This window comes from Marinomonas sp. ATLA20, from assembly GCF_057180105.1.
The window spans coordinates 57672-114816 of record NZ_JBXUKU010000009.1; the positions used below are offsets into that span (position 1 = coordinate 57672).

At 42.8% G+C, this 57145-nt stretch carries 59 protein-coding genes, 1 tRNA gene, 1 other RNA gene and 1 riboswitch (2 of these 62 only partly in view); of the genes, 39 read left to right on the top strand and 22 right to left on the bottom strand.

Annotation, left to right across the window (positions count from 1 at the left end; all coding sequences use genetic code 11):
- Together hisI and AC2A4J_RS15015 are read right to left on the bottom strand one after the other, a co-directional pair.
- Positions 1-143 carry the 5' portion of a phosphoribosyl-AMP cyclohydrolase gene (hisI, locus tag AC2A4J_RS15010; protein WP_484176612.1) on the bottom strand. Its footprint begins 262 nt before the window's first position, so 143 of the gene's 405 nt are visible here — the first part of the coding sequence; its start codon is at positions 141-143; its stop codon lies beyond the left edge, outside the window.
- Positions 140-1021 carry a 6-carboxytetrahydropterin synthase gene (locus AC2A4J_RS15015; protein WP_484176613.1) on the bottom strand — a complete coding sequence of 294 codons (882 nt, stop codon included), beginning with the start codon at positions 1019-1021 and terminating at the stop codon, positions 140-142. Before AC2A4J_RS15015 ends, hisI begins: the two co-directional genes overlap by 4 nt.
- A gap of 222 nt (positions 1022-1243) precedes the next feature.
- On the opposite strand from AC2A4J_RS15015, the gene ffs reads away from it, so the two are divergent.
- Positions 1244-1340, top strand: an RNA gene (ffs, locus tag AC2A4J_RS15020) — signal recognition particle sRNA small type.
- A 56-nt stretch (positions 1341-1396) separates the two neighbouring features.
- Here ffs and AC2A4J_RS15025 read toward each other — a convergent pair.
- The gene (locus tag AC2A4J_RS15025) at positions 1397-1507 is read right to left on the bottom strand and encodes a carbon storage regulator (protein WP_484176614.1); all 111 of its coding nucleotides are present in this window, start codon (positions 1505-1507) and stop codon (positions 1397-1399) included.
- Positions 1508-1877: 370 nt separating this feature from the next.
- On the opposite strand from AC2A4J_RS15025, the gene AC2A4J_RS15030 reads away from it, so the two are divergent.
- Complete coding sequence (locus AC2A4J_RS15030; protein WP_484176615.1) at positions 1878-3692, top strand: NACHT domain-containing protein; 1815 nt, start codon at positions 1878-1880, stop codon at positions 3690-3692.
- A 425-nt stretch (positions 3693-4117) separates the two neighbouring features.
- Here the strand turns inward: AC2A4J_RS15030 and AC2A4J_RS15035 are convergent, their stop codons facing one another.
- Positions 4118-4675: a DNA-binding protein gene (locus tag AC2A4J_RS15035; protein WP_484176616.1), complete on the bottom strand. Its 558-nt coding sequence runs from the start codon at positions 4673-4675 to the stop codon at positions 4118-4120.
- A gap of 1084 nt (positions 4676-5759) precedes the next feature.
- Here AC2A4J_RS15035 and proV point away from each other — a divergent pair.
- The 5 genes from proV (at position 5760) to umuC (ending at position 10985) form a co-directional block, all read left to right on the top strand.
- Positions 5760-6956 carry a glycine betaine/L-proline ABC transporter ATP-binding protein ProV gene (proV, locus tag AC2A4J_RS15040; protein WP_255828909.1) on the top strand — a complete coding sequence of 399 codons (1197 nt, stop codon included), beginning with the start codon at positions 5760-5762 and terminating at the stop codon, positions 6954-6956.
- On the top strand, positions 6953-8017 hold the full coding sequence (gene proW, locus AC2A4J_RS15045; RefSeq protein WP_484176617.1) for a glycine betaine/L-proline ABC transporter permease ProW: 1065 nt from the start codon (positions 6953-6955) through the stop codon (positions 8015-8017). Before proV ends, proW begins: the two co-directional genes overlap by 4 nt.
- 44 nt (positions 8018-8061) lie before the next feature.
- Positions 8062-9048, top strand: coding sequence for a glycine betaine/L-proline ABC transporter substrate-binding protein ProX (gene proX, locus AC2A4J_RS15050; protein WP_255828911.1), 987 nt, complete (start codon positions 8062-8064; stop codon positions 9046-9048).
- Positions 9049-9267: 219 nt separating this feature from the next.
- Positions 9268-9714 carry a translesion error-prone DNA polymerase V autoproteolytic subunit gene (gene umuD, locus AC2A4J_RS15055; protein ID WP_484176618.1) on the top strand — a complete coding sequence of 149 codons (447 nt, stop codon included), beginning with the start codon at positions 9268-9270 and terminating at the stop codon, positions 9712-9714.
- On the top strand, positions 9714-10985 hold the full coding sequence (gene umuC, locus AC2A4J_RS15060) for a translesion error-prone DNA polymerase V subunit UmuC (RefSeq protein ID WP_484176619.1): 1272 nt from the start codon (positions 9714-9716) through the stop codon (positions 10983-10985). The genes umuD and umuC overlap by 1 nt, the downstream gene beginning before the upstream one ends.
- Before the next feature lie 95 nt (positions 10986-11080).
- Here umuC and AC2A4J_RS15065 read toward each other — a convergent pair whose 3' ends face one another.
- The 10 genes from AC2A4J_RS15065 to AC2A4J_RS15110 all read right to left on the bottom strand — a co-directional run bounded on the left by AC2A4J_RS15065 (position 11081) and on the right by AC2A4J_RS15110 (position 18648).
- On the bottom strand, positions 11081-11449 hold the full coding sequence (locus AC2A4J_RS15065; protein ID WP_484176620.1) for a methionine-R-sulfoxide reductase: 369 nt from the start codon (positions 11447-11449) through the stop codon (positions 11081-11083).
- A gap of 206 nt (positions 11450-11655) precedes the next feature.
- Positions 11656-12192: a ribosome biogenesis factor YjgA gene (yjgA, locus tag AC2A4J_RS15070; RefSeq protein ID WP_255829003.1), complete on the bottom strand. Its 537-nt coding sequence runs from the start codon at positions 12190-12192 to the stop codon at positions 11656-11658.
- A gap of 6 nt (positions 12193-12198) precedes the next feature.
- Positions 12199-13551 carry a magnesium transporter gene (gene mgtE, locus AC2A4J_RS15075; RefSeq protein ID WP_255829004.1) on the bottom strand — a complete coding sequence of 451 codons (1353 nt, stop codon included), beginning with the start codon at positions 13549-13551 and terminating at the stop codon, positions 12199-12201.
- Between the two features lie 7 nt (positions 13552-13558).
- Positions 13559-13828, bottom strand: a complete 270-nt coding sequence (locus tag AC2A4J_RS15080) for an HPr family phosphocarrier protein (RefSeq protein WP_255829005.1) — start codon at positions 13826-13828, stop codon at positions 13559-13561.
- 9 nt (positions 13829-13837) lie between these two features.
- A complete protein-coding gene (gene ptsN / locus AC2A4J_RS15085; protein WP_255829006.1) occupies positions 13838-14287 on the bottom strand; it encodes a PTS IIA-like nitrogen regulatory protein PtsN in 450 nt (149 codons plus the stop codon).
- Positions 14288-14304: 17 nt separating this feature from the next.
- Positions 14305-15774, bottom strand: a complete 1470-nt coding sequence (locus tag AC2A4J_RS15090) for an RNA polymerase factor sigma-54 (protein ID WP_255829007.1) — start codon at positions 15772-15774, stop codon at positions 14305-14307.
- 78 nt (positions 15775-15852) lie between these two features.
- Positions 15853-16578, bottom strand: coding sequence for an LPS export ABC transporter ATP-binding protein (gene lptB / locus AC2A4J_RS15095; RefSeq protein WP_484176621.1), 726 nt, complete (start codon positions 16576-16578; stop codon positions 15853-15855).
- Positions 16579-17106 (bottom strand): lipopolysaccharide transport periplasmic protein LptA, encoded by a 528-nt coding sequence (gene lptA, locus AC2A4J_RS15100; protein ID WP_255829009.1) that lies wholly within the window; start codon positions 17104-17106, stop codon positions 16579-16581.
- The gene (gene lptC, locus AC2A4J_RS15105; protein WP_484176622.1) at positions 17090-17668 is read right to left on the bottom strand and encodes an LPS export ABC transporter periplasmic protein LptC; all 579 of its coding nucleotides are present in this window, start codon (positions 17666-17668) and stop codon (positions 17090-17092) included. Before lptC ends, lptA begins: the two co-directional genes overlap by 17 nt.
- Positions 17668-18648, bottom strand: a complete 981-nt coding sequence (locus AC2A4J_RS15110; RefSeq protein WP_370646888.1) for a calcium/sodium antiporter — start codon at positions 18646-18648, stop codon at positions 17668-17670. The genes lptC and AC2A4J_RS15110 overlap by 1 nt, the downstream gene beginning before the upstream one ends.
- A gap of 145 nt (positions 18649-18793) precedes the next feature.
- Here AC2A4J_RS15110 and AC2A4J_RS15115 point away from each other — a divergent pair, with 145 nt between their 5' ends.
- The 9 genes from AC2A4J_RS15115 (at position 18794) to AC2A4J_RS15155 (ending at position 25712) form a co-directional block, all read left to right on the top strand.
- Positions 18794-19594: an ABC transporter ATP-binding protein gene (locus tag AC2A4J_RS15115; RefSeq protein WP_370646889.1), complete on the top strand. Its 801-nt coding sequence runs from the start codon at positions 18794-18796 to the stop codon at positions 19592-19594.
- A complete protein-coding gene (gene mlaE / locus AC2A4J_RS15120) occupies positions 19591-20373 on the top strand; it encodes a lipid asymmetry maintenance ABC transporter permease subunit MlaE (RefSeq protein WP_255829012.1) in 783 nt (260 codons plus the stop codon). The genes AC2A4J_RS15115 and mlaE overlap by 4 nt, the downstream gene beginning before the upstream one ends.
- A gap of 1 nt (position 20374) precedes the next feature.
- Complete coding sequence (gene mlaD / locus AC2A4J_RS15125; RefSeq protein WP_255829013.1) at positions 20375-20839, top strand: outer membrane lipid asymmetry maintenance protein MlaD; 465 nt, start codon at positions 20375-20377, stop codon at positions 20837-20839.
- A gap of 2 nt (positions 20840-20841) precedes the next feature.
- Entirely contained in the window at positions 20842-21459 is a 618-nt protein-coding gene (locus AC2A4J_RS15130; RefSeq protein WP_255829014.1) for an MlaC/ttg2D family ABC transporter substrate-binding protein, read from the top strand.
- Positions 21460-21680: 221 nt separating this feature from the next.
- Entirely contained in the window at positions 21681-21917 is a 237-nt protein-coding gene (locus tag AC2A4J_RS15135; protein WP_484176623.1) for a BolA family protein, read from the top strand.
- Positions 21918-21941: 24 nt separating this feature from the next.
- A complete protein-coding gene (gene murA / locus AC2A4J_RS15140) occupies positions 21942-23204 on the top strand; it encodes a UDP-N-acetylglucosamine 1-carboxyvinyltransferase (RefSeq protein ID WP_255829016.1) in 1263 nt (420 codons plus the stop codon).
- Position 23205: 1 nt separating this feature from the next.
- Positions 23206-23850, top strand: a complete 645-nt coding sequence (gene hisG, locus AC2A4J_RS15145; RefSeq protein WP_205114898.1) for an ATP phosphoribosyltransferase — start codon at positions 23206-23208, stop codon at positions 23848-23850.
- Positions 23851-25161 carry a histidinol dehydrogenase gene (gene hisD, locus AC2A4J_RS15150; RefSeq protein ID WP_484176624.1) on the top strand — a complete coding sequence of 437 codons (1311 nt, stop codon included), beginning with the start codon at positions 23851-23853 and terminating at the stop codon, positions 25159-25161.
- Positions 25161-25712, top strand: a complete 552-nt coding sequence (locus AC2A4J_RS15155) for an SRPBCC family protein (RefSeq protein WP_484176625.1) — start codon at positions 25161-25163, stop codon at positions 25710-25712. The genes hisD and AC2A4J_RS15155 overlap by 1 nt, the downstream gene beginning before the upstream one ends.
- A gap of 8 nt (positions 25713-25720) precedes the next feature.
- On the opposite strand, the gene AC2A4J_RS15160 is transcribed toward AC2A4J_RS15155, so the two are convergent.
- Positions 25721-26752 (bottom strand): S1C family serine protease, encoded by a 1032-nt coding sequence (locus AC2A4J_RS15160; protein WP_255829019.1) that lies wholly within the window; start codon positions 26750-26752, stop codon positions 25721-25723.
- Between the two features lie 39 nt (positions 26753-26791).
- On the opposite strand from AC2A4J_RS15160, the gene AC2A4J_RS15165 reads away from it, so the two are divergent.
- Entirely contained in the window at positions 26792-27553 is a 762-nt protein-coding gene (locus tag AC2A4J_RS15165; RefSeq protein WP_484176626.1) for a Nif3-like dinuclear metal center hexameric protein, read from the top strand.
- Between the two features lie 88 nt (positions 27554-27641).
- Here the strand turns inward: AC2A4J_RS15165 and AC2A4J_RS15170 are convergent, their stop codons facing one another.
- Positions 27642-28097 (bottom strand): ZapG family protein, encoded by a 456-nt coding sequence (locus AC2A4J_RS15170; protein ID WP_484176627.1) that lies wholly within the window; start codon positions 28095-28097, stop codon positions 27642-27644.
- Positions 28098-28224: 127 nt separating this feature from the next.
- Between AC2A4J_RS15170 and zapE the strand changes: the two genes are divergently transcribed.
- From zapE to AC2A4J_RS15195, 5 genes are all read left to right on the top strand, one after another.
- Complete coding sequence (gene zapE / locus AC2A4J_RS15175; protein ID WP_255829022.1) at positions 28225-29325, top strand: cell division protein ZapE; 1101 nt, start codon at positions 28225-28227, stop codon at positions 29323-29325.
- Positions 29326-29477: 152 nt separating this feature from the next.
- Positions 29478-29906, top strand: coding sequence for a 50S ribosomal protein L13 (gene rplM, locus AC2A4J_RS15180; RefSeq protein WP_113917669.1), 429 nt, complete (start codon positions 29478-29480; stop codon positions 29904-29906).
- 14 nt (positions 29907-29920) lie between these two features.
- Complete coding sequence (gene rpsI / locus AC2A4J_RS15185; protein WP_255829024.1) at positions 29921-30313, top strand: 30S ribosomal protein S9; 393 nt, start codon at positions 29921-29923, stop codon at positions 30311-30313.
- Between the two features lie 398 nt (positions 30314-30711).
- Positions 30712-31344, top strand: coding sequence for a glutathione S-transferase N-terminal domain-containing protein (locus AC2A4J_RS15190; protein ID WP_255829025.1), 633 nt, complete (start codon positions 30712-30714; stop codon positions 31342-31344).
- A gap of 89 nt (positions 31345-31433) precedes the next feature.
- The gene (locus AC2A4J_RS15195; protein WP_484176628.1) at positions 31434-31811 is read left to right on the top strand and encodes a ClpXP protease specificity-enhancing factor; all 378 of its coding nucleotides are present in this window, start codon (positions 31434-31436) and stop codon (positions 31809-31811) included.
- A gap of 92 nt (positions 31812-31903) precedes the next feature.
- Here the strand turns inward: AC2A4J_RS15195 and AC2A4J_RS15200 are convergent, their stop codons facing one another.
- The 3 genes from AC2A4J_RS15200 to AC2A4J_RS15210 are packed head-to-tail and all read right to left on the bottom strand — an operon-like array spanning position 31904 to position 34609.
- Positions 31904-32497 carry an SIS domain-containing protein gene (locus tag AC2A4J_RS15200; RefSeq protein ID WP_100188409.1) on the bottom strand — a complete coding sequence of 198 codons (594 nt, stop codon included), beginning with the start codon at positions 32495-32497 and terminating at the stop codon, positions 31904-31906.
- Positions 32498-32502: 5 nt separating this feature from the next.
- Complete coding sequence (locus AC2A4J_RS15205) at positions 32503-32886, bottom strand: YraN family protein (protein ID WP_255824837.1); 384 nt, start codon at positions 32884-32886, stop codon at positions 32503-32505.
- Entirely contained in the window at positions 32837-34609 is a 1773-nt protein-coding gene (locus tag AC2A4J_RS15210; protein ID WP_484176629.1) for a penicillin-binding protein activator, read from the bottom strand. Before AC2A4J_RS15210 ends, AC2A4J_RS15205 begins: the two co-directional genes overlap by 50 nt.
- A gap of 113 nt (positions 34610-34722) precedes the next feature.
- Between AC2A4J_RS15210 and rsmI the strand changes: the two genes are divergently transcribed.
- The 7 genes from rsmI to AC2A4J_RS15245 all read left to right on the top strand — a co-directional run bounded on the left by rsmI (position 34723) and on the right by AC2A4J_RS15245 (position 42358).
- Entirely contained in the window at positions 34723-35583 is an 861-nt protein-coding gene (gene rsmI / locus AC2A4J_RS15215; protein WP_114412864.1) for a 16S rRNA (cytidine(1402)-2'-O)-methyltransferase, read from the top strand.
- A gap of 76 nt (positions 35584-35659) precedes the next feature.
- Positions 35660-35764: riboswitch (TPP riboswitch) on the top strand.
- A 181-nt stretch (positions 35765-35945) separates the two neighbouring features.
- Entirely contained in the window at positions 35946-37973 is a 2028-nt protein-coding gene (gene thiC / locus AC2A4J_RS15220) for a phosphomethylpyrimidine synthase ThiC (protein ID WP_484176630.1), read from the top strand.
- Positions 37974-37988: 15 nt separating this feature from the next.
- Entirely contained in the window at positions 37989-39524 is a 1536-nt protein-coding gene (gene thiE, locus AC2A4J_RS15225) for a thiamine phosphate synthase (RefSeq protein ID WP_484176631.1), read from the top strand.
- Complete coding sequence (gene thiS, locus AC2A4J_RS15230) at positions 39521-39718, top strand: sulfur carrier protein ThiS (protein WP_484176632.1); 198 nt, start codon at positions 39521-39523, stop codon at positions 39716-39718. The genes thiE and thiS overlap by 4 nt, the downstream gene beginning before the upstream one ends.
- A gap of 1 nt (position 39719) precedes the next feature.
- Complete coding sequence (locus AC2A4J_RS15235) at positions 39720-40496, top strand: thiazole synthase (RefSeq protein ID WP_484176633.1); 777 nt, start codon at positions 39720-39722, stop codon at positions 40494-40496.
- Positions 40493-41665: a 2-iminoacetate synthase ThiH gene (gene thiH, locus AC2A4J_RS15240; protein WP_484176634.1), complete on the top strand. Its 1173-nt coding sequence runs from the start codon at positions 40493-40495 to the stop codon at positions 41663-41665. Before AC2A4J_RS15235 ends, thiH begins: the two co-directional genes overlap by 4 nt.
- Positions 41666-41875: 210 nt before the next feature.
- Complete coding sequence (locus tag AC2A4J_RS15245) at positions 41876-42358, top strand: Spy/CpxP family protein refolding chaperone (protein ID WP_484176635.1); 483 nt, start codon at positions 41876-41878, stop codon at positions 42356-42358.
- 163 nt (positions 42359-42521) lie between these two features.
- Here the strand turns inward: AC2A4J_RS15245 and aroA are convergent, their stop codons facing one another.
- On the bottom strand, positions 42522-43799 hold the full coding sequence (aroA, locus tag AC2A4J_RS15250; RefSeq protein WP_484176636.1) for a 3-phosphoshikimate 1-carboxyvinyltransferase: 1278 nt from the start codon (positions 43797-43799) through the stop codon (positions 42522-42524).
- 277 nt (positions 43800-44076) lie between these two features.
- Here aroA and AC2A4J_RS15255 point away from each other — a divergent pair, with 277 nt between their 5' ends.
- From AC2A4J_RS15255 to AC2A4J_RS15270, 4 genes are all read left to right on the top strand, one after another.
- On the top strand, positions 44077-44976 hold the full coding sequence (locus AC2A4J_RS15255; RefSeq protein ID WP_484176637.1) for an aldo/keto reductase: 900 nt from the start codon (positions 44077-44079) through the stop codon (positions 44974-44976).
- 180 nt (positions 44977-45156) lie between these two features.
- The gene (locus tag AC2A4J_RS15260; protein WP_484176638.1) at positions 45157-45666 is read left to right on the top strand and encodes a putative pterin-binding protein; all 510 of its coding nucleotides are present in this window, start codon (positions 45157-45159) and stop codon (positions 45664-45666) included.
- A gap of 8 nt (positions 45667-45674) precedes the next feature.
- A complete protein-coding gene (locus tag AC2A4J_RS15265) occupies positions 45675-48095 on the top strand; it encodes an ATP-binding protein (protein WP_484176639.1) in 2421 nt (806 codons plus the stop codon).
- Entirely contained in the window at positions 48085-49140 is a 1056-nt protein-coding gene (locus AC2A4J_RS15270) for an HD domain-containing phosphohydrolase (protein ID WP_484176640.1), read from the top strand. Before AC2A4J_RS15265 ends, AC2A4J_RS15270 begins: the two co-directional genes overlap by 11 nt.
- 1 nt (position 49141) lies before the next feature.
- Here the strand turns inward: AC2A4J_RS15270 and AC2A4J_RS15275 are convergent, their stop codons facing one another.
- A complete protein-coding gene (locus AC2A4J_RS15275; protein ID WP_484176641.1) occupies positions 49142-49651 on the bottom strand; it encodes a YchJ family protein in 510 nt (169 codons plus the stop codon).
- Positions 49652-49730: 79 nt separating this feature from the next.
- Between AC2A4J_RS15275 and sbcB the strand changes: the two genes are divergently transcribed.
- The 4 genes from sbcB (at position 49731) to pyrC (ending at position 55477) form a co-directional block, all read left to right on the top strand.
- Positions 49731-51185 carry an exodeoxyribonuclease I gene (gene sbcB / locus AC2A4J_RS15280; RefSeq protein WP_484176642.1) on the top strand — a complete coding sequence of 485 codons (1455 nt, stop codon included), beginning with the start codon at positions 49731-49733 and terminating at the stop codon, positions 51183-51185.
- A gap of 9 nt (positions 51186-51194) precedes the next feature.
- A complete protein-coding gene (locus AC2A4J_RS15285; protein WP_255824813.1) occupies positions 51195-52232 on the top strand; it encodes an AI-2E family transporter in 1038 nt (345 codons plus the stop codon).
- A gap of 174 nt (positions 52233-52406) precedes the next feature.
- On the top strand, positions 52407-54296 hold the full coding sequence (locus tag AC2A4J_RS15290) for a DEAD/DEAH box helicase (protein ID WP_255824811.1): 1890 nt from the start codon (positions 52407-52409) through the stop codon (positions 54294-54296).
- Positions 54297-54445: 149 nt separating this feature from the next.
- The gene (gene pyrC, locus AC2A4J_RS15295) at positions 54446-55477 is read left to right on the top strand and encodes a dihydroorotase (protein ID WP_255824809.1); all 1032 of its coding nucleotides are present in this window, start codon (positions 54446-54448) and stop codon (positions 55475-55477) included.
- A 154-nt stretch (positions 55478-55631) separates the two neighbouring features.
- Here the strand turns inward: pyrC and AC2A4J_RS15300 are convergent.
- Positions 55632-55716: transfer RNA gene (locus AC2A4J_RS15300), tRNA-Leu, on the bottom strand.
- A gap of 184 nt (positions 55717-55900) precedes the next feature.
- On the opposite strand from AC2A4J_RS15300, the gene AC2A4J_RS15305 reads away from it, so the two are divergent.
- Both AC2A4J_RS15305 and AC2A4J_RS15310 read left to right on the top strand, forming a co-directional pair.
- Positions 55901-56632 (top strand): DUF599 domain-containing protein, encoded by a 732-nt coding sequence (locus AC2A4J_RS15305; RefSeq protein WP_255824807.1) that lies wholly within the window; start codon positions 55901-55903, stop codon positions 56630-56632.
- Positions 56622-57145: the 5' portion of an O-methyltransferase gene (locus AC2A4J_RS15310; protein ID WP_255824805.1), read on the top strand. It continues 187 nt past the right edge of the window; 524 of the gene's 711 nt are visible here — the first part of the coding sequence; the start codon lies at positions 56622-56624; the stop codon falls past the right edge of the window. Before AC2A4J_RS15305 ends, AC2A4J_RS15310 begins: the two co-directional genes overlap by 11 nt.

The window sequence follows — 57145 nt, forward strand, 5'->3', positions numbered from 1 at the left end:
GCCAGCATTAAGACTTCGCCAGTATCGTGTTGTTGCGCGATAGCAGCGACCAAACCATGTTCGTCTGTTTTTAGGTTGGCTAATACCGTGTCTAAAGAGAGTGTTTCGCCTTTGGCGAGGTTCTCGTATTCTTTTAAGCTCATATTCTTGCCTTAAGTTTTTCTGAAATCGCACCTTTGCCAATGCCTTCAAAGCCGTGGGCTTCAATGTGTGTGCCTGGATTTTCTTCTGCCAAAACATCAGCAATGTGTGCGGAAAGGGATTCGACCGTCGTATCACAATCCAGCATGTAAACTTGATTGCTGTCGATTTTTAGCTCAAACAAACCTTGCTGACTGGTATAGCTGAAAAAATGATAGTTCACGCCATTTTCCGTGACTTCATTCTGCAAGTCTTCTTGAGTGCCTAAATAAATGTCTTCCCAACGTGTTGCCCAATCGTGCTCCATAGCATCGTTACGCACGCCATCGGCATAAATCTCAACCGTAGATCGGTGACCATGAGCAATACGCTGACAATTGCCTGCGTGTTTCTTCAAGCCATGGCTGTATTGATACTGCGCACCAGTGATGTGCTCTGGTGTAAAACGCACGCTTACGGCTTCTAATTCCGCTGGCAGCAGATTGAGAATTTGTGACTCAACCCATTTAGCAACCGCTTCTGGTGTAATTTCTGTCATTGGCAAAACGCAAATTGCTTGAGTCGGTGCATCGCACTGAAATACACGTTTGTCGCCAGCGATTTCTTTATTGTGATCAAAATGAAACGACACGCGGTCATTAGCTAATGGCGTGAGTGTTGAGCCACTGTGCTCAGCAGGAATCGCCAGCATGTGGTCAATGTTGTCATCGAGCCATTTCTTGATTTGTTTTTTAACGATACTGAAATCACAAATCATGCTTTCGTCGTTTAACTTGCCAGTCAGTACAATGTCTGTCTGCCAGCTTTCACCCAACAATCCGCGTGTGGCATCAAAGTAGGAAAAATCCACGTGGGTCAGGTTTTTTACAAATAGCTTCAACTCGCGACTCCTATGATTCTTAATGGCGCGTATCTTACCGTAAATAGAAGCAGCGTTATAGCGTGATACGAAAAAGCAAAAGCATAGGGAAATAGTAGGAAAGGGCACCAGATAAGCAAAAAGATTTAAGTATTTGAAAATACATAAGAAAGGCGGTTGATATTTCGAATTGGCTGCGTATAATTGCGCCCCAAGGTCAACAGGCCTCCTTTATGGTGTCTCTGCTGGTCCCCTCGCAACGATAAACCGTTAATCTGGTCAGGTCCGGAAGGAAGCAGCCACAGCGGTGGACTTGTGTGCCGAGGTGCGGCTGGTAGAGATGCCACCTTAATCTCCCCAAAGTTCTAAACTCTCCTTTTTTACATCATTTTTATCTCATTTTTTAATGCCTTTATAAATCTCTTCACGATGTACCGTCACGTCTTTTGGTGTTGTCGCACCGACTCGAAATTGTCCATCTTTACGACTGATATTTAATTTCACCACGGCAAAACAGACCAACCCGCACCCGCTAATATTGCAGCCCAAAGCCAACAGCTACAAAACAAAAACAAAAGCATCACCTTCGCGCCCGTACTCCACCTAACACCAACAGGCAACCCAAGTTACGACCAACAACTCAGCGACCAAGTAATAGAAAGACTCAAAGCCGAATTTGCACAGGGAATGATGGGCAACATGGACGTGGCCACAAGGGCCGATGGGTGCATGACGGGTAAGAGGGGGAGTTAGGTTTGAGAGTTGTCAGTGGTTTGTAATGTATTTCTGGTGTTACAACAGAGAGAGCTTTAGTATAAATTCAGATTTTTCACTACAAAAGTGGTGGCTATAAGCAGATTATATTGATGAGGATAAAATGGATATAAATTTAATCGTTACAGATCTTATCAAAGATTTTACCTCCACAGTTGTAAGGAAAGGTGCGGATATAGGAAATGCTCAGTATGAGAAAGCTAGAGTGGGATTTGAACTTTGTTTTAAACGATATTTAATGAGATCTCATGAACGGTACTCAAAAATAAAGACATTACTATATAGAGATAGGCCTGTAAGTTTAACAAAACATTATGTATGCACTGATTTTTCTTTAGATCGAAATAAAATATCTGGTGATATTTTGCTTGATAAAATCCGAGACAATAAAAAAAATATTGTTATGGGTACTGCGGGTTCTGGAAAATCTGTTTTGCTTAGAAAAATGTTTTTAGAATCTTTGGAAAATAAAAAGGGATTTATACCGATATTAATTGAATTAAGGCTTTTGATTAATCCTAGTGGTGGTATATCAATATATGATTATATCTACAAATCACTTTCTGATTTAGAGAAAAAATTCACTAAAGATCAGTTCGAATACGCCCTTGAAAAAGGGAAGTTTATTTTATTCCTTGATGGATTTGATGAAATTGATTATGACAAAAAAGAAATCTACGAGAGTGAGATACTTGGATTATCAAACAAATATTTCGAGTCAATTTTTGTAATATCTAGTAGGCCGGATGAATGTTTTTCCTCTTGGGATGAGTTTTTTGTTTATAAAACACTACCTTTAAATAAAGAGCAGTCAGTAGATTTGATTGGTCGGATTGAATACGATGACGAGGTTAAACTAAAGTTTATAGATGAACTTAATAATGGTTTGTATGATAAGCATAGAGACTTCTTATCGAATCCTCTTCTTCTAACAATGATGCTTTTGACGTATGAACAATTAGCAGAAATACCGGAGAAAATTCATATTTTTTATGAACAAGCCTTTGATACCCTTTTTCATAAACATGATGCTATAAAAGCCCTGTATAAGAGAAGGTCATACTCAGGCCTTCCAATAGATGAATTCAAAAAAATATTTTCTACCTTTTGTATAATTACATATTCTGATAGTAAGATGAGTTTCACGAAACATGAAATTATATCATATATTGATAAAGCTTTGACAATTGAAACAAATGAAGCGGATTCAGTTAGTATATTCAAAGATCTTGTCGAGTCTGTATGTATAATACAAAAGGATGGGAATTTATATACTTTCTCACATAGATCATTTCAAGAATATTTTACTGCATATTATATTTCAATATCACAATTTATAGATGTAAAAAATATTTTGGATTGCATTTCGATTTCTCATCCTAAAGATAATGTTATGTCAATGATTTTTGAATTGAATATTGAAAAAGTGGAAACTAAATGGGTGATACCAAAAATAGAAGAATTTTTGTCAATTGGTAAAATTTATCTTGATAGAAAAGATTTTTTAAGTTTTATTGGTCTGTTTCATGAAGGTATTTATTTTAAAGATGGAGCGCGAGGTTACTATTCTGGAGGTAATTTTTTAAGTGAAAATGGAAGGTTCTTAAGTGTCGTTAGGAGATTATATTTAAAAAAAATGAAGTCCTTAGCTCATTTCGAGAATAATGGTTTTGGCTCTAATGATTTAAGATCTGATTTTTTGAATTACGCTGATGAGGTGATTGGTAGTAATGTTGTAAAAGCTCTTAATTTCAAAGAATTTCCTACTGACTCAAGTTGGTTTAATGAAACTTCATTTCCAAAAGCATGTGAAAGTGAATATGCATTTTATAGTGAAATTTTAAAAAATCTCGTAGATAAATATGAAAGAAAAGATAAAAGCTTGAGTTCTTTGCTTTTAGGATTTAATAAAAAATAGGATGTTTAGATTATGTAGTTTGGGGTCAGATGAAAAATAGCATCTAGTTTTTATCTACTCCAAACAGCTCCACTAGCAAAAACAATCACAGACAATCTAGCGCTAGCGGAAAAAGACAGCTATTTCCTCCAAGGAAGGCAACTGCTCAACAACATCGTCAAATCCATGCAGATACAAAGCAGAATTTGGGGTCAGATGAAAAATTGATTGTAAACGACGTCGCCAAATCCTTTGAGAATTTGGAGTCAGATAAAAAGTTGATTGTAAACGATGCTGCTAAATACTTTTATTTAACAGAAAGCATCTCTACTGTCCTCGTCTACACCATGAACATGATTCAACCTATCCGAAACTACCAGCAGAAAAACTGTATTAGTCTAATAAAACCGTACATCATTTTAGGTGGTAACATTGCCAAATTAGATCTAATGCAGTTCTAAAATACGTTCAGCTTTTGGGAAAACCCTTGTGATATTTTTAGGTGTAGGGCTTTCAAGCTCATTTATTTCTTTATAAACGTTTACTTCTCTGGCTGCGGAGGCTATCTCGAAAAGTGTTCCGTCAAAAGTGTGCTTTTGTGTATGCGCATTACTCCAGTTTAGGATCTTTATTAAATGCCAAATTTGGGTTGTTCCGGAGTGTACAGGTGCAGGAAATGTATCTGAAAAGGTTTTAACCATTTTTTGAATGGCTTGGCGGCTCACTTTAAAAATAGATGCAATTCCGCTTATGCCCACAAGGTCTGGGCCACACTCTATTAACGTTGCTCTTGGAATGGCTTTTTGTACATCACTAATCGCAGTAAGAATTGCTTCAATAGCACTTTCTGCCTCTCTGCTGAAATCTAAAGCGATTCGGCCCTTTGTACCTAGGCCAATTAAAGCGTCATCACATCCTGCTTCCATTAAAGTATCTATGTAAATTTGTGGATCTGCATCAATATTGGGTAATGCAAATTTCAAAGTGAATTCATAGTCTTTCATGGCTTAATTCCCGCTTTCTTTGTCTATATAAATACAGTTGTCGACAACCCGAATAATTTGCTTTGCATGATTTTTAGGGTTTTTTGGTGTGCTCCAAATACTGGAAATGCAGAACTCTCAACACCGACAATCTTTTTTATTTTTGTGGCATTTTAATAGTCCCCATGCATGAGCGCTTTTTCCTGTTTCCTTGAATGTCCACTTTTTACTTTCAGCGTATGCAACGGCTGCTTCAATATCCTTATCAGGGTGTTTCTTGCGCTTGCTCATTGAGTCTCCATCAATGGGTTGCGGTTTAGTTCGTGAAATGGAAGGTTGTCAATTGACAACCTGTAAAGTATTAATAATAAATACTCCTTTAACTATACCGTCTTTATTGAATTTTTTACCAATATGCCACCCGATAGGCTTATTCATTCATGACGTGTCTTTTGTATCTAAGGCATAATCATGCGCCAAAAGATGCTGCTTGGTGGCTTTGTCTTGTCGCTTAGCGAGGGCGCGTCTTACGAAAGGCTGCAATTTTTGAGTTAGCTGAAAAATAGCGCCTAAGCTTCCTCTGCTCCCAGCTATTCAGCGAGCAAAAAAACACCTTCCCACGCACTGCCATAGCCGCTATTTCCTTCAAGGCTTTTAGCTGCATAACAACACTATCAAATCCATATAAATTGATCCTGTCGTCGCTTTGTTTGAGTGTCATTTCAAAGCGATATACCGATTTCACACCTTAAGAATGTCACAATGATGGCGGGCTATTTTGGTGCGAGCTACTGACTGAGTGACCCATTGGTTTGCATTTTTTATTACAGCTCTATATATCATTGTTTTAGGACGGTGTTCTTTAAAGAAAGCTTCGTGCGTGTTTTTTGGTCATTTTTGCATGTATTTGAGCAAATAAAACGCAAATAATAGGTGTTTTCTGATTGCTATATGGGGTGCGCTTAGCGTTGGCAAGGTTATTGAATATTAAATAAACCGTAAACATTTAGACTTGTAAACAATAAAGATAGTCTCTATGCTAAATAAACGTTAAGTCGTTCTTTGATAACGATTTACGCATTATGTTTCACAACAGAGAGCCGCTATGGTTACAAAACTCGAAGTTAAGAACCTATATAAGATTTTTGGCGAGCATCCGAAAAAAGCATTGAAGATGCTAGACAAAGGTATAAACAAAGACGAAATTTTTAAAAAGACGGGTCAGACTGTTGGTGTGAAGAATGCCAGTTTGGCGATTAAAGAGGGTGAAATATTTGTTGTAATGGGGCTCTCTGGTTCAGGTAAATCCACACTTGTTCGCTTATTAAACCGTCTTATTGAACCTACCCAAGGCCAAGTGTTAATTGATGGCCATGACATTACAAAAGTGGATGACAAGGCATTACGCGATATTCGACGCAGCAAAATTAGTATGGTCTTCCAGTCCTTTGCGTTAATGCCTCACATGAATGTGCTTGATAATACAGCTTTTGGTTTAGAGCTTTCTGGTGTCGACGTAAAAGAACGTCACGAAAAAGCACGTGACGCATTGGCTCAAGTTGGTTTGGAATCGCACGCAAACAGTTATCCTGATGAATTGTCTGGCGGCATGCAGCAGCGTGTTGGTTTGGCCAGAGCGTTAACCAATGACCCTGATATTCTACTTATGGATGAGGCATTTTCAGCCCTCGATCCTCTTATTCGAACAGAAATGCAGGATGAATTAGTCCGTTTGCAGTCTGAGCAACAGCGCACGGTGGTGTTTATTTCCCATGACCTTGATGAAGCCATGCGAATAGGCGATCGAATCGCCATCATGCAGGGCGGTGAAGTTGTTCAGGTCGGCACTCCAGATGATATTTTGCATAACCCAGCCAATGATTATGTCCGTTCTTTCTTTAAAGGCGTTGATGTTAGTAATGTTTTCTGCGCTAGAGATATTGCTTCTAGATCTAGCCTCACTCTCATTAAGAAAGATTCTAGTGAGGGGCTTATAACTGGTTTGAAATTATTAAATGAAAATGAGCGTGACTATGGTTATGTGATTGATAAAAGCCAGCGCTTCTTAGGAGTGGTATCTGCTATTTCACTGCAAGATGTGATTAAGAATAAGCAGACGCTTGCTGAGGCTATTATTAATGATGTGGAGGCTATTTCGGCTGATACGTCGATCAGGGACATTATTTCGATCGTTGCTCACTCCCCCTGTGCTGTACCAGTTGTTGACGACCAGCAAAAGTACGTAGGTGTTGTCAGTAAAGCGCGTTTACTAGAAACATTGGATAGGGAGGCTACCGCATGAGTACTGAATCAAATCCATGGGCAACCGCGCCAGATGATACTGGGGCCGCGGAATCAACGGCGAGTAATCCTTGGGGTGGGGCTGCGTCAACGCAAGGTTCAGATGCTGCATCCATGTCTGCCAGTGGTACACCCGTTGAGCAAACTGACTTTAGTTTACTTCATCCTTTCCAAGATGTTTGGATTCCGCTTGATCACTGGATCGAAAGTGGCGTTGGTTGGGTGGTGACGAACTTTCGTCCCTTTTTTACCGCTGTCAAAGCCCCTGTAGACGCGACGTTGACTGCGGTCGATAGTGCATTTAACGCCGCTCCGCCGCTTTTTGTTATTGCTTTGTTTGGTTTAATTGCTTGGCAATTATCTGGGAAGCGCCTAGCAATAGGTTCTGTTATAGGCTTGTTTGTGCTTGGTGCTATTGGTGCTTGGCAAGAGTCCATGACGACCTTAGCTTTGGTTGTAACGTCCGTGTTGTTTTGTATTGTATTGGGTATTCCTACGGGGATTGCTATGGCGCGTAGTGATCGTGCTGCAAAAGTGATTCGCCCGATCTTGGATATTATGCAAACGACACCCGCTTTCGTGTATTTGGTCCCAATCGTTATGCTCTTTGGTATTGGTAATGTGCCTGGGGTTATTGTGACCATTATTTTTGCGGTCGCGCCGGTTATTCGTTTAACAAACCTTGGTATTCGACAAGTACCCAGTGACTTAATAGAGGCGGCGAACTCGTTTGGTGCGGATAAGAAACAGATGTTGTTCAAGGTTCAATTACCACTTGCTATGCCGACTATTATGGCTGGCGTTAACCAAACGTTAATGTTGGGCTTATCCATGGTGGTTATTGCATCAATGATTTCCGTTGGTGGATTAGGTTTGATGGTACTGCGAGGGATCGGTCGATTAGACATTGGTCTCGCGACTATTGGTGGTATCGGTATTGTCATTCTCGCGGTTATTTTAGATCGCATGACGCAGTCGCTTGGTCAAGATGCTCGTCAGCGTGGTACGCGCCATTGGTATGAAACCGGACCAATTGGCTTATTACTTGCGTTTAAAAAATGAAAATCAAAACGGTTACAAAAAACTCATTCAAAGGAGATGTTCCAATGAAAAAGGTAATTACACTAACTTCACTTGCCACACTGTTTAGCGGTGCTGTCTTAGCCGATGGTCACTTGCCAGGCGAGGGTGTAAAAGTCACAGCAGTACAAAGCCCAATCGCAGAAGAAACGTTTCAGACTGTTGTTGTTAACAAAGCGCTAGAAAAATTAGGCTACGATGTGCAGCCAATTAAAGAAGTAGACTACAGTGCTGGCTATACGTCTGTTGCTAATGGCGATACGCAGTTTCTTGCAGTGAACTGGTACCCACTTCATAACTCTATGTACAAAAACGCGGGTGGAGATGACAAATTTTTTCGCGGCGGTAATTACATAGATGGAGCGGCACAAGGTTATTTGATTGATAAAAAAACCGCTGATAAATATGATATTACTAATATCGACGATTTCAAAGATCCGAAAATTGCCGCTTTATTTGATACTAATGGAGACGGTACCGCTGACTTAACTGGTTGTCAGGCTGGTTGGGGTTGTGAGGGTGTTATTGAACATCAGCTAGATGCGTTCGGATTGCGTGATAAAATCACTCATAATCAGGGTCAATACGCGGCCATTATTTCTGACACCATTGCTCGTTTCAATGAAGGTGAGTCGATCTTTTATTACACTTGGACGCCATACTGGGTATCTGGCAAGCTTGTTCCCGGTCGTGACGTTGTATGGTTAGAAGTGCCTTATTCTTCTAATCCAAATGGTACTGATACGGCTCTACCGAATGGCAAAAACTACGGTTTTGATATCAATAGTGAACGAATTGTCGCGAATAAAGCGTTTGTTGAAGCAAACCCAGCGGCTAAAAAATTATTCGAGATCATGAAACTACCGATTAATGCAGTGAGTGCCGAGAATATGCTGATTGCTGATGGTGAAGATTCTCAGCGTGATATTGCTATTCATGCGGATAATTGGATTAGTGCCAATCAATCGACGTTTGATGGCTGGATTTCAGCTGCCAAGAAAGCGGCGAAATAAAGACACTTAGCTAGTCAGGTTTTGACTCTTCTAAACCATAGAAGATTCGTATCTTAATGCTAGTTACTTAAAAAGGATGCTGTATTTATACAGTGTCCTTTTTTATTTTTTAAAATTGGTAAAGGTAGACAGCTTTTCTTGCTTGTAACAAAAATTCACTTGGTCATTTGTGCTGCTTAAAACTATACTGTATATCCATACAGTATTTTGGTGTTTATCATGCGTGTGACTTATCTTGGTGTGTCTGAGTCGGCGGCGTTTATCGCGGCCAATAGTGTGCGAATCCCGCTTTATGTGGATTCTGTGTCGGCGGGTTTTCCTTCTCCCGCTCAGGACTTTGTTGAAAAATCCTTAGATTTAAATGAGTTCTGCGTGGCGCATCCGAATGCCACGTTCTACGTTCGTGCTCAGGGCGATTCGATGGTAGAGGCGGGCATCCATTCGGGCGATGTCTTGGTGGTGGATCGTTCGTTAACGGCTCGTCATGGAGACATCGTCATCGCCTGCATTCATGGGGAAATGACGGTGAAGACGTTGGAACTAAAGCCCAATGTGCTGCTTCGCCCGAAGAATAAAGCTTATAAAGCCATTCATATTACCGAAGAGTCTGAACTGGAAATTTTTGGTGTCGTCACGGGCGTGGTTCGTAAGTACGAGCGTCATTAATGCAAACGGTCTTTGCCTTGGTCGATTGCAATAACTTTTACGCCAGTTGCGAGAAGCTGTTTCGGCCAGATTTAAAGCATACGCCTGTTGCTGTGTTGTCGAATAATGACGGCTGTATTGTGGCGCGTTCCAAAGAGGTAAAGGCGCTGGGTATTAAGATGGGCGTGCCGATGTTTCAGGTGCAGGACGAGATAAGAAAGTTCGGCATTGTGTGCTTTTCGTCTAACTATGCACTGTATGCGGATATGTCTAATCGGGTGATGTCGATCTTAGAAGAGGAAGCGCCACGGTTGGAAGTGTATTCCATCGATGAAGCCTTTATGGACTTAACGGGCATTGATCATGTGACGGATTTACTGGCGTTTGGCAAACAAGTAAAAGCCAAGGTCGATAAGTGGACGGGCATTACGGTAGGTGTTGGCATCGCGCCAACCAAGACGCTGGCGAAGTTGGCCAACCATGCGGCGAAGAAATATCCAGCGACTGGCTCGGTGGTGGATTTAATGGACCCAGAGCGACAAAGGCGCTTGTTGGCTTTGTTGGATGTAAGTGATGTTTGGGGTGTTGGTCGTCGTACTACGACAAAGCTAAAGGCGAGGGGGATCAGCACAGCGTTGGATCTGGCGAATGCCGATCCTAAATCCATTCGTAGTGAGTTTTCTGTGGTGTTGGAGCGAACCATTCGAGAATTGAATGGGGTATCCTGCTTGGATTTAGAGTTAGTCAGGCCAACAAAGCAGCAGATTATTTGCAGTCGGTCATTTGGTCATAAAGTGACAGAAAAGCGTGAACTACGGGAGGCTATTGCTAAGTACACGACCAGAGCTGCCGAGAAACTACGTGGCGAAAAACGCCTTTGCCGTGTGGTTAGTATGTTTATTCGTACCAGTCCTTTTATTCCTAACGAACCGCAGTACGCGAAAACCCTTTCCGCTGAACTCCCCAACCCAAGCGACGACACTCGAGACTTATTGGAAGTGGCGGAGGTGTTGTTTCACCGACTTTGGCGTGACGGTTTTCGTTATATGAAAGCGGGTGTGATGCTTGCCGATTTTTACGAGCATAACGCCTTTCAGCAAGATTTGCTTCGAGCGGATAGTACGAAAGTAAACTCCAAAGCGCTTATGAGTGTAGTTGATCAAATAAACCACAGCGGCCTCGGTAATGTGTTTTTTGCCTCGCAAGGCGTCTCACCTCAATGGTCAATGAAACGCGAACACTTATCGCCAGGGTACACGACTAGGTGGGATGAACTACCCAAGGTTTGGTGAGGCTTTTTGTTCGCTGCTTCACGATAACACCTGATTTAGAAATAAAAAAACCGCCCAGAAGACGGTTTTATTGTTTAGTGCTTTGGACTCAGTAATCAGTCTTTGCTGACGAACTTCATAGAGATGGAGTTGACGCAGTGGCGGATGTTGTTTTCAGTGAGTCTTTCACCTTCAAATACATGCCCTAGGTGGCCTTCGCAGTTGGCGCAGACGATTTCTACGCGTCGACCGTCCGCATCAGGAACACGTTTTACTGCATTAGGGATCTCATCGTCAAAGCTTGGCCAGCCGCAATGAGAAATGAATTTGTGTTCTGAAGTATAAAGGGGGGCGTCACATTGGCGACAAACATAGAGGCCGCCTTCCATTTTGTCTGTGTATTCTCCGGTAAAGGGACGCTCTGTGCCTTTATCAAGAATGACACTGGCTTCTGCAGGGGTCAGCTTGTTGTAGGGTTTACTCATAAGACTTGTTCTCCTGTCACTATGATGGACGTTGTCGATATAAAGTATGTCATGTCTTATCGTTGCAGAGTATGACAATAAATTGCACGGTGAGTTCGGTTTTTTGTGAGAGACGTTTTTTTAGAGTTAATAACAAAAAGCCCATCTCATTAAAGATGGGCTTTTGAAGGTTTGATGCGTTATTAAGGCGTAGCTGGTCTTGGTGTTTACTCTGTTAGACCAAGACGCTTTTCTTCAGCCTCGCGCAAGAAGCGGAAAAGCTTTTTACGGTTTGTAGTGTTGCCTTCTTGAGACACTTCTTTTTGAGATTGACGAATGAGCTGTCTAAGAAGTTGGATGTCTTCAATTTGAGGGTTTTCCTCTAAGTATTGAGACAGCTCTTCTTTGCTGTTTTCACCGATTAGCGCATCTCGTTTGATCTCAAGCTGATGAAATAGCTTGTTGTAAGCGGCAGAGGTGGAATCAAACAATGCTACGCGATGCGCTATGGCTTCGTGGTCTTCTGTGCGCATTACCTTGCCGATGTATTGAAGGTGTCTTCTCATGGCTTCGTGTTTTTTGATTCGGCCAGCTTCAACGAATGCTTCGCGCAATGTGTCAGACATTTCTACTTTTTTAAGTTGGTTTTTGCTTAAGGCAAGTAGTTTTTTACCAAGATCTTGCAGGGCTTCCATTTCACGCTTGATCTGGGTTTTGCTCTTAGGGATTTCGTCTTCGTTTTCATATTGATCAAAGTCTGTCATGGGAACCTATATTAGAAAAATAGTAGCGAGACCAAGGAAGGATAAGAATCCAACCACGTCGGTCACGGTAGTCAAAATTACGCTGCCTGCAAGGGCAGGGTCGATGCCAATTTTTTTCAGCAAAATCGGCAGAAGTGTACCAGTGGTGGCTGCAAATAGCAGATTTATTATGATAGCTCCCGCAATGATATAGGCAATCTTGATGTTGTCAAACCAAAGTGCGGTGAGCGCGGCAATAACGGTTGCCCAAAGTAGGCCGTTAATGAGCCCAACAATAAGTTCTCTGTTGAGTAGCCAACGGGTGTTGGTGGAACCAATTTGGTTGAGTGCGATACCACGAATGACCAGAGTGAGTACTTGTGATCCGGCAATGCCGCCCATGCTGGCAACAATGGGCATGAGTATGGCGAGTGCGACAACTTGGTCCAGAGTGTCTTGGAATAAACCTATTACATACGATGCGGTGAAGGCTGTTATTAGGTTTATACCAAGCCACACTGCACGTCGCTTGGTGGTTTTCATGATAGGGGCGAAAGTATCTTCGTCGTCATCAAGACCCGCCATGCTTAACATGGAGTGTTCGGCTTCATCACGGATAACGTCAACAACGTCATCGATGGTAATACGGCCAAGTAATTTTTTGGTTTTTCCATCAATGACGGGAGCGGAAACCAAGTCCATCTTTTCAAAAAGTTGTGCTACTTCGCTGGCTTGGGTTTCTGCGTCAATAACAGTAAATTCGGTCTCCATGATATCGCGCACTGTGGCGTTGATGTCAGAGACTAATAGTGTGGTCAGGGGCAAGGTGCCTAGCAAGCGATCAGAGCGGCTGACAACAAGTAGGCTGTCTGTCATGTCTGGTAGAGAGTTGTGTCTGCGTAGGTAGCGAAACACCAGGTCGACGGTGATATTCGGACGTATGGTGATGGTGTCCGTGTTCATCAAGCCGCCGGCAGAATCTTCCGAGTAGCTTAATAGTGCTTCAACTCTTGTTCTGTCTTGCGTCGTCATGGACGCAAGCACTTCTTTTACTATTTTTTCTGGTAGATGTTGTAGTAAATCGGCAAGGTCATCGCTTTCAAAATGTTCGGATACGGCGATTAATCGCTCTGTATCCATGTTTTTCATGAATTGTACGCCAATATCTTCGCTCAGATATTGCAGTACTTCGCCTTCATTTTTGGCTTCAATTAGCTCCCAAAGAAGCTTACGTTCTTTGGGAGGGGAGGACTCTAATAGGCGAGCAACGTCCTGAGCTGGCAAAGCGCCGTTAAGTAAATAACGGATTTGCATGGTGGCACCAGATTCGAGCGATTCGGTGACCGTTTGCAGGTGGTTAAGCGTGTTTTGCTCTGACATTGATTCCTTACTCGTCTTCACCAAAACGATTGTTAATTAATTCTATCACCGCTTTAATTGCGTCGTTTTCATCTTCACCGTTGGTTTTGACACGAATTTCAGTGCCTTTGCCAGCGGCCAGCATCATCATGGCCATAATGCTTTTTCCATCAACATTGCGGCCTTCTTTTTCTATGGTGATGTCGCAAGAGAAACGAGAGGTTGTTTCAACCAGCTTGCCCGCTGCGCGAGCATGCAAGCCCAGTTTGTTTATGATTGTGACGGACTCTTCCTGCATGCTTATTACCTATATTAATGAGTCAAATATATTGAATAGTTCTTCACTGCTTTGTGCCGCACGTAATTTATCCAGTGATTCTGGAGATTGTGCTAACTCAGCGATTTGAGCCAATGTAGAAAGGTGTTGATCGCATTCTTGAGGTGGCACAATCAGCGCAAATATTAGGTCGACCGCTCGTTTATCGATAGAGTCAAAATCAATTGGAGTTTGCAGTGACATGACAACGATAGCTGTGTGGTTTGCCGACTCTAGACGACAATGCGGAATGGCAATGCCATTACCAATGCCTGTACTGCCTAGTTTTTCTCGGCCAAGTAGTGCGTCATAGATTTCTTCGTTGTTGCAATGAAGGCGGTTGGAAGCGACTTCAGCAAGGCTCTCAAGGACGCGTTTCTTACTAACAATGTCTTGTTTTGCGAGAACAAGTTCTGCTTTTAATAATGATTTCAAGGACATGATAAAATGGTATCCGTTTAGATCAGTCGTTTTCGTTCATTGGAAGGAGGGATGTTCATCGCCTCTCGATATTTGGCTACAGTACGTCGCGCAACCTGTATGCCTTGGTCTGCTAAAATAGCCGCTAGCTTGTTATCACTTAATGGCTTTTTCGCTGGTTCATCTGACACAAGCTTCTTAATCATAGCTCGTATTGCGGTAGAAGAACATTCTCCTCCAGAGGCGGTATTCACGTGGCTGGAGAAAAAATATTTAAGCTCAAAAATACCTTTTGGTGTGTGCATGTATTTTTGCGTCGTCACCCGTGAAATGGTTGACTCATGCATACCCACTTCTTCTGCAACATCATGAAGCACCATGGGTTTCATGGCTTCTTCACCGAGTTCGAAAAAATCAATTTGTCGACTTACAATGCAGCTGGCCACTTTCAATAATGTTTCGTTGCGGCTCTGCAAGCTCTTCATGAACCATTTTGCTTCTTGAAGAGAGGTTTTGATGTAAGTGGCGTCTTCTGTAGTTGCCGCTGTGCTCGCCATCGCAGAATAGGTTTCATTGATTTTGATTGGCGGTAGGGCGTCGTTGTTTAGCTCAACTTGCCATACACCATGACGCTTTTTCACTGAAACATCAGGAATGACGTAATCTGTATCATCTGCGTCGATCACTGAACCTGGGCGCGGGTTAAGCTGTTGAATCAAGTTGACGACTTCTTTTAGCGCTTCGTCTTTTAGTTTTGTCTTGCGGCTCAGTTGTGCGAAATCTCTATTACCTAATAGTGGCAGGTAATGGTCAATAAGGTTGTACGTGCTTTTGTAAAGTGGATGACTCTGGAAGGCTTCTAGTTGTACTAGAAGGCAGTCGCGTAGGTCGATTGAGCATACGCCAACAGGGTCGAAGCGTTGCAGTCTATGTTGCACAGCAATGACTTCTTCTATTTCTAGGTCTTCTAATTCGATGCCAAGGGACTCACAAATGTCATCGGTAGAAATGCTTAAGTAGCCATCAGGTTGAACGCATTCAATAATGGCATAAGCAATTTCAATGTCACGGTCTGACATGTGAGTTAAGTTCAATTGCCAAATTAGATGGTCTTGGATACTTTCAGCTGGAGCGTTGCGACTTTCGAAGTCTCCGTCACCTTCATAACTATTGTGATCACTGACAGCAGCAGAACTTTGATAGGTGTCATCCCAGTTACTATCGATAGATAGTTCTTCGGGGATGCTTTCAGTCCACTCTGATTCAACGCGTGCTTCTTCGTTGTTATCGACGGTTGTCTCAGGGGCACTTTTGGATTCTATGCTGGCTGGTATTTCGTTATGCAGTTGTTCGTCGTCGTCTAGCTCAAGCAGCGGGTTAGATTCAAGGAATTCGTGTATTTCTTGTTTTAAATCCAACGTAGAAAGCTGCAGCAAGCGAATAGCCTGTTGCAGTTGAGGCGTCATTGTCAGCTGTTGGCCGAGCTTTAATTGTAAAGACTGCTTCATAGAGCAACTCTTTCTTCTAATTGAATGAATTGGAATGAGTTGTGCATACTACTCCCTTTCTACAGCAATGATAAGGGGTTACAGACGGAAGTCGTCACCTAAATAGACCTTTTTGACTTGTTCATTGTTAATGACGGTATTGGCGTCACCGGATGCAATAATGTAACCATTGCCAACAATGTAAGCTTTGTCACAGATGTCTAGAGTCTCTCTGACATTATGGTCGGTAATTAGAACGCCGATTCCACTCTCTTGGAGGTGTTTAATAATGTGCTTTATATCTCCGACCGAAATCGGGTCTACGCCAGCAAAGGGTTCATCAAGTAAGATGAATTTTGGGTTCATCGCAACGGCTCTGGCTATTTCTACTCTGCGTCTTTCTCCGCCTGATAATGCCATGCCTAGGTTGGTGCGAATATGAGTAATGTGAAACTCTTCAAGAAGTTCTTCCAGTCGCTCATTTTGTTGTGCTTTTGTTAGTTCTTTGCGTGTTTCTAAGATGGCTAGAATGTTGTCTTCAACGGTCATCTTACGAAAAATTGATGCTTCTTGTGGAAGGTAGCCGATGCCTTTTTGCGCACGTGTATGCATAGCATCGCCAGTCACATCGACACCGTCAATAAAAACGCCACCCGCATCATTTGTCACCATGCCTACGATCATATAAAAACATGTTGTTTTGCCTGCGCCATTTGGGCCTAGTAACCCAACAGCTTCGCCAGATTCAACCGAGATAGATACATCCTTTACGACTTGGCGTTTTTTGTAGCTTTTTGCAAGGTGTTTTGCTTCTAATAGTGCCATCTATTTTTTCGTCTCAGGTGCTGGTTCGTTTTGTGGCGCTTGTGGTTGTAGTGTCATTGATACGCGCCCTGAATCTTTTTTCTCGGCACTGAAGGTGCCATCTTGGATCATATAGAGTATGTAGTCTGCCGTGATGGAGTTTTGCATTCGACTTAGGTAGCCATTCCCCATGATTTCTAGCTTTGATTCGCTGGTTAAATAACGAATTTCATTGCCTTTACTGATGACAATGTTCCCGCTCCAATCTACTTGCTGACTGAATTTTGCTGGACTGCCACTCGCTTCTAGGCTGTTGAATTTTCGTGTTTGAGGGTCTGTCGATACTTTAAGGTATTGTGCTTGTATCTCAATAGAGCCTTGTTTGACGAAAACGTTGCCTTTGTAAATTGCTTCACCCGAATTTTGATCGAATGACGCTTCGTTGGCTTGTATTTCTAATGGCTTATTAAGGTCATCAGGTAGGGCATATGCGTATTGGCCAATAAGGGCTGAAGTTAGCAACGCACCGATGTTAATGAATTGTTTCATATTTTCCTCGTACAGACCCTGTCATCACGACTTCTTCTGAATTTATATAGGTTGTGATTTCGCCAGCAGAGGTCTCTCCTTGTGTGGAGATGAGTGTCGCATTTCCATAGCTGGTTAATGATTTGTCATTGTCTAAGTAATGTATGTTATCTGCACTGAGCTTTATATCTTCCGACTGGAGGTATTTTTTAGTCGCTCTAGCATTTTCTGTTAATAGAATATCATTACTTCCATCTTCAATAACCCCTTTATCTGCTTTTGCGTTCCAATGACCTGATTTTGAGTAGCGTTCGACACTAGGGGTTTCTAAAAGTGTTCTGGATTTTGCAATGTAATGAAGGGTTTGTTCAGCATCCAGTGTTTCAATAAGTGTTCCGTCATTATCAAACTCTTTTACTTTGACCTTGGTGATGAAATAGTCAGGTGAGCTACTGAGTGAACCGGTTTCCACTAAGTATGCTTTTGGCGCTGTTCCATACCAGCCTATTGCGGCGGCTATTAAAATAGCGGCCCCAATGATTAGTAGGCTTTTAGGTTGCGTGAGTTTCTTAAGTGAAAGCATTAGATCGAACCACTTGTACTGACAATAAATAAGTAAAGACCATAAGAGGCTATAAGTGGAATACCAACCCATCGTGGGATGCTGTTACCTGTTGTTTTCTTAAAGATGAAGATAGCCAAGGCGAGCGCAGCTGTTAGGCCTAATACCCAAGGGAAATCTCTGTGTATAACGCTTTGATCTACCAGTCCTGGTGCAATAAGAGCGGGTAGCGGTAATACTGTGGCCAAATTGAAGATGTTTGACCCCAAAATGTTACCAATTGCTATGTCATGATGGCCTTTTCTTACACTGCTTACTGATGCGGCCAGTTCAGGTAAGCTGGTGCCCACAGCAACAATCGTAAGGCCTATTACCAGCTCGCTGACACCAAGTGCTGTCGCAATACCAATTGCTCCCCATACCAGCAACTTAGAGCTTCCTATTAATACAGTGAGTCCGATTAGCGCAATAATCAGAGATTTCGTGACTGAGGTGCCATCGTCCTCAGGTAGGCCTTCTTTTAAATCTTTTTCTAAGTCTTTACTGCCTCTTAACAATATTGTCAGGATAATAATAAAGGCAGCAATTAGTATCACACCATCCCATACGCTAAGTGTCTGATCAAATAGCAAAAAGCCTGCTAAAAGTGTGATACCTAATACAAGAGGGACTTCTTTGGTAGATAAGCCAGAGGCTATTGGAATAGCCGAAAAAAGCAATGTGATACCAAAGACAAGGGCGATGTTGGCAATGTTAGAGCCAAGTACGTTACCCACGGCAATTTCAGGGGCATTATCAAGTGCTGCTATGGCTGAGACGACCATTTCTGGTGCGGACGTGCCAAAGGCAACCAGCGTTATCCCTATGATCATAGGGTTTACGTTGAGTTTTTCTGCCACAAGGGCAGAGTGCTCGATGAATTTGTCGGAGCTCATAACCAGTAAAACTAGCCCTACAATTAGGGCGATAGAAAACAATAGCATGGTATTGATATTACTCATTGATACAGGAGGTACCATTTAATGAGGTTTGACGTTTAAATTCAAGGCTTGATCTTACAAACAAAGTGTATTTGGCCGCTCTGTGATTTTATTTATCTAGGGGCGATGGTAGTATCGGTCGATATTCGATAGGGATTAAAAAGGTGTGTCAGTGGTAGATGCTTATATAACAGTCCAAGACGTTAGTTTTTTTAGGGGAGGGCGGGCAATTTACGAAAATGTATCCCTCACCATTCCTCGAGGTAAAATTACGGCAGTAATGGGGCCTAGTGGAACAGGTAAAACAACCTTGCTGCGTTTGATTGCCGCACAACTTGCACCTAATTCAGGCACTATTTTAGTTGATGGACAGGATGTTCACGCTTTATCACGGTCTGAACTTTATAGAGTGCGGAAAAAAATGGGGATGCTTTTTCAGAGTGGCGCTTTGTTTAGTGATATGTCTGTTGCTGAGAATATTGCTTTTCCCATGGAGGAACATACTAAGTTAGATGCTAAGGCAATAGCGGACATTGTTGCAAAGAAACTTCACAGTGTTGGTTTGCGGGGAGCCGCTAGTTTAATGCCATCTGAGTTATCGGGCGGTATGGCGAGACGTGTTGCATTGGCTAGGGCTATTGCTTTAGATCCTGAACTTGTCATGTACGATGAGCCTTTTACTGGGCAAGATCCTATTTCTAAAGGGGTGCTTGTGAAGCTAATACGTCAGCTGAATGATTCAGCAAATATGACGTCTGTGCTTGTCTCTCATGATGTTGAAGAATCACTTTCTATTGCTGATCACGTTTGTATTTTGGCTGGTGGGCGAGTTATTGCTGAAGGTTCTGCTGATGAAATCCGGGCTTCAAATGATCCTGAAGTGAAGCAGTTTCTAAACGGTGAGCCTGATGGGCCAGTTCCTTTCCATTATCCAGAAGAAGATATCTCCGCTAAGGTGGCACTATGAAAGCTATTGGGTTGTTAGGGGCGTCCTTGTTGGATTGGCTTGAGGCTGTTGGGCGAGCTGGGATCTTTTTGGTGCAAAGCATATTTAGATTGCCTGTGCGCTTTAAAGAGTCTGTGAATTTGCTGGTGAAACAGCTTTATTCTGTTGGGGTATTGTCACTCGTAATTATCATTGTTTCGGGTGCATTTATTGGTATGGTGCTGTCGCTGCAAGGTTACAGTATTTTGGCTAAATTTGGGTCTGAAGAGGCGGTGGGGCAATTACTGGCGCTTTCGCTGTTGAGAGAGTTGTCACCCGTTGTCACGGCGCTGCTTTTTGCTGGACGCGCAGGTTCGTCGTTGACGGCTGAAATAGGCTTGATGAAGGCGACAGAGCAATTGTCTAGTTTTGAGATGATGGGTGTTGATCCGCTAAGACGAGTCATTGCGCCTCGTTTCATTGCTGGCGTCATTTGTCTACCGATCTTAAGTCTAATTTTTTCTGCTTCGGGGATTCTTGGTGGACATCTTGTATCGGTCGAATGGTTGGGTGTTTATGATGGCGCATTTTGGTCATCCATGCAGCAGTCTGTGTATTTCGATACCGATATCGTTAATGGTTTGATTAAGGCGTTGTGTTTTTCAGTGGTTGTAACTTGGATTGCCGTTTATCAAGGCTATGAATGTGTTCCCACTTCTGAAGGAATCGGTAAAGCAACCACTCGTACGGTGGTGCTGGGTTCATTGGCTATTTTGGCTTTAGATTTTGTATTAACCGCTGCTATGTTTGGGGATTTTTAGGATGAGAAGTAAACGTTCAGAATTATTGGTCGGATGTTTTATCGTGTTGGGCGTCGCTGCTCTTGTTTATTTGGCTGTACAGGTGAGTGGGCTGGCTTTTTCTAGCAAAAAGGATACTTATCAAGTCGTAGCTAGGTTTGATGATATTGCAGGTCTAACAAGTCGAGCTAAGGTTTCTATTGCGGGTGTGGCTGTGGGTAATGTTGAATCCATCACCTTTGATAAAGAGCTGTATATGGCTTTAGTAACAATGAATATTGATTCAGATGTTAATAATATTCCTACTGATAGCTCTATTGCGGTTTTAACTAGTGGTCTATTGGGTGAAAAATACTTAGGTATTTCTATTGGTGCCGATGATGAGGTGCTGAAAAATGGTAGCGAAATTTACGATACTCAGTCTGCTTTGGTTTTAGAGACTTTGATCAGTCAGTTTTTGTTTAAATCTGGCGATTCGGAGAAGTAGTTATGACTAAGATTTTATCTGGTGTTTTTTTTGTTTTTGCTTTACTCGGTTCAAGTTTAACTTGGTCAAATGAGGAAGGAGCAAGAGATACTGTTGTTAAAGTGGTAGAGGCTTTTCGTAATGATATTGTTGCGGATAAAGCGGTGCTGGCTAAAGATCCTGCTCTATTAGAAGAGCGAGTTAACAGTATTTTGACTGGTGTGGTTGATTTTGATGATTTTTCCAAAAAAGTAATGGGGAAATATTATCGAAGAGCGTCGCCTGAACAACGTGCTCGTTTTGCCAACGTTACTAAGGATACACTGTTAAAAACTTACGGTACGTCTTTGCTAGAGCTTGATGCTGATCGCATTAATGTCTTACCTCTAGGTCCTCAGGGAAGGGGGAGAGAAACAAAAGTTGATGTGGATTTCCAAATGGAAGCTGGTGGGATGTTAAACATCAGTTTTTATATGGAAGAAACCAAGGCTGGTAATTGGATGTTGAGCAATGTGGTGATTAATAATATCAACTTTGGCTTAACTTTCCGTAAGCAATTTGGTGTCATGATGCAACAAAACAAAAATGACATAGAGTTGGCGATTTCTGCTTGGCGAGAGTCTTTGGCTAAGAAGTCTTAACTGAGTAAGATCTGTGTTTTGTGAATAATAGAATCCGAGCTCATTTTATGAGTTCGGATTTTTTATTTTTGGTAGAGAGTGGTAGTGAGTATTGTCAGTCTTGAATAAAATCTTGGAAAACAAGTGGTTTTTTATTCAGAGTTGGGCTTAGAGGTGTTAAGTAGTTGGCTGTACTCATGTAGAATAAAGCAATCAAGAATTTTTATCTTTTTGGAGCGACTGTGAACGCAGGTGAAGTTAAAGCACTTTTAGAATCCTCTATCAACAACTGCGAAGTGGTTGCTGAAGGAGAAGGTTGTAATTTTCAAGTAGTTGTAGTGACAAGCGAATTTGAGGGTCTGTCGACAGTTAAGAGACAGCAGCTTGTCTACTCGCATCTTCAAGAAGCTATTTCCAGTGGCGCGATTCATGCCGTTACAATGAAAACCTACACGCCCGAACAATTAAGCAAGCTATAAAAGCGATTATAAGAGATTAAACATATGGATAAGCTTCTGATTACCGGTGGTACTCGGCTTAATGGCGTTGTTCGTGCTTCTGGCGCGAAAAATGCTGCGTTGCCTATTTTAGCGGCAACTTTGTTAACAAAAGAATTGATCACAATTAAGAATTTACCTCATCTACATGACATTACCACCATGCTTGAACTGCTTGGCTCTATGGGTTGTGGTGTTGTGGTTGACGAAAAGATGAGCGTTCAGTTAGACGTGTCGACGCTTAATAACTGTGAAGCACCTTATGACCTTGTTAAAACCATGCGAGCTTCTATTTTGGTGCTTGGCCCATTGGTAAGTCATTTTGGTAAAGCGGTTGTTTCTCTTCCTGGTGGGTGTGCTATTGGTAGCCGTCCAGTGGATTTGCATTTACGTGGTTTGGAAGCCATGGGTGCGACAATCTCTGTGGAAGGTGGCGATATCGTTGCCAGTGTTGATGGTCGACTTAAAGGTGCGCGTATCTTCTTTGACAAGGTAACGGTTACTGGCACTGAAAACTTGCTAATGGCGGCAACTTTGGCGGACGGTCAAACCATTTTAGAAAATGCAGCGCGTGAACCAGAAGTGGTTGATTTGGCTGAGTGTCTTATTGCTATGGGCGCTAAAATTACCGGGCATGGCACTGATACTATTGTTGTTGATGGCGTTGAAACATTGCATGGTACAAGCTACCCAGTTATGCCTGATCGTATTGAAACGGGTACTTTCTTGGTTGCTGCTGCCATTACTGGCGGAAAAGTACGCGTGATTGATACCAACGTTAAATCACTTGAAGCTGTTTTGTCTAAGCTGGAAGAAGCTGGGGCAAAGGTAACTTGTGGTGAAGACTGGATTGAAGTCGATATGGAAGGACGTCGTCCAGAGGCTGTTAATATTAGTACAGCACCATATCCTGCATTCCCAACCGATATGCAAGCCCAGTTTGTTGCTTTGAACTCGGTTGCAAATGGTGTTGGCCGAGTGATTGAAAATATCTTTGAAAACCGCTTTATGCATGTTGATGAAATGCTTCGCATGGGCGCAGATATTGAAGTGAATGGTAATACTGCAATCGTTCGTGGTTGTGAGCGTTTGAAGGGTGCGCCAGTCATGGCGACAGATTTACGAGCTTCAGCAAGTTTAGTGCTTTCTGCTCTAGTAGCAGACGGTGATACAAAGATTGATCGCATTTACCATATTGACCGTGGTTATGAGTGTATTGAAGAAAAATTCGGTTCATTGGGTGCGAAAATTTCACGGGTCTTAAATTAATATGAGTAAAACATTAACGATTGCGCTGTCGAAAGGGCGCATCCTTGGTGAAACTTTACCGCTTTTAGAAAAAGCGAATATAGTTCCAGTTGAAGATATTAGTAAAAGCCGAAAATTAATATTTGATACCAATCATGAGCACATCAAGCTAGTTATCTTGCGTGCGACTGACGTTCCTACTTATGTTGATCATGGTGTGGCTGACTTTGGTGTTGCTGGTAAAGATGTATTGATGGAAGCATCAACAAAAAATCTTTACGAGCTGCTGGACCTTAAAATTGCGAAATGTCGTTTGATGACGGCTGGCGTTGTTGGCCAGCCTTTGCCGAATAGGCGTTTGAAAGTTGCTTCGAAGTTTATTAAAACGGCGAAAGCGTATTTTGCTGAGCAAGGTGTTCAGGCGGATGTGGTTAAGCTATATGGCGCGATGGAATTGGCGCCTATTATGGGCTTGGCCGATCTTATTGTGGATATCGTTGATACTGGGAATACGCTAAAGGCAAATGGTCTTGAGGCTCGTGAGTTGATTGCACCAATCAGTACGCGCTTGGTAGTAAATAAAGCCGCTTATAAAACTAAATACTCTGAAATAGAGCCTATCTTAGAAATGATAAGACGCGCGGTTGAAGATAACGAGGGTAAGTAATTGAACCTGAATATTCGAGAATTTTCTTCTAGCTCTGATGGCTTTCGCACTGAGTTAGATGCTTTGCTTGCATGGGACTCAGTGTCTGATGCGGGCGTACAAAAGGCCGTCGCTGATATTGTTGAGCAAGTTCGCCTTAACGGTGATGCTGCAGTCATTGAATTTACAAACCGATTTGACCGTCGACAAGTTACTTCTTCTAAAGAGCTTGAGATCTCTCGTGAAGAGTTGGCTTTGGCGAAAGGCCGAGTTAGCGCGGAGCTGGTTGCTAGTTTAGAGGCGGCTGCAAAGCGTGTACATGATTATCATGAACGTCAAAAACAGCCTTCTTGGCAATATCAAGAAAATGACGGCACAGTGCTTGGTCAAAAAGTTACGCCTTTGGATCGTGTTGGTGTTTATGTGCCAGGTGGTAAAGCGGCTTACCCTTCATCGGTATTAATGAATGTAATGCCTGCTAAAGTGGCCGGTGTTGGCGAAATTATCATGGTTGTTCCAACTCCTGATGGTTTGGTTAACGATATCGTTTTGGCTGCCGCTTACATTGCTGGCGTTGATCGTGTGTTCACTATTGGTGGTGCTCAGGCTGTTGCTGCTTTGGCTTATGGCACAGAGTCCATTCCAAAAGTCGATAAGATTGTCGGTCCTGGTAATATTTACGTAGCGACTGCTAAGAAGATGGTGTTCGGTGTTGTCGGTATCGATATGATTGCTGGGCCTTCTGAGATTCTAGTTGTGTGTGATGGTAAGACCGATCCAGATTGGATTGCCATGGATTTATTTTCCCAAGCAGAACACGATGAGGATGCTCAGTCTATTTTGATCTCTCCTGATTTGGCGTTTATTAAAGATGTCAAAGCTTCGATGGAACGCTTGGTTGAGACGCAAAGTCGAAAAGATATTATTAAAGCTTCGTTAGAGGGGCGTGGGGCCTTTATCCATGTTGAAAATATGGATGAAGCTATGGATATCGCGAACATCGTGGCTGCTGAGCATCTTGAGTTGTCAATTGATGAGCCTGAAAAGTGGGCGGAAAAGATCCGTCATGCTGGTGCGATTTTTATGGGGCGTCATACGCCAGAGGCATTGGGTGATTATTGTGCTGGGCCAAATCATGTTTTGCCTACGTCTGGTACGGCTAGATTTTCCTCTCCTTTGGGGGTCTATGATTTCCAAAAGCGTAGTTCATTAATTTACTGTTCCCCAGAAGGAGCAAGTGAGTTAGCGAAGATTGCGGCACCTTTGGCTCGTGGAGAGTCTTTAGAGGCGCATGCAATGTCGGCAGAATATCGTATTCTGAAGGGATCTTGATGGCGAGTCAGTCATCGCATCCAGCTGCCCTTTATAAGTTGCGAAAGGTAACGCGCATTTCTGCAATCGTTATCTTGTTTTTGGTTATCGTTGGTTTTTTCATGCCGACAGACTATCGTGTGGAGCGTAGTGTAATGATTAACGCTCCTCGCGATCAGGTTTATCAGGATATGCTGCAAGGCGATCGTTTGCCAAATTGGATGTTTATTCAGGATGGTAAAGTTGCTACATCAGAAGGTGTTTTGAATAAGGGCGATTCCGTTGCTTTGTTTTACGACAAAACCGCCGAACAGGGCGTTTTGTCGGTGATTGAGTCGTCCGAAGATGTTGTGCGTTTTGATGTGCGTCCTAAGCCGAAGGTCAATCTTGTTCATAATCAAATTGAATTGCAGGAAGTCAATGGCGGCACTTTGGTTAAATGGACGATCGACGGTAGTCTTAGTGCGGGTTTGTTGAGTCCTTACCTTGCTATGTTTGCAAATGATATTGCAGGCAGCAATTTTGAACGCAGTTTGCAGAAACTGAAAGAACTGGTAGAGCTCCAGCGCTAACATTTTCTTTAATAGGTTATGCGCTGCATTGTGGGTTGCTTTTCTAGCATGACATTTGTCTGATAGGATTGCTGCCCACGAATACCTACCAATGAAATGCGTGTCCCAGGTTTTAACGAAGCTATTAGATGTCTTATTTGAAATGGGTCTTCGCTGGGTGTGTTGTTAATTTCAAGTATTATATCTCCTACTTCTATTCCTGCTTTTTCCGCCGGACTTTCTTTTGTTATGTCGCTTACCAGTAGTCCATGATTTGAAGGTAAGAGTAAATTTTTTGCTAGCGATTGTGTGATTTTTTGCGCATCCATTCCTAGATAGCCTCGTACGACTTCACCATGTTTTATTATATCGCTCATGACATCCAGGGCATCATCAATGGGAGTGGCGAAGCCTATTCCTTGAGAGCCACCAGTGCTTGAGTATATGGCAGAACTAATGCCAATGAGTTCACCTTTTAGATTAACTAAAGCGCCACCGGAATTGCCTGGGTTTATAGCAGCGTCGGTCTGTAGGAAATTTTCGTAAGTATTCAATCCTATGCTGTTGCGACCTTTTGCACTAATGATGCCGGCTGTCACTGTTTGTCCTATTCCAAATGGGTTGCCTATGGCTAGGATTTTGTCGCCAACGGAAACTTTGTCACTGTTGCCCATTTTTATATTGGGGAGGTTCAGTAGATCTATTTTTAAAACAGCGAGATCGGTGGATGGGTCTGAGCCGATGAGTTTTGCTTCAACACGCCTATCATCATGAAGGGCGATAACAATACTTTGTGCATTTTGAATAACGTGATGATTAGTGAGGATGAAGCCATCTTCTGTTGCTATGACGCCGGAACCGAGGTTAATGCTGTGTTTTGCTTTGCTCGAGTCGTTCAGACCTTTTTGTTGAATGACCTGAGTGTAAATATTAACAACCGACGGTGTGGCTATTTTCACAGATGTTGAGTAGCTGGAGTCGGCCACCTTTTGCTTCTCTTGTATAAGTAGTACAGCTAGACCTATACAAGTGCCTGCTAGAATGGAGATAATGATGGGCATCCAGTAGTATTTTTTATTCATAAAGTATAAGGAGTTGTTTTGCTACGCAGTGAATTTGAGTTATTGCTTAATAAGACATTGAGTCCAAGTCGATTTAAGGATTATGCGCCCAATGGTTTACAGGTGGAAGGAAAAAAAGAGATTAACCGTGTTGTAACGGGCGTAACTGCGAGTCAGGCGTTAATTGACGCTGCTATTGAATATAAAGCAGACGCTATCTTTGTTCATCATGGCTATTTTTGGAAAAATGAAGATCCCCGTATTGTTGGTATGAAGTATCGACGTATTGCTGCTTTGATTAAGAATGACATTAATTTGTATGGATACCACTTGCCGTTGGATGCGCATCCAACTCTGGGTAATAATGCGGGATTGGCTGACGCCTTGGGGCTTTTGAATCGATCGGGTTTGCAGGTCGGTGTTCCCATTGAGGAGTCAATCGGTGTCGTTGGGGAGTTAAGTAAGCCAGTATCCTCCAGCGAGTTTCAAAAAATGGTCGAGACGGCCGTGGATCGCAACGTACTGTTTGAAAGTGTTAACGATCAACCGATTCAGCGTGTGGCGTTATGCACTGGTGGTGCGCAAGGTTATATAGAGCGAGCTGTAGCCGTTGGAGCGGATGTGTTTATTACTGGTGAGGTTTCAGAGCAAACCATTCATATTGCCCGCGAGATGGGGATTCACTTTGTTGCGGCAGGTCATCATGCTACTGAGCGTTTTGGAGCGAGATCTGTAGCAGAGTATCTTGCAGATGAGTGTGGCTTGGATGCGGTATTTATTGATGTGGATAATCCTGCTTAGCGCAGGTGATTGCAGATGTGTAAAAAAAACGGGCTTTTAAAAGCCCGTTTTTTTGTTTTCTTTTTAGTTTGTATTGATGCTATTGGTATTAGATAGTGCGCTTGGGCTCAATATCCATATTTTTATCATCAAACCCAAATGTCTCACTGAGCATGCCTGGCTCTTTGTCTTTTTTCAAAGCGTAATCTCTTGGTGGCTCGAAAGATGAAGATTCCTCTGTGTCTGGAGTGTTAGCGGCTACTCCGCTTCTTTCAATTTTAACGTTGCTTAACTGGCTTGCGTTATCAGCCAGTGCGTTTCTAAGGTCAGCTAAACGTTTTTCTGCAGATGCTAGATGTTCGTTGCTGTCGGTGAAGAAGTTGTCAATGATCACTTGTTTATTATCAAGTTCTTGTTGCAGAGACTTCATGGTGATGATGTTGGAGCTGGTGTTTACTTTCTTGCTGTTATTTTTTGCGTTGTAGCTTTTAAGAGCAAGTGTTGCGACACAGCCAATAATAATGCCGGTAATAAAGATGATAATGTTGAATTCTTCCAAGTTCATGACTTTCTCCAAAAAACAGATAACACATTATAGCGAAACAGCCTCTACGATAACAGCTTGATAGGTGTTGTTTAAGATGCAATTTGTTAGAATATACGTAATTTACTAATTTAACGAAAGAGCGGCGATGACACCCATTACACGTTACAAGCAAGATTTAACTAGAGCTGACTTTAATTATGATCCAGCGCAGGAGGAGGCTGTTGAGGCGCTTCAGGATTTATTTGACCGATTGGTTGCTAATCAAGCTGATAAACCCTCAGGAGGCCTTCTGGGGCGTTTTCTAAAAAAGAAGGCACCGACAGTTGAGCAGGGTTTGTATTTTTGGGGTGGAGTAGGTCGAGGTAAGACCTATTTGATGGATACTTTTTTTGACTGCTTACCGACAGAAAAGAAAATGCGTCTGCATTTTCATCGTTTTATGCAGATGGTGCATCAAGAGCTTCGTAAGTTGCATGATGTTAAAAATCCATTAGAGATTGTTGGAAAGCAAATTTCATCTAAAGCGCAAGTGTTGTGCTTTGATGAGTTTTTTGTGACAGATATTACTGATGCCATGATCTTGGCGGGGTTACTTGACGTGTTGTTTGAAAACGGCACAACTTTAGTAGCGACTTCTAATATAGAACCAGACGGTTTGTATAAGAATGGTTTGCAGCGTGCGCGTTTCTTGCCAGCTATCGATCTCGTCAAGAAACACACTAAAGTGATGAATGTAGATGGTGGTGTAGATTACCGATTACGCACATTGAAACAAGCTAAGCTTTATCACTTTCCGTTAAATGATGAAGCAGATGAAGCCTTGGATGAACGTTTTAAGAGTCTCATCTCAGACGCCTCTCATATTGTTGAGGGTGGTGCGGCAGAAATTGAAGGTCGAGATATTCCTTTGATTCGAAGCTGTGAAGGTCTTGCTTGGTTTGATATTAAAGCATTGTGTGATGGGCCAAGAAGTCAGGTCGATTACATTGAGTTGGCTCGCCTTTACAGTACGGTAATTATTTCTAATTTACCTCAAATGGATGCGTCGCGTGATGATTTAGCGAGACGTTTTATTAACTTGGTGGATGAGTTTTATGATCGTCATGTTAAGGTAATTTTCTCTGCTGAAGTGGCTATTCCAGATATCTACACTGGTACGCGATTGGCCTTTGAATACGATCGTACCGTGAGTCGATTGTTAGAGATGCAATCTGAAGAATATTTGTCTTTAGAGCACCGTCCTTAAGAGTATTTCGACTTTCATATTTTGTTAGGTTGGTATATACTTCGCTCGCCTTTTTAAAGGTAAGTGTACGTTGATCGAAAGCTTTGCTTTCGGCCAACCAATAATAATAGGTATAGCGTGTCATTGAACACGCATATTGATAGGGTTTTTTCATGAAAACTTTTACAGCTAAACCTGCTGAAGTTCGCCGCGACTGGTTCGTGGTTGATGCTGAAGGCAAAACTCTAGGTCGCTTGGCTACTGAAATTGCTCGCCGTCTTCGCGGTAAGCATAAAGCGGAATACACTCCTCATGTTGACACTGGTGATTACATCGTTGTTATCAATGCTGAGAAAGTTCACGTTACAGGTAACAAAGCAGCTGCTAAACAATACTACCGCCATACTGGTTACCCAGGCGGCTTGCGTTCTATGAATTTCGAGAAGTTGATTGATCACGCTCCTGAGCGCGTTCTTGAAATCGCCGTAAAAGGTATGTTGCCAAAAGGTCCTTTGGGCCGTGCAATGCACAAGAAAATGAAAGTGTACGCTGGTACTGAGCATCCACATGCTGCTCAACAGCCTCAAGCCCTTAACATTTAATACGGAAGATCATTATGTCAGCTACTCAATACTACGGTACAGGTCGTCGTAAAACGTCTACCGCTCGTGTGTTCCTTAAAGCGGGTTCTGGTAACCTAGTTATCAATAACCGTACTCTTTCTCAGTACTTCGGTCGTGAAACGGCTCAAATGGTTGTTCGTCAGCCTCTTGAACTTGTTAACGCTACTGAAAAATTTGACGTTTACATCACTGTTAAAGGTGGTGGTATCTCTGGTCAAGCTGGTGCGATCCGTCACGGTATCACACGCGCATTGATGCAATACGATGAGACTCTACGTCGTACTCTACGTTCTGCAGGATTCGTTACACGCGACTCTCGTGAAGTTGAACGTAAGAAAGTTGGTCTACGCAAAGCACGTCGTCGTCCTCAGTTCTCTAAGCGTTAATTTTCGCTTTGGAATTATTATCAAAACGCTTGGTGTTTTCGCCAAGCGTTTTTTTTGCTTGAAATAAAGCAGGTTGTAGAATTCTTGCAACAAAATGATTTTTCTAAGAAAAATTGTTTAGAAATAATGTTACAATAGATGAACTCTGAAATTCATGGTTTAGAGTTGTGTTTTTAGTTTACTGCGTATTGCTTGATAGTTGGGTTTGAAGGTTTTTCTGTATAGACCGCCAAGCGATAAGTTAAAGCCTTGTTTGATGAAAGGTACGTAAGTAAATATTCCATGAACGATTTTCTGTGTTGGCGATATCGTGTAATATTTTTGTTACTTCGTCATCATAATATAGTTTGTCCCCTCCTTTGAAGGGGATGTAGATATTTTCAATATAGGGGTTAGACATGGGTGTTATTGCAAAGCGCTCCTCAATGACGTTCTTCTCTGATGGAGAAGATCATTACAGCCATCGAGTTCGTATTGTATTGGCTGAGAAAGCCGTCACAGTGGACATCATAGATGTAGACCCGTTTAATAAGCCAGACGAGTTGGCGGATGTTAATCCATATAATGAACTACCAGCGTTAGTCGATCGTGACTTGGTTCTTTATGAGCCAAATGTGATGATGGAATATTTGGATGAGCGTTTTCCACATCCACCGTTGCTGCCTGTATATCCTGTTGCTCGTGCTGAAAGCCGTTTGTTTATGTATCGTATTCAGCGTGACTGGGCGAAACTAGTTGACTTGATTCTTACAAGTAAAGACAAAGAAGCTGTAGCTAAAGCGCAGAAAGAATTGCGTGAAGGTTTATTGAATGTTGCGCCAATTTTCGAAGAAAAACCTTATTTCATGAGCGATGAGTTTACTATCGTAGATTGTTGTTTGGCTCCGATCTTGTGGCGTTTGCCTGCTTTAGGTGTTGAGATTCCTAAAGATCAAGCAAGAGCTTTATACAAATATATGGATCTGGTTTTTGCTCGTGAGTCTTTCCAAGAAAGTCTTTCCGAAGCAGAACAAGAAATGCGTTTAGACTAAGCTGAGGCTTTATCTCGGTTTGGTTAAGTAGTAAAAGAGGAGCTTATAGCTCCTTTTTTTTACAAAATATTTATTGGGTAGGAGATAAAATGTTACCGAAGAGATCTTATTTATTAAATGCGGCTTATTCTTGGGTTGCTGATAATGATATGACACCTTATTTGTTGGTTGATGCTGAGCAGAAAGATGTCGTGGTGCCTACCGAATTCGTTAAAGATGGTCAGATAGTATTAAACATTGGTATGACTGCTGTCCGTCATTTGATCATGGATAAAGAGGCGGTTTCATTTGAGGCGCGTTTCAGTGGTCGGCCCATGCAGGTTTATGTTCCTATGCGAGCGGCCCTTGCTTTGTACGCAAAAGAGAATGGTGATGGTTTTGTGTTTCCGGATGAGGAGTTTCTTGATGAGCCCACTCCGACGCCACCAGAGCCTAAAAAAGGTTTCCAACTAAAAGTTGTGAAATAAAGCATAGCTAAACATCTTGCTATTGCTTTTCCAGAAGAAAAAAGCCGCTCTCGAGCGGCTTTTTTGTCTTAAGTTTTTGTATTGGATTAAACCTAGTCTTCGTAGCCAAATAGTTGGCGCTCAAGTAGGTCAACTAAAATATGAATGACGCTAAGTTGGCATTCGTGAACTCTGGCGGTACCGAGTAGATTGATTTTTATCTCTGTGTCGTCTTGTGAGGTCAGTGAAGAGACGTTTTTAGCTTCTGGGCTAGTCAGCGCGACTATGCTCATTTTTCGCTCGTGGGCTGCTTGTATCGCTTGTATTATGGGAGAGGTGTTGCCTCTGTTTGCAATGACGAACAATATGTCACCTTGATTGCCAAGTGCCGTGATCTGCTTTGAGAAGACGTCGTGGTAGCTATCGTTGTGGGTAATGGCTAATAGTGCGGAGCCTTCACCACTTAAATTAATAGCGGGTAGGCCAGGGCGCTCTCTGTCCATTCTGTCCAGCATCAATGTACTGAAATACTGAGATAGGTGAGAGCCAGTACTGTTGCCGATGCAAATGACTTTCCCGCCAGACGCAATGCTTGAAAAAATCACTTTTGCAGCATGTTCAATGTAAGGCGGTAAGCTTTCCAGAGCTTGTTGTTGTGCTTCAAAACTCTGGGCAAATTGTGTGTAGATTGCTTCTTGAAAATCCATAGTGGTTAAAATACTGCTTTAAGCCAAGTTAAATGTTGAGAGTCTATTTTTTCGTCAAATAATATCGCATCGAAGCGACTTGCATTGTTTACTTTATTGTTCTTTTGTAGCCATAAAGCAGCGCTATTGCGAACTTTTTTAAGCTTTGATTGCCCGAGGCTTTCAGCGGCACTTCCATGGGCATTGTTTGCTCGGAAGCGAACCTCTACAAAAACATAGGTGTTTTGATCTTTAAAGATTAAATCAATTTCCCCGATACGGCAGAAGTAGTTTCTTTCTACAAACCGAAGCCCTTGCTCTAATAGAAAGGCTTCGGCTGCTTGTTCTGCTTTCTCGCCGTTATTTTTCGGCTTTTTCCTTTTGTTCAAAAAACTGCTGACTGCTCGCATATACCAAATTTCCTTTTCGGTAAGTCATGATTTCAGGTCTTTTATGAAATATGCCATTTTCATCCATGGTGATAATGCCAGTATTTGCTGAAATTTTAGTGCTTGGAAGCAATGTGAACAGCTGGTATTTATTTGCCAATAAGTACGAGTCAGCTCCTAGCGCTTGTAGTCTGCGTAAAATATTTGAACTCTGATTTTTAGGCAAAACTTCAAGTGAAGTGTTCTTTGGTGTAAGGGCCGGTGCTTCAGTGAATAGTATGCGTTCTATGTCTTCTGGTTTTGTTGATCTTTCGGGTGCGCTGTCATTCAAAGTGCTGCTGGCTAACATAGGTATTTTGTCAGCGAAATAGAAATCTAAAAGCGGTCTAATTTGTTTGGCATCATTGAGTTTGCCAATGTAATAGACATAATCTAAATCTTCACGAGACCTTGCTATGCTGTCTACGTTGGTTCCAATCCATTTTTCGATAGATCTCTTGCGAGCATAGCTTTCGGTGACCAATAGTAATTTTTGAATCGCATCTTGTCTGCCTCGTGGGGTGTTCGCGTAAGACTGATTGGATGTGATAGTGACATTTTCTTTGGCGGCTTCAGCACGAAATTCATCGCTTTGTTTTAGAGCCCAAGTATCTTGTGTGCTTAAAATGGCGGCTTTGGTTGCCCCTTCTTGTTTGGCAAAGGCGATGAGTTCATGTATTTCATCTTCAGCATTTAAAGAGAAATGATACAGATTTTTAGGATGCTGATTAATATCGAGCTGATTAAGCGCGATAACAGGGTAAGGTAACTCTAGGCGACTTACTTGAGCAACGTTGTTTTTTTGCAAAGGTCCAATAATGACGTCAGGCTGTTGCTCGTTGGCTGCGTTGAGTGCTTCTTGGATAGTCGCATAGTCATCAACGTTGACGACATGAATTTCTGGCCTAGCTTGATTTTGCTTGTAGAAAGAGGCAAAGAAGCCATCAACAATAGCTTGGGATGCGCGTTCTAACTTCCCGCTCATTGGTAACATCAAGACGATCTTTTTAGGCGCCATCTGTTCAACGGAAGCCATTATTTCAAAATCTTGTGGTGGCGAAAGGGCGGCTGGGTGATTTGGATTTTCAGCTTGCCACTTTTTGAACATCTTAAGTTGTTGTTCAATGGACAGGGTTTGATTTCTTAATATGCTGCTGATTGTAAGCCAGCCATTAAGTAGAGGCTTTTGCTGCTGAAATAATTCGTCCACTTCATTTTGAGTCAGGTTTTGGATCGCCATCCATAATTTTGCTTGATTTTCTTCGCCTTCGTTAAGAGGAAGGTTGTAGGTTAAATCCATGCGAAGGTCGACGACTTCTAGCCAATTTCCAAAATGTTCAAGGATGGATGCTCTTGTTTCTTTAAGTTTATTTTGATTGTCCGGATGGCGCGCAGCAATAAGCTGATTCGCTTGCTCTAGATAGCTTTTAGATTCAATTGAATCATCTAGGTAAGACGCAGACAAAGCAGCTAATAAATAGGCTTCAAATTGAATAGAAGAAGGCGTTGTTAAAAGCTTGTCTTCTAAAATATCAATGGCCTGTTGAAACTCACCTTGCTCATACAGATTTTTGGCAGAGAGGTAAGCATCGGCCAGCGCTTTGGAAACATCGGTTGTTTTTTTTGGGTGATAAATACTAGGCGGCAAAGTTCTTTCTTGTGAACCGCTATTTTTTGCTTGGACCCTGTTTTGTGGCTGCTCCATATTTAAATTCATGGAATTACAGGCGCTTAGCAGAAAAGTACAAAGAGTTAATGATATGATGCGGTAATTAATTAGGCTCATAAGCTTATAAAATGACAAATAAAAGAGGCAACATGGTACCACATAGTTCTGATGATGCGAGAGGGTCGCTGTACATAGTTGCCACTCCAATTGGCAATCTAGATGATTTCAGTAAGAGAGCAGAGCAAACTTTACGCGATGTAGACTATATAGCCGCAGAAGACACTCGACACACTCGCCGCTTGCTCAATCATTTTGCGATTGAAGCTAAGCTATTTTCAATTCACGATCACAATGAAAAAGATAAAGCTAACTACGTTGCCAGCTTACTAGAGGAAGGCAAAAATGTTGCCCTAGTCTCTGATGCGGGTACGCCACTTATTTCAGATCCTGGCTATCACGTGGTGCATGCATTACGAGAGCAAGGTCATAAAGTCGTGCCGATCCCTGGTGCTTGCGCGTTGATTTCAGCATTGTGTGCTTCTGGTTTGCCTACCGATCAGTTCTTTTTTGCTGGCTTTGTTCCTGCTAAATCCAAAGGTCGTTGTGACTTGTTTGAATCTTGGAAGAAGCAAACTGGCACCGTGGTTTTTTATGAATCTACTCACCGAGTTTATGACTCCATTGCGGATGTACAAAAAGTCTATGGTGAGGATGCTCAGCTGGTTTTAGCACGGGAAGTAACGAAAACATTTGAGACATTTTTATCCGGAACGGCCTCTGAAATACTTGCCAAGTTCGATGCAGATGCTAACCAAATGCGTGGTGAGTTTGTCGTTATGCTGAGTTTTACGCAAGAGAGCGGTAATGAAGCCGAATTAGAAGCGAAGCGTATTCTGACGATTTTGCTAGAAGATTTACCGGTTAAGCAAGCGGCAGCTATGGCGGCGAAATTAACGGGTGAGAAGAAAAATTACCTCTATAAAATGGCGCTGGAAATGCAAGCCGAGTAGTTTTTCGTTGATTGGTTCCTCAAACACTTGCTGAAAATGTGGGTGTTTACATTCCGATAAGACTGGGTATACTCAGCCCTACTTGTCGGAGTGCCATTTGGCTGAGATCGCATAATTAAATGCGGGATCCGCAGAACCTGATCGGGCTAATACCCGCGTAGGAAACAAGAAAGTCTCTATTTTTCTTTTCTGCATCGAATGAACTCCTGATTTTTATGGAATCGATGCGGTCATATGTCTACAGCATCCTTTCCTAATAAAATTCAGGGTTCATGTTTTGCAAATTAACGCCAGTAGTGCGTTTGCCTGTAAAACAGCACCCCAGACAAGCAATTCTCCATTTTTTAAATAAGGGAAGTGCTATGTCGACTACGAATAAACCTCAAAAAAAACCAAGCAAATTGTCTAAAAAACAGACTCGAGAAGAAACGCGCCAAGCCGCCAAGTCTTTTATCGAATCATTACAAGCCAAGCCTTTTCCAGCGTCTGAGCGCATATATTTGAGCGGATCAGACGATTCGATTCGCGTTCCTATGCGTAAGATCAACTTAACCGATACACCGATTGGTTCTGATCCAGATAACCTGACTTTCGAACCCAATGAAGCCATCTATGTTTACGATTGTTCTGGTCCATATGCGGATCCGCACGAAAATATCGATGTGTATCGTGGTTTGGCGCCAATGCGTGCTTCTTGGATCGACAAGCGCAATGACTCCGAGGTGTTGCCCAGTGTGTCGTCAGAATTTGCGCAATCACGTTTAGAAAACTCGGCTCTGGATGAATTGCGTTTTAAAGAGTTACCTAAAGTACGCAAAGCGCGCCAAGGCAAGTGTGTGACGCAAATGCATTACGCTCGACAAGGTATTGTTACGCCAGAAATGGAATACATCGCTTTACGTGAAAATCAAAATATTGATGCAATCAAGAGCGAATTATTATTGAAGCAGCACCCAGGTCAAAGCTTTGGGGCGAATCTACAAACACGCATTACGCCAGAGTTTGTTCGTGATGAAGTGGCAAGAGGTCGCGCCATCATTCCAAACAACATTAATCATCCAGAATCTGAGCCCATGATCATTGGTCGTAATTTTTTAGTGAAGGTGAACGCCAACATTGGTAACTCTGCCGTGACGTCTTCCATTGAAGAAGAAGTAGAAAAACTGGTGTGGTCAACTCGTTGGGGCGCAGACACTGTGATGGATCTATCGACCGGTAAAAACATTCATGAAACGCGTGAATGGATCTTGCGTAACTCGCCCGTGCCAATTGGCACCGTACCTATTTATCAAGCTTTGGAAAAAGTCGATGGCGTGGCCGAAAATCTTAACTGGGACGTGTTTCGCGATACCTTGATCGAGCAAGCGGAGCAGGGCGTGGATTACTTTACTATTCATGCCGGCGTTTTGCTGCGCTATGTGCCCATGACGGCGAAACGCCTGACGGGCATCGTGTCTCGCGGTGGTTCTATCATGGCGAAATGGTGTTTGGCGCACCATACAGAAAGCTTCTTGTACGAGCGCTTCCGCGAGATTTGTGAGTTGTGCGCGCAATACGATGTGGCCTTGTCGCTTGGTGATGGCTTGCGTCCGGGGTCTATCATGGATGCCAATGACGAAGCACAAATGTCGGAACTTCGCACCTTGGGCGAGTTGACAAAAATCGCTTGGGAGTACGATGTGCAAGTGATGATCGAAGGGCCGGGGCACGTGCCAATGCAGCTTATCGAAGAGAATATGACCGAGCAGCTGAAGCATTGTCACGAAGCACCCTTTTACACGTTAGGGCCATTAACACAAGACATTGCTCCGGGTTACGATCACATCACGTCTGGTATTGGGGCAGCGCAAATCGGTTGGTATGGCTGTGCCATGTTGTGCTACGTGACGCCAAAAGAGCATCTTGGGTTGCCAAACAAAGAAGACGTTAAGCAAGGCTTAATTACCTATAAAATCGCAGCTCATGCAGCGGATTTGGCCAAGGGTCATCCTGGGGCGCAAATTCGAGACAACGCCTTATCGAAAGCACGGTTTGAGTTTCGTTGGGAAGATCAGTTCAACCTGTCGTTAGACCCTGAAACCGCCCGTTCTTATCACGATGAAACATTGCCGCAGGCCTCTGGTAAAGTTGCGCATTTCTGTTCCATGTGCGGGCCAAAATTCTGTTCGATGAAAATCACCCAAGAAGTTCGCGACTATGCAAAAGGGCTAGAGAGTGCAAAAGAGTTAGAAGGCACACAGGCAATCGATGTGAGTGCTTTAGAAGCGAACACCGGTATGCAGCAAATGTCTGAGCATTTTCGTGAACTAGGCAGTGATGTCTACTTAGCCACAGATAAGTTAACCACAGATAAATTAACGTCAAATAAATCAAAAGAAGAATCGCTGTAAGCGAAAGGAGGATATATGTCTATAAAACCTCCTGTGGTCTGGTGCGTGGGCGAGTCGGACTCGTCCGCCCACACTGGACTTCAAGTGGATTTACACACAGGGCAAGATTTAGGTTGCCACGTGCAAACCATCGTCACTTGCATCACAGCGCAAAACTCCAAAGAAGTGCGCATCGTCGAGCCTGTTTCTTTGTCCATGTTCGATGAGCAGTGGCAAACCTTGCTCGACGACGTACCGCCAGATGCTATTAAAGTGAGCTTGCTACCATCCATTGAGATAGTAAAAGCCTGCTCGATTTGGTTGAAGCGTATTAAAGCAGACTTTCCTACTGTGTTGGTTGTCTTTGATCCCGTAATAGCGGCGAGCTGCGAGTCGGGAAACCTGTTGCAGCAAGACTCAGTCGCAGCGTCTTTATTGGAATCAGTGCTGCCTTATGTGGATGTCATTACACCCAATTTGATGGAGTTTGAACGGCTGACAGGTTTATCAGCTCAACAGTCAGTGGTTGATATACAAGGTCAGTTGGCTGCGTATTTATCGTCGTCCAAGTGTGCTTGGTTGCTGAAATCAGGTCAATTAGATTCAGAGAAGGCAACAGGCTGGCTAGTGAACCGGGATTCTATCATTGGTTTCGCATGCGAAAGACTGGTTGTACAAAACACCCGTGGCACAGGCAACGCCTTGTCGATAGCGCTGGCTGGCTTTATCGCTCATGGCTACGATCTTTTAGATGCGATGACTATGGCGCAAGCTTATATCACTGGAGCCTTGAAAACAGGCGTGCAAATAGGCAAAGGAACTGGTTCATTGGGTCGACCTGGTTGGCCGCTTCAGATTGAAAACCTTCCAGCGATTGTTTCACCAAACATGAACACAAAGGCTTCAACAACGCTGCCTTTTGCCAAGATGGACCTCAAAAAAATGGGCTTGTATCCCGTTGTTGATTCTGTGGATTGGTTGGAACGAGTGTTAAAGCAAGGCGTGAAAATCGCTCAGTTGCGCATCAAAGACCCTGACGACGCAGATCTAGAAAGTAAAATCCAACAGGCGATTGCCTTGGGTAAAGAGTACGACGCGCAAGTCTTTATTAATGACTATTGGCAGCAGGCCATCGCTTTTGGCGCTTATGGCATTCATCTCGGTCAGGAAGATTTGGAGATGGCGGATTTAGCGAAAATCCAAGCTGCAGGGCTGCGACTCGGCATCAGTACCCATGGCTACTATGAAATTGCTCGAGCTCAATCTATCCAACCAAGCTACATTGCTTTGGGTCATATTTTTCCAACACAAACCAAAGATATGCCATCTCAGCCACAAGGCTTAAGTCGACTGGTCCATTACGCAACTTTATTAAAAGGCGCGTTTCCGACTGTGGCCATTGGTGGTATCAATGCCGAGAGATTGCCGAGCGTTACGCATACGGGCGTCGATAGTGTTGCCTTGGTGACAGCCATCACTAAAGCGATTGATCCAGAAGCAGCGACACAATTACTCATTAGGTCGTTTGAACAGCACTCGAACACTCAAAGAAATAAAGGAGGCGAGCAATGAAGATTATGTTGAACGATGCGTCTCATGAGTTTGTTGGAGAGACGCTCCAAGATTTGCTTACTCAATTAGGCAAAAGCGAGCAGTGTATTGCCATTGCGATTAACCAGCAAGTGGTGCCAAAAAGCTTGTGGTCTAGTACGGAGCTGAATGAGCAGAGTCAGGTATTTATTTTTGAATCGATTGCAGGAGGCTAATATGTCGTCTTTATTTATTGCTGGACACGAATTTCATTCTCGGCTTTTTACCGGAACTGGCAAGTACGCCAGTGCCGATGCCATGATGGATTCTTTAAACGCTAGTGAGAGTGAGTTAGTCACGTTATCGTTACGTCGTATGGATTTAAAAAATCAGACGGACAACATTCTTCAGCCTTTGCTGCAACAGGGGATGAAATTATTGCCTAATACGTCTGGTGCGCGCACCGCGAAAGAAGCGGTATTTGCCGCTGAACTTGCTCGTGAGGCATTAGAAACCAATTGGGTGAAGTTGGAGATTCATCCTGATCCGCGTTATTTGATGCCAGATGGTATGGAAACCCTATTGGCCGCTGAAGAGTTGATCAAAAAAGGCTTTGTGGTGATGCCTTATGTTCATGCCGACCCTGTGCTTTGTAAGCGATTAGAAGAAGTAGGCTGTCAATGTGTCATGCCGCTGGGGTCGCCTATTGGTTCCAATATGGGGTTGGCGAGTCGTCCTTTTCTGGAAATTATCATTGAGCAAAGTAGGGTGCCAGTGATTGTGGATGCAGGGATTGGTGCGCCATCTGATGCTGCTTTAGCGATGGAAATTGGTGCCGATGCGGTGTTGGTAAATACGGCCATGGCCGTCGCTAAGCAACCGGCTCAAATGGGCAAGGCCTTCAGGCTTGCTGTGGAAGCAGGGCGAATGGCTTATGAATCGGGCTTGGGTGAAAAGCGAGTTCAGGCGAATGCCACCAGTCCTTTGACGGACTTCATTGGGGCTCTGTCATGATGGAAGAAGTCAGTCAAAAAATTCGCATGCTTGAACAAAGCCCTGCTACGAAAGGTCAATTCAGCGAGTTTGTTGAAAATGCCGATTGGCAGGAAGTAACACGGTCGCATCAAGAAAAAACAGAGCCAGATGTGTTGCGGGCCTTGAGCAAAAGCAAATTGGATGTGGAAGATTTTTCAGCCTTGATTTCCCCTGTCGCAGAGCCGTATTTGCTGGAAATGGTGGCGAAAAGCGAACAGCTTACTTTGCAGCGCTTTGGCAATACGGTGAGTTTGTTTGCACCTTTGTATTTGTCTAATACGTGCGCGAATGAATGTACCTATTGTGGTTTTTCTATGAGCAATGCGATTAAGCGTCTCACTTTAAATGAAGCTCAGCTAGAAAAAGAAGTCGCGGCGATTAAAGATAAAGGCTTTGATCATATTCTCCTGGTGACAGGAGAAACCAATAAAGTCTCTATGCCTTACTTTGAGCGCATGATTCCGCTTATCAAACCGCATTTTAGTCAGCTCTCGATGGAAGTGCAGCCATTGGATGCTAGCGAATATAAGCGACTGCAGGATATTGGCTTAGATGGCGTGCTGGTTTATCAAGAAACTTATCGACGTAAAACCTATCTTGAACATCATTTACGTGGCAATAAATCCAACTTTAATTATCGTCTCGACGCGCCAGATCGAATCGGGCAAGCGGGTATTCATAAAATTGGCTTGGGTGTGTTACTTGGCTTGGAGGATTGGCGCACGGACTCCGTGATGATGGCGCATCATCTTCGGCATTTGCAAAAGCGTTACTGGAGCAGCCGATTTAGCGTGGCGTTTCCGCGTATTCGCCCTTGTGAAGGCGGTATTGTTCCTAAATCTGTCATCTCGGATCGTCAGTTGGTTCAACTTGTTGCGGCGTGGCGCTTGTTTGATCGGGACTTAGAGATGAGCTTGTCTACCCGCGAATCCCCTGAATTTCGCCATCATGCTGTGCGTATGGGCTTTACTACTATGAGTGCGGAATCTAAAACGCAACCTGGCGGTTATGCGGACGATTCTCAAGAGGCTCTGGAACAATTTGAGATCAGTGATGATCGCCCAGTTACGGAAATTATGGCGATGATTCGTCAGCAGGGGCGCGAAGTGGTTTGGAAAGACTGGGACCCTGCGCTTTCAAATGGGTAAAAAGTGGATGAAGCGTCAAGCAATTCATTACTACTTCTAAGAATATGTTCGGGCTTACTCGGTTAATAGGCAAAATTCGTGAATGCGCACTTTCCCTTACGCTCTCATGACAAGTTGTGCATCTCGATTCACTCTCTTTGACACTGTTTGACATAGAAATAGACATAATAGATTTCATCCAAACAGGAAATAGAGCTTAAGGAGCCAACTATGTTTAATCGTAAAAAAGCAGGAATGATGGGTGTTATCGGTTTGAGTGCCGCGATTATAACCGGTGTAGCCGTTAGTGCTTATGCTGAAACAAAATCACCCGAAGGTGATGTTGCTAAAGGCCAAGCCGCTCAGGAAGCTCCAATTAATGCCGTTCCAAGTCATGAGCAACTTGCTAGCCGCATGGCTCAGCAGCTTGGTTTAGATGAGAAAACGCAAGCAAAAGTGTCTGACCTTTTTGAAAAAGACGGTAAGGCGATCCGTAAAATTCAAGAGCAGCTACATAGTACTCAAGTTGAGTTAAGCAGCTTGTCCCCAAGTTCAAAAAGCTACATGGATAAAGTTGATGACCTCGCTGAGGAAAGCGGTGAGCTTACAGAAGATTTAACCATTACTTATGCAAAAAACCGTGCAGGTTTGTATGCACTGTTAACCCCACAACAGATCGAAAAACTTGAAACACCAGCACAACCACAGTCTTAAGATTTCATTGATACGTTTCCCTTTGTATTGAGAGCCTTGCCCCAGCAGTGAAATGCTGGGGCTTTTTTTTGACCAAAAAAAGCCAAATCCTTGATAGGGATTTGGCTTTTACTATTTTTGTTCAATCAAGTGGATTTTAAGAAGGTTTGTGCCTTTTAAAAACTTAGCTCGCAACGGTGTTGAACAGTTCAAAATAGGTTGGGAAGGTTTTTGATGTACAGCCCGGATCGTTGATAGTCACTGGCGTATCTGAAAAGGCAACCAACGAGAAACACATAGCAATGCGGTGATCGTTATACGTGTCAATAGCAGCATGCTGTAGTTTCTCTACTGGCGTGACTGTGATGAAGTCTTCGCCCTCAATCACGTCTGCTCCGAGTTTTTTAAGCTCGGTCGCCATTGCATACAAACGGTCGGTTTCTTTCACACGCCAGTTATAAATGTTGCGAATGGTCGTTGGGCCTTTGGCAAATAGGGCTGTTGTTGCTATGGTCATTGCCGCATCTGGGATGTGGTTCATGTCCATATCAATGCCGTTAAGTTCGTTGTGTTCGGCTTCTATCCAAGTCGGGCCGTAAGTGATGTTCGCCCCCATTTTCGCTAATACATCGGCGAATTTTACGTCGCCTTGTACGCTGTCTGTGCCTACACCGTGGACTTTAATTTTTCCACCTGCAATAGCGGCCGCTGCCAAGAAGTAAGACGCAGAAGAGGCATCACCTTCGACCATGATTTCACCTGGGCTTTGGTAAGTTTGCTGACCTTTTACCACAAATGCTTGGTAATTCAGGTTTTCTACTTCGACACCAAACTGCTTCATAGTGTGCAAAGTGATATCGATGTATGGCTTGGAAACCAGCTCGCCATCGACTTTGATGGTGAGATCGCCTTCTGCTAATGGCGCGCTCATTAGAATAGCTGTTAGGAATTGGCTTGAGATGTTGCCTTTAATAGACACTTCGCCGCCAGATAGTCCGTTGGCTTTAATGCGCAGTGGAGGGTAATTTTTTTCGCCTTCGTAAGCGATGTCGACACCCAATGCTTGCAATGCATCGACAAGATCGCCAATTGGGCGTTCGTGCATGCGTGGCTCACCATGCAGATGAAACTCACCTTTTCCTAGGCAAAGTGCTGCAGCCAAAGGGCGCATTGCAGTACCTGCGTTACCAAGGAATAAGTCACCGAAATCTGCTTGAATCGGGCCAGCAAGGCCTTCCAGTACACAGGTTGTGCCGTTATCTTCTAGAGAATAGTTGACGCCTAATTTAGTTAGGCTTTCTAGCATGCGGCGAATGTCGTCGCTGTCTAGTAGATTGGTGATTTTTGTGGTGCCTTTTGCTAGCGTTGCTAACAATAAAATGCGGTTTGAAAGGCTTTTGGAACCCGGAATTTGGATCTCTCCATTGGCTTTGGAAAGAGGGCCTAGCGTCATTGAATTCATTATTAAGTCCATCACAGTGGTGTTGTGTTTATTGTTTCGCTTTTGTGCTTACTGATGTGTCGCTGCGTGTAAATTATAAGTGTTCCATATTGTCCGCAATTTGTCCGTTGTAGGTGGTCGCGTCGCTCTTGCTTAGAGGTCAGTCTTGAATGTGTAATAGTATACCTTCGATGATGTTTCCTGTCAGTTATGCGTGTTCACTGAGTTTGCTGTTTTTTTATTAAAAGGTCTCCATTAGAATGATTGGCAATAAAATAATGACGCAGAGGAAATCTCCATGAGACATCAGTATCATCCCCTTGGTTTTGAAGGGTCACGTATCGCTCAAGGCTTTTGGCGGCTAGAAGAATGGAATATGAATTCTTCAGAAACACTAGGCTTTATAGAAGCGTGTTTAGATCTTGGTGTAACGACGTTTGATCATGCGGATATTTATGGTGGTTATCAGTGTGAAGCTTTGTTTGGCGAGGCACTAAAGCTTAAACCCGCTTTGCGAGATAAGATGGAAATCATCACTAAGTGCGGAATCTTGCTGCCTTCGGATAATCGTCCTAATATTCAGGTGCATCGATATGATTATCGCGCTGAACACATATTGGCGAGTGTCGATCAATCTTTGGCAAATTTGCAGTGTGAATATATCGATACTTTGTTATTACACCGTCCAAGCCCTTTGATGGATGCGGATGAGGTCGCACAGGCGTTTGATTTGTTATTTACACTCGGTAAAGTTAAACACTTTGGCGTGTCCAATTTTACTTCTCGTCAATTTGACTTGTTGCAGTCTCGGCTTGATGCGCCTTTGATCATCAATCAGGTGGAATTGTCACCACTTGCGTTGCAGCACTTTGAAGATGGCACATTAGATCATGTGCAACAGCATGCGGTAACGCCTATGGCATGGTCGCCTTTTGCTGGTGGCGAGCTGTTTTCTGGAACCAGTGAGAAAGCTAAACGTGTTCAAGCTGTGTTGGGTGAGTTAGCTCAAGATAAAAACTGTACTGCTGATCAAATTGTAGTTGCTTGGTTATTGCGTCATCCGGCTGGCATTTGTCCTGTAATGGGGTCTGGAAAGATTGATCGTTTAGCTGTCGCAGTAGACGCAATGTCAACACAGCTTAGTGATGATGATTGGTTTAGGATTTGGATTGCTTCTCAAGGTCACCCCGTACCTTAATTGATTGTTAGTAATAAGTTTTTACTACAAAAAAAGCTGCATTTGCAGCTTTTTTTGTATCTATTGTGCTGCCTTTGTTTTTCTAGGTGTAGAAAGCGTGTCGTTTCGTAAATGACCAGCGAATATCGCTAATCCTTTTACTATACTGCACTGATATTAATCCATCTTGAGGTGTTTGGAATGAAGTCGTATTTCGTCATTGGAATGGTGTTATTTGGAGTGTTTGGATTTACTAATTTGCAAGCGGATGATTTATCTAAACCAACGGGAACGGTAATTCTTACGATTACTGGAAATATCACCAACACTAATGCTGATGGAAATAAAGCAGAATTTGACCGCGATATGCTGATGAACTTAGAAGTGATGAATCAGCGTACTATGACACCTTGGAGTGAGGGCGTTGATTTGTATCGTGGGCCTTTATTGCGTTCTGTAATGGCCGCGGTGGGCGCAAAGACAGATGAGCTATCAGTAACCGCATTAAATGATTACAGTGCTGAAGTGCCAAGGAAAGATGGTGAAGAGTACGATGTGATTCTCGCGATGGAAATGAATGGTAAGGTGATGAGTGTAAGGGATAAAGGCCCCATCTTTCTGCTTTATCCATTCAGTGATGAGCCTAACTTAAATAACGAAGTGATTCACAATCGGTCTGTATGGCAAATAAAGTCGATAAACGTTGAGTAAGTTTTATTATGCGCTTGCCTAAATCTTCTATTGTGAACCGCCAACAAAAGAAATCATCACCCTTTCTTTTGTTGGCGGTTGCTGCGTTCATTTTTATGGGGGCCGCTATATTGATTTTTACCGAATTGGTCGACCGTCAAAAAATCATGCTGTCTGCTGTAGAAGAAGATGCACTCTGGGCTGCTTACCAATTAGATAGAGAAACGCTAAAACTCAGAAATTCACTGAAGTTACTCGAAGATGATTTTAGTGATGATCGCCTTAATGAAGCGAGAATGCGCTTCGACATTCTCTATAGTCGCGTAAATATTTTAGAAAAAGGTCAGCTAAGAGTTTTGTTTGATCGACTGGATAATTCTGATCAATTGATGAAGACTCTTAAGAGTGAAGTGACGGAGATTGACCGCCTCCTTTTTGTTGAGAAATCATTAATAAATATTGAGAATTTGTTGGATAGAAGCAATTTCTTATTAAAAGAAACAGAAGGTGTTGTATTAAGTACATTGACATCTAGGTCAAAGAATAAGGTAGAGCAGAGAGGTGACAGTCTAGCACTTTTCCTTTATTTAGGTTCGTTAATTGCTTTATTAACCATCACTATGTTTTTTATCATAGTAATGCTTTTTAATCAGTTGAAAATTGCTAAAAAATCTTTTGAAAAATCTCAAAAATTAGCTAAAGAGCTAGAGAACGCCGTTTTTTCAGCGGAAGAAGCTCTAAAAGTAAAATCGGAATTTTTAGCAACGATGAGCCATGAGATTCGTACACCAATGAATGCTATTGTTGGTTTCAGTTATTTATTATTAGATGCTGATTTAGCTGATGAACATCGAGAGAAAGTTGTTAAAATTCAGCAGTCGGCTGATGGTTTGTTGTTAATTATTAATAGCGTTTTAGATTATTCAAAAATTGAATCAGGCAAAGTAGACTTAGAAAATAGATCGTTCAGTTTAGATGATGTACTTGAGTATGTTTACCAGACTGGGGAAAATCTTGCCCAATCTAAAAAGTTAGATTTTATGATTTGTCGTGATTTTAGCCTCAATGATAAATTGATTGGTGATAAAACAAGGCTTCAGCAAATCTTAGTGAATGTGGTTGGTAATGCCATTAAGTTTACGGATCTGGGTTCAGTCAGAGTAAAAGTATATCTGTCAAAAACGCAAGAGATTGTCATTGAGGTTCAGGATACAGGGAGTGGCATACCTGACGGTGTTGATGTATTTGATGTATTCAAACAAGCGGACAGTAGTACAACAAGATTGTATGGTGGTACAGGCTTGGGATTAAGTATTACCCAAAAACTTGTTGGCTTGCTTGGTGGTCATATTTCTTTCAAAAGTGTGTTAAATGAGGGGTGTATTTTTACGATTAAGCTTCCTTACCATCCAGATTCGGAAACGGATTTATTGCATTCAGAACATGTGACTATTCTTGAAGATGATGCTGAAATAGCCTCATTGCTTTCAGACCTAAATGTTAATCATATCACTTCATTAAAACTATCTGACCTAGGTGAATCGCAACTGTCAATCATTGCTGGAGGTCATTGGTTGGCCGATACTGGCACGGTTTCTGAGCAACTAAAAGGTTTTGAAAATCGTATTCTATTCTTAGAGGGTCGTGATTTAGGTGTGTCCAATTTTTTAATGACAGGGCTTGTTACACCGTCGAATATACATAAAAAAATAGTCGCTTTAAGCTCAGGTGAAGAAGGGGCAAAGAATAGAAAGTCTTTTGACGTTGCTTCGGATAATAAGAATTTTTTCAAAAGTAAAACGATTTTGTTAGCTGAAGATAATAAAATCAACGCCAATATAGTGAAAGCGATTATTGAAAAGCTAGGGGCGTCTGTAGATTGGGTTGAAAATGGAAAAGAGGCGTATGAAAAATCTCTGGCAGGGACTTATGATTTAATTCTAATGGATATTAGAATGCCTATAATGGATGGCTATGAAGCGAGCGAAAAAATTTATAGCTCCTTATGTGGTAAAAAACCACCTATTCTTTTTTTAACAGCGGATACATTAAGTTTAAAGTTAGAGAGTTTAAGTCAGATAGGCATCGATGATGTTTTGTTTAAGCCATTAGATCCATATCTTTTGATTGAGAAACTTGAATTCTGGATCGTGAAGTATCGCTTTAATGCATTATCTAAAGAGCCATCTTGCCAAAATGGCAATGATTTGACGCCGCTTTGGCCTGTCATTGAGAGGTTAGAGTCTTTATTGGAAAATGGAGATTCAGCATCTGAAATGTTGATTCGAAACATTATTGAGGATGCTTTAGATAATGACGGTGTGCATTTTTTAAAGTCCGCCTTGGAAGACATTTCGTCTTATGACTACCAAGACGCAATAAGGAAAGTGAAGGCTTTTAAACGTAGCCTTGTATCAGTGAGTTTAGAGGGAGAAGCAATTGATCAATGAGCATAAAGTAAAAAGCCAAACAGTCTCAAAAAACAAGCGTGTGCTGATTGTTGATGATGTGCCTAGAAATATTGATTTACTAAAAAATATATTATCTGAGCATTACCAAGTTCAAGTGGCTAAATGCGGAATGTTGGCGCTAGATATTGTGGACCGATCCTTACCAGATATCATATTACTAGACATTATGATGCCTGACATGAATGGTTTTGAAGTGTGTGAACGATTGAAATCGAATCCAAGAACACAAGATATTCCGGTCATCTTTTTAACGGCGATGACCGATCCTCAGCAAGAGCAGAAGGGGTTTGATGTTGGGTGTGTGGACTTCATTACTAAACCAATAACACCACTGACAACGCTTGCTCGAGTGTCTACTCATTTAAAATTGGCGGCCGAGAACCTAAGAAACAAGCAAATTATCGATGATAGAACCAGAGAGCTTGATGAGGCGCTGGAATCTGCCATTGGTATGCTTGGTGCGGTAAGTGAGCTTAATGACACCGATACTGGTGTGCATATGTGGCGAATGGCAGATTACTGTGCGGCATTGGCTAGGGCGGTAGGCTGGGAAGAATCACAGGTTGAGTTACTAAAGCTTGCGGCCCCTATGCATGATACAGGTAAGGTTGGTATCCCTCACAGTATTTTGAAATCACCAAATAAGTTAACGGATGATGAATGGGTGGTAATGCGTCAACATACGGTTATTGGGTATGAGATATTAATAAGAGGGGAGGCCCCATTATTTAAGTTGGCCGCCGAAGTCGCACTAGGTCACCACGAAAAGTGGGATGGCGAAGGATACCCATCAAAATTAAAGGGTGAAGAGATACCTCAATCCGCTCGAATTGTTGCCTTGGCCGATGTATTTGATGCATTAACTATGAAACGTCCTTACAAAAAAAGTTGGACGATAGAAGAGTCGTTTGCGCATATCCAACAAGTGGCTGGTACGCACTTTGATCCAGAGCTAGTGCGTACTTTCTTATCGATTGAAGATGAGCTGAGAGAGATAAAAGAAAAATGGGACGCTGTCGACTAGATTAAGCTACAGCGCAGCATTTCTTGAATTTTTTACCAGACCCACACAAACATGGGTCATTTCTGCCTATTTTCATCGCGTCAGAGTTAACCAATGGGGTGTTTTTCTCAACATCGTGCTCGCCAGAGATATAAAACCATTGGCCTTTCACTTTCTTAAATATAGAGCGTTCGCTCAAACGGCCAATGTGTTTGCCTTCTTTGAAGTGTGCAGAGAAGGCAACAACGCCTGTTTTGTCTTTCTCTAAGCCATCTTCTGTGGCGTTGATTTCGAGCTTTATCCATTTGGTATGTTCATTACTGTCTTGGATATCAGCGGTGTTTTGATAAGGCTCGTCTTTTAATTTTTGCGTGGCAGCAATGTATTCAAATTCACCGATAGCAAAAGCGGTATAACGTGAACGCATTAGTGTTTCTGCAGTAGGGGCGGTGCCAGGATTGTTGTGATACATGCCACAACACATCTCATATGGGCTTCCGGTTCCGCATGGACAAATTACTGGGACTGGCATAGATATACTCCTCTCATCGCCAAATACACGCCAAGGTGCGTATAATACCTTTTTATTTAACGGCTTACAGGAATTATTTGTGACTTCATCGGGCCCCACTTCATTTTTTTGGTTTGATTTTGAGACAACCGGAACGGACCCAGCGCGAGATCGTCCCATGCAGTTTGCGGGGATTAGAACCGATCTTGATTTTAACCCCATTGGCGAGCCTATCATGTTTTACTGCCGCCTAGCGGAAGATGTGCTTCCTCAACCAGAAGCGTGTTTGCTGACAGGAATTAGCCCTCAAGATGCGAATAGAGAAGGCTTGTGTGAAGCTGAATTTATGCAAGCAGTAGAAGCTGAGCTTTCGCAACCTGGTACTTGCGCTCTGGGATACAATACCATTCGTTTTGATGACGAAGTGGTTCGTTATGGCTTTTATCGTAACTTTATTGACCCTTATGCCAGAGAGTGGCAGAACAATTGTTCTCGCTGGGACATGATTGATCTAGTGCGCATGACATACGCAATGCGTCCAGAAGGAATTGTTTGGCCGAAGAACGAAGAGGGTCAAGTTTCAATGAAGCTGGAAGCGCTCACAAAGGCAAACGACATTGCTCACGAGCAAGCTCATGATGCGCTATCTGATGTATATGGAACCATTGAAATTGCTAAGCTGATTCGCGATAAGCAGCCTAAATTGTTCGCTTATTATTTTAAAATGCGCCAAAAACATGAGCTACAGCAGTTTATTGATATCGCACGATTAAAGCCTTTTCTGCATATCTCGGGCATGTTTGGGCAGGCGAAAAACTACGCGGCTTTTGTTGTGCCCATTGCACCGCATCCAACCAATAAAAATGGCGTGATTGTATATGACCTTATGGCAAATGCTCAGCCTCTGATTGATTTAAGTGTGGAAGAGATTCGTCATCGAGTCTTTACTCGTCAAGATGAGCTTGGCGATCTAGAAAGATTGCCTTTAAAGGTAATTCATTATAATAAGTCTCCTGCGGTTGCGCCTGCGACTTTTTTGAAAGATGCTGATGTCGTCAAACGACTCCAGTTGGATGGTTCAATGTGCCGTCATAATCTTGCCATCATCAAAGGGCATGCTGGTTTAGCGGCTAAGCTAAGCGATGTCTTCATTCAGGAAGATCGACCAATACATAAAGACCCAGATGTTATGTTGTATTCTGGAGGCTTTTTCTCAAGAGAAGATAAGGTCAGAATGGAAAAGATTCGTTCTACTCCGGCTGATCAGTTATCAGAGCTGGCCATGTCGTTTGATGATCGTCGTTTACCTGAAATGTTAATGCGTTATATTGGGCGGAATTACCCCGATCAACTAACGGAACAGCAGCAATTCGAATGGGAAGAATATAGGCAGGTTCGTTTGCTTGAAAAAGACGGTGGAGGCTCTATCAACATGGAGCAGTATTTTGAACGGTTAAATCACATCGCTCAAACCCCTGACTTGCCACCAGCAAAACAAATTATGCTTCAGGACTTGGCAGATTATGCGCAAAGTATTTATCCAATCCCTTTGTAAGGAATTAATATGAGTGAACAGCATAAGGGCATCCATTGGTTAGTGGGTTTTGCCGCCTTTGTGATCATCATCGCCGCGCTAAAAGAAGCCTCTCAAATAGTGGTGCCTTTTATGCTGGCTGTTTTTATTGCCATCATTTGTGCCCCAGCGATGTCCAGTCTGCGGCGCCGAAACTTACCAACTTGGCTTTCAATCTTGGTGGTTGTTTTCGTTATATTAGTAGGAATCAGTTCTATTGCGGTATTGGTTGGCGCCTCGTTGGATAATTTTTCCAATGAGTTACCGACATACAAAAAACGCTTTGGCGAAGAGGTCTCCAATTTAATACAAGTGATTAATCAATTGGGGCTGCACATATCTTATGATCAAGTGAAAGGTTATGTGGATCCTTCCGCATTAATGCAAATGGTAGCGAATGCGTTGAGAGGGCTTGGAAGTGCACTGACTAACCTGGTTTTAGTGGTGATGATTGTTATCTTCATTTTATTTGAAGCAGTTGAGTTGCCTAAAAAGCTGTCTTTAGCCTTTAGCGATACCTCAAAATCGATGGGTAAGTTTGATTCCTTTATTCAATCGGTCAATCGTTACTTGGTGATAAAAACCTTACTTAGTATGTTAACGGGTGTCTTAATCACTTTTTTCATGTGGGTGTTGGGTGTTGATTTTCCTATTTTATGGGGCGTATGTGCGTTTCTTTTAAATTTCGTGCCGAATATTGGCTCTATTATCGCGGCGGTTCCGGCGGTTTTGCTCGCGTTTGTTCAGCTTGGTAGTTTATCGGCTGGCTTGGTTGCCGGTGTGTTTTTAATTGTGAATTTGATCGTTGGTAATGTGATTGAACCACGCTATATGGGCCGCGGACTCGGGCTTTCTACCTTAGTGGTATTTTTATCTTTACTGCTTTGGGGGTGGGTGTTTGGTCCTGTTGGTATGCTACTTTCGATTCCTTTGACCATCATTATGAAGTTGGCTTTTGAGGCAAACCCGAAAATGCACTGGTTGGCTGTGATGATTGACTCCAAAGTGGACAGCGATACAAAGGACTAATAAATAATTGGCGTCGCAAGGACGCCAATCTTATTTTCAATCTGGCCTAGCTTATTTTCGTTTTATTGTATATACTTCGCCATCAGTTTTTCCTCCGAGAATTTCTAGAGAATTTCATTAAGGCATGTAAATGATTACAGGCCTTATCCTCACCAAAAAAAGGTACTAATTTACATGTCTGATGCTGATACTCAGCCTACATTTGATTCGTTGGGTCTAATCGCCCCTGTTCTTAAAGCGGTTGCTGACTTAGGTTACGAGCAACCATCTGCTATCCAAGCGCAAAGTATTCCATATCTATTAGAAGGTCGTGACCTTTTGGGGCAAGCGCAGACGGGTACTGGTAAGACAGCGGCGTTCGCGCTTCCGTTACTGTCTCGCATTGATGTTACAGATAAAACGACACAATTACTTGTACTGGCTCCAACTCGTGAACTTGCTATTCAGGTTTCTGAAGCATTTCAAAGTTACGCTCGTAACCTTCCAGATTTTCATGTTTTGCCAATTTACGGCGGCATGTCATACGACACACAACTTCGTCAGCTAAAGCGTGGCGTTCAGGTTGTTGTTGGTACGCCTGGTCGTGTTATGGACCACATTCGCCGTAAAACATTGAAACTAGATGGCCTTAAAGCCCTAGTTCTTGATGAAGCGGATGAGATGTTACGCATGGGATTCATCGACGATGTCGAATGGATTCTTGAGCAAACACCACCAACTCGTCAAATCGCTTTGTTCTCTGCGACTATGCCTCCAGTGATTCGTCAAGTGGCTAACCGTCATTTGAACAATCCTAAAGAAGTTAAAATTGTTACAAAAACTTCTACGGCGATGACGATTACTCAAAAATACTGGCCAGTGAGCGGTCTGCATAAGCTAGACGCTTTGACTCGTATTCTTGAAATGAACGAACACGATGGCATGATCATCTTTGTTCGTACAAAAGCGGCTACCGTCGAATTGGCTGAGAAGCTAACGGCTCGTGGTCACGCTTGTGAAGCCTTAAATGGTGACATTAGCCAGAATTTGCGTGAACGTACGGTTGATCGTATCAAGAAAGGTCAAATTGACATTCTTGTAGCGACTGACGTTGTTGCGCGTGGTTTGGACGTAGAGCGTGTAAGTCACGTTGTTAACTATGACATTCCATACGACACTGAATCTTATGTTCACCGTATCGGTCGTACTGGTCGTGCTGGTCGTTCAGGTACAGCGATTTTATTCGTTGCTCACCGTGAGCGTCGTATGTTGCAAGCCATTGAGCGTGCGACTCGTCAGCCAATCGAAAGTATGACATTGCCAACGGCTTCAGATATTAATGCGCATCGCGTTAATCGTTTCAAGCAGAGCATTACTGATGCGATGGATAACGAAAACCTTGATTTCTTCCTTGAGCTTGTTCAAAGCTACCAGAAAGAAAACGAAGTTGATCCACTAAAAATGGCGGCCGCTTTGGCTCATATGGCTCAAGGCAAAACGCCTTTGTTGTTGTCTGAGATGGAAGTTCGTCAAGAGCGCAGAGAGCGTCGTGAAGATCGTGGCGATCGTCCAGATCGTGGTGATCGTGGAGACCGAGCTCCTCGTGAACGTAAAGTTCGCCCGGTGACAGCTGAAGCTATGCCGCTGAAAGACGATCCTGATACCTCTATGACACGTTATGTTGTTCAAGTTGGTTACAGTGATGGTGTTAAGCCAGGCAATATCGTTGGTGCGATTGCTAACGAAGCTGATATTGAAAGCCGCTACATTGGCCATATCGAAATTTATGAAGATTTCGCGACAGTGGATCTACCTTCAAACCTAAGCTCTGATGCACTAGGTAAATTAGGTAAGACTCGTATCTGTGGTCAACGTACTGACATTGCTAAGCTAGACAATGCAGAAGAGTTAAATAAGCGTGCAGCAGCACCTTCAACTCGTAAGCGTCCAGCTGGTGGCGGTGATCGTCGTCCATCTAATGGTGGTGAGCGTCGTCGTCCAAGTGGTGGTTCTGGTGGCGGTCGTGATCGTGATGCAAATCGCGGTGGTGAGCGTCGTCCAAGAGCACCGCGCAAAAACGCGTAATACGTTTTGCTTGTAGTTACTTTTAAAAACCGAATCTAGCAATAGATTCGGTTTTTTTATGTATAAATGTTGGCTACTGTCGATTAACCACTTCTGTTAACATTATTTTATTATTCCCCTTTCTAAAACGTTGCATAAAAAGGCCGCTAATGAACGAAATTACTATTATTAAGCCAGATGATTGGCACTTACATTTTCGTGATCAAGACATGTTACTTGAAACGGTGCCAGCTACCGCGCGTTGTTTTGAGCGCGCTGTGGTCATGCCAAATTTAGTGCCGCCGGTTACGACGGCAGAGTTAGCGTTAAGCTATAAAGAGCGTATTTTAGCGGCTCGTCCTGCAGGTAGTACTTTTACGCCTATCATGACCATCTATCTAACGGATAAAACCAGCGTTCAAGATATTCAAGATGCGAAAAAAGCGGGTGTATTAGCGGCTAAAATGTATCCAGCTGGTGCGACAACGAACTCTGATTCCGGTGTAAATTCTCTAGAGTCATTGTATCCAGTGTTTGAAGCCTTGGCAGAAAACGATATGTTATTGCTGATCCATGGTGAAGTGACGCAAAAGCATATTGATATTTTTGATCGTGAAAAAGAATTTATCGATCAGCATATGGTAAACATCGTAGAGCGCGTGCCGAATTTAAAAGTAGTGTTTGAGCACATCACTACGAAAGATGCCGCGGATTTTGTTTTGGCTGCCCGTGAAGGTGTGGCTGCGACTATTACGCCTCAGCACTTATTGTTGAATCGAAATGACATGCTTGATGGCGGTATGCGTCCACATAACTATTGTTTGCCTGTACTTAAGCGCAGTACGCATCAACAGGCGTTGCGTGACGTTGTTAAATCTGGATCGCCTAAGTTTTTCCTAGGGACGGATTCAGCACCACATGCTAAGCATCGCAAAGAATCTGATTGTGGTTGTGCGGGCTGTTACAGCGCTTGGTCTGCTCTTGAGCTGTACGCACAGGTATTTGATGAGCTGGGTGCGCTTGATAAGTTAGAAGGCTTTGCTAGCATCTACGGTGCTGATTTTTATGGTTTGCCACGTAATACAGAAACCGTGACCTTGGTGCGCGAGTCTTGGGAGGTGCCAAGCAGTATCACTTTGCCAAGCGGTGAACCAATCGTGCCTTTCTTCGCCGGTAAACAAGTGTCTTGGAAATTGAAATAAAGAGGCCTAGTTTAAGACTGAGTCGCTTCATAAAGCCGAATTCTTTTATGGGTTCGGTTTTTTTATGGCAAAAAATTTTGATTGCATAAAGGCGATTTAAAAAAGTGTACGGGATAATAATTTTGTGAGTGTAGCTGGGAGAAGATAAATAAGATGGTGCGGATGGAGAGACTCGAACTCTCACGCCGTGAAGCACTGGAACCTAAATCCAGCGTGTCTACCAATTCCACCACATCCGCATGTCGTGTTGACGTGCGAGATCTTACCGATATTTTCTGGCGATGCAAGTGTTTTTTCAATGAAGTGTTTAGATTTATTTTCTTGGCGCGGCTTGCAGAATTTTCTATGAGGAAACTAGGACATACAAAGTGAAAAGTGGTCTAATATTACCATCCTAGAATGTTCCTACAGTAGAGTTAAAATATGGAAAAGCACTCGGTGTCATTACTGTTAAATCCTCTTGATATCGCGACATTTTTTGTCTTTTTTGCATGTTGGTGGGGTTATGCTTTTTATGCCCAGTATAATTCGAAACGTCGTTCATGTTTGGTTAGTGTATTACATCAGTTTCGGCTGGCTTGGATGTCGCGCTTGCTTAGGCGAGATAATCGCATTGCCGACGCATCCGTCATGGCAAATTTAGAAAGAAGCAGTTTGTTTTTTGCTTCCAGTAGTTTGTTGATTATTGCGGGCCTTTTCACAGCGTTTAATTACTCTGAAAAAGCGCTGGGTATTTTGTCGGACTTTTACCTTTTGTCTCCGATGAGTCAGCAAGAATGGGAATTAAAGATCATCGTATTGGTGGCAATTTTTTCTTATGCATTTTTTACCTTCACGTGGTCTGTTAGACAATATAACTTTTGTTCTGTCCTTGTAGGTAGTGCGCCGCTTGCAACAGAACGTGGTATTGAAGACAGTGAGCGAGAGCTATATGCCATGTATATGGCGCAAATTTGTAGCTTAGCTGCGAACCAATTTAACTATGGGTTACGTGCATTCTATTTTGCGATGGCCTTTTGTGGTTGGTTCCTTGGCCCTTATTTCTGTATGGCGGCGAGCGTCATGGTCGTTGCAGTGCTTTACCGTCGTGAATTTCGATCTAAAACATTCAAAACATTGAGCCGCGGACTCGTTATGAAATCTCATGCTTCCTAATTTCCCCAAACCTTTACCGGAAGACGATAAGCCTGTTAATCGTACTGTGAAAGTTGATGATAGGCTTTACCAGTACTTAGTCGATGTTTCCGTACGTGAAGATGACTTATTAAGAACTTTGCGCCGTGAGACGGCTCAGTATCATATGGCGCGTATGCAGTTGTCGCCAGAAGTGGGTCAGTTATTGGCCTTGTTGGTTAAACTGCAGGCACCAAAAAAGCTTCTCGAAATTGGTGTTTTTACGGGTTACAGCACCTTGTCGATGGCGATGGCAATGCCAAAAGAATCAAGGCTCATTGCGATCGAAAAGAAGCAAATGTGGCTAGATATTGCGACTCGCTATTTAGACCAAGCGGGCGTTAAGGATCGTGTAACGACTTATTGCGATAAAGCCTTGCCCGTCATGGAGTCTTTTTTAGAAGCTGAGCGTGAAACGTTCGACTTTATCTTTATTGATGCGGATAAACAAAACCTCTTAGCTTATTATCTTTTGGCCAAGCAATTATTACGCCC

Excerpts from the sequence above, each read along its gene's own strand:
- AC2A4J_RS15290 (WP_255824811.1), top strand. The coding sequence starts at position 52,407 with ATGTCTGATGCTGATACTCAGCCTACATTTGATTCGTTGGGTCTAATC.
- rsmI (WP_114412864.1), top strand. The coding sequence starts at position 34,723 with ATGGTACCACATAGTTCTGATGATGCGAGAGGGTCGCTGTACATAGTT.
- umuC (WP_484176619.1), top strand. The coding sequence starts at position 9,714 with ATGCAAACGGTCTTTGCCTTGGTCGATTGCAATAACTTTTACGCCAGT.
- aroA (WP_484176636.1), bottom strand. The coding sequence starts at position 43,799 with ATGAATTCAATGACGCTAGGCCCTCTTTCCAAAGCCAATGGAGAGATC.
- AC2A4J_RS15130 (WP_255829014.1), top strand. The coding sequence starts at position 20,842 with ATGACTAAGATTTTATCTGGTGTTTTTTTTGTTTTTGCTTTACTCGGT.
- thiH (WP_484176634.1), top strand. The coding sequence starts at position 40,493 with ATGATGGAAGAAGTCAGTCAAAAAATTCGCATGCTTGAACAAAGCCCT.
- zapE (WP_255829022.1), top strand. The coding sequence starts at position 28,225 with ATGACACCCATTACACGTTACAAGCAAGATTTAACTAGAGCTGACTTT.
- yjgA (WP_255829003.1), bottom strand. The coding sequence starts at position 12,192 with ATGACAGACTTTGATCAATATGAAAACGAAGACGAAATCCCTAAGAGC.
- rplM (WP_113917669.1), top strand. The coding sequence starts at position 29,478 with ATGAAAACTTTTACAGCTAAACCTGCTGAAGTTCGCCGCGACTGGTTC.
- AC2A4J_RS15195 (WP_484176628.1), top strand. The coding sequence starts at position 31,434 with ATGTTACCGAAGAGATCTTATTTATTAAATGCGGCTTATTCTTGGGTT.
- lptC (WP_484176622.1), bottom strand. The coding sequence starts at position 17,668 with ATGCTTTCACTTAAGAAACTCACGCAACCTAAAAGCCTACTAATCATT.
- AC2A4J_RS15210 (WP_484176629.1), bottom strand. The coding sequence starts at position 34,609 with ATGGAGCAGCCACAAAACAGGGTCCAAGCAAAAAATAGCGGTTCACAA.
- AC2A4J_RS15235 (WP_484176633.1), top strand. The coding sequence starts at position 39,720 with ATGTCGTCTTTATTTATTGCTGGACACGAATTTCATTCTCGGCTTTTT.
- AC2A4J_RS15205 (WP_255824837.1), bottom strand. The coding sequence starts at position 32,886 with ATGCGAGCAGTCAGCAGTTTTTTGAACAAAAGGAAAAAGCCGAAAAAT.
- AC2A4J_RS15030 (WP_484176615.1), top strand. The coding sequence starts at position 1,878 with ATGGATATAAATTTAATCGTTACAGATCTTATCAAAGATTTTACCTCC.
- umuD (WP_484176618.1), top strand. The coding sequence starts at position 9,268 with ATGCGTGTGACTTATCTTGGTGTGTCTGAGTCGGCGGCGTTTATCGCG.
- proV (WP_255828909.1), top strand. The coding sequence starts at position 5,760 with ATGGTTACAAAACTCGAAGTTAAGAACCTATATAAGATTTTTGGCGAG.
- mgtE (WP_255829004.1), bottom strand. The coding sequence starts at position 13,551 with ATGTCAGAGCAAAACACGCTTAACCACCTGCAAACGGTCACCGAATCG.
- AC2A4J_RS15090 (WP_255829007.1), bottom strand. The coding sequence starts at position 15,774 with ATGAAGCAGTCTTTACAATTAAAGCTCGGCCAACAGCTGACAATGACG.
- AC2A4J_RS15110 (WP_370646888.1), bottom strand. The coding sequence starts at position 18,648 with ATGAGTAATATCAATACCATGCTATTGTTTTCTATCGCCCTAATTGTA.
- lptA (WP_255829009.1), bottom strand. The coding sequence starts at position 17,106 with ATGAAACAATTCATTAACATCGGTGCGTTGCTAACTTCAGCCCTTATT.
- proX (WP_255828911.1), top strand. The coding sequence starts at position 8,062 with ATGAAAAAGGTAATTACACTAACTTCACTTGCCACACTGTTTAGCGGT.
- AC2A4J_RS15260 (WP_484176638.1), top strand. The coding sequence starts at position 45,157 with ATGAAGTCGTATTTCGTCATTGGAATGGTGTTATTTGGAGTGTTTGGA.
- murA (WP_255829016.1), top strand. The coding sequence starts at position 21,942 with ATGGATAAGCTTCTGATTACCGGTGGTACTCGGCTTAATGGCGTTGTT.
- AC2A4J_RS15255 (WP_484176637.1), top strand. The coding sequence starts at position 44,077 with ATGAGACATCAGTATCATCCCCTTGGTTTTGAAGGGTCACGTATCGCT.
- AC2A4J_RS15065 (WP_484176620.1), bottom strand. The coding sequence starts at position 11,449 with ATGAGTAAACCCTACAACAAGCTGACCCCTGCAGAAGCCAGTGTCATT.
- hisG (WP_205114898.1), top strand. The coding sequence starts at position 23,206 with ATGAGTAAAACATTAACGATTGCGCTGTCGAAAGGGCGCATCCTTGGT.
- thiE (WP_484176631.1), top strand. The coding sequence starts at position 37,989 with ATGTCTATAAAACCTCCTGTGGTCTGGTGCGTGGGCGAGTCGGACTCG.
- AC2A4J_RS15170 (WP_484176627.1), bottom strand. The coding sequence starts at position 28,097 with ATGAACTTGGAAGAATTCAACATTATCATCTTTATTACCGGCATTATT.
- mlaD (WP_255829013.1), top strand. The coding sequence starts at position 20,375 with ATGAGAAGTAAACGTTCAGAATTATTGGTCGGATGTTTTATCGTGTTG.
- thiS (WP_484176632.1), top strand. The coding sequence starts at position 39,521 with ATGAAGATTATGTTGAACGATGCGTCTCATGAGTTTGTTGGAGAGACG.
- AC2A4J_RS15160 (WP_255829019.1), bottom strand. The coding sequence starts at position 26,752 with ATGCCCATCATTATCTCCATTCTAGCAGGCACTTGTATAGGTCTAGCT.
- rpsI (WP_255829024.1), top strand. The coding sequence starts at position 29,921 with ATGTCAGCTACTCAATACTACGGTACAGGTCGTCGTAAAACGTCTACC.
- AC2A4J_RS15155 (WP_484176625.1), top strand. The coding sequence starts at position 25,161 with ATGGCGAGTCAGTCATCGCATCCAGCTGCCCTTTATAAGTTGCGAAAG.
- lptB (WP_484176621.1), bottom strand. The coding sequence starts at position 16,578 with ATGGCACTATTAGAAGCAAAACACCTTGCAAAAAGCTACAAAAAACGC.
- proW (WP_484176617.1), top strand. The coding sequence starts at position 6,953 with ATGAGTACTGAATCAAATCCATGGGCAACCGCGCCAGATGATACTGGG.
- AC2A4J_RS15265 (WP_484176639.1), top strand. The coding sequence starts at position 45,675 with ATGCGCTTGCCTAAATCTTCTATTGTGAACCGCCAACAAAAGAAATCA.
- AC2A4J_RS15285 (WP_255824813.1), top strand. The coding sequence starts at position 51,195 with ATGAGTGAACAGCATAAGGGCATCCATTGGTTAGTGGGTTTTGCCGCC.
- mlaE (WP_255829012.1), top strand. The coding sequence starts at position 19,591 with ATGAAAGCTATTGGGTTGTTAGGGGCGTCCTTGTTGGATTGGCTTGAG.
- thiC (WP_484176630.1), top strand. The coding sequence starts at position 35,946 with ATGTCGACTACGAATAAACCTCAAAAAAAACCAAGCAAATTGTCTAAA.
- AC2A4J_RS15200 (WP_100188409.1), bottom strand. The coding sequence starts at position 32,497 with ATGGATTTTCAAGAAGCAATCTACACACAATTTGCCCAGAGTTTTGAA.
- ptsN (WP_255829006.1), bottom strand. The coding sequence starts at position 14,287 with ATGTCCTTGAAATCATTATTAAAAGCAGAACTTGTTCTCGCAAAACAA.
- AC2A4J_RS15305 (WP_255824807.1), top strand. The coding sequence starts at position 55,901 with ATGGAAAAGCACTCGGTGTCATTACTGTTAAATCCTCTTGATATCGCG.
- pyrC (WP_255824809.1), top strand. The coding sequence starts at position 54,446 with ATGAACGAAATTACTATTATTAAGCCAGATGATTGGCACTTACATTTT.
- AC2A4J_RS15275 (WP_484176641.1), bottom strand. The coding sequence starts at position 49,651 with ATGCCAGTCCCAGTAATTTGTCCATGCGGAACCGGAAGCCCATATGAG.
- AC2A4J_RS15245 (WP_484176635.1), top strand. The coding sequence starts at position 41,876 with ATGTTTAATCGTAAAAAAGCAGGAATGATGGGTGTTATCGGTTTGAGT.
- AC2A4J_RS15035 (WP_484176616.1), bottom strand. The coding sequence starts at position 4,675 with ATGAAAGACTATGAATTCACTTTGAAATTTGCATTACCCAATATTGAT.
- AC2A4J_RS15080 (WP_255829005.1), bottom strand. The coding sequence starts at position 13,828 with ATGCAGGAAGAGTCCGTCACAATCATAAACAAACTGGGCTTGCATGCT.
- AC2A4J_RS15190 (WP_255829025.1), top strand. The coding sequence starts at position 30,712 with ATGGGTGTTATTGCAAAGCGCTCCTCAATGACGTTCTTCTCTGATGGA.